At 59.3% G+C, this 55,772-nt stretch carries 55 protein-coding genes and 1 pseudogene; 27 read left to right on the top strand and 29 right to left on the bottom strand.

Annotated elements, in window-relative coordinates:
- Nucleotides 1–118: 118 nt before the first annotated feature.
- The 5 genes from tnpA (at nucleotide 119) to WDJ57_RS16550 (ending at nucleotide 6,846) form a co-directional block, all read left to right on the top strand.
- Entirely contained in the window at nucleotides 119–511 is a 393-nt protein-coding gene (tnpA, locus tag WDJ57_RS16570; RefSeq protein ID WP_338902009.1) for an IS200/IS605-like element ISNph5 family transposase, read from the top strand.
- A gap of 1 nt (nucleotide 512) precedes the next feature.
- Entirely contained in the window at nucleotides 513–1,769 is a 1,257-nt protein-coding gene (locus WDJ57_RS16565) for a transposase (protein ID WP_338902008.1), read from the top strand.
- A complete protein-coding gene (locus WDJ57_RS16560) occupies nucleotides 1,756–2,898 on the top strand; it encodes a Fic family protein (protein ID WP_380630262.1) in 1,143 nt (380 codons plus the stop codon). Before WDJ57_RS16565 ends, WDJ57_RS16560 begins: the two co-directional genes overlap by 14 nt.
- Nucleotides 2,899–3,069: 171 nt before the next feature.
- A complete protein-coding gene (locus tag WDJ57_RS16555) occupies nucleotides 3,070–3,951 on the top strand; it encodes a universal stress protein (RefSeq protein WP_338902005.1) in 882 nt (293 codons plus the stop codon).
- 165 nt (nucleotides 3,952–4,116) lie between these two features.
- Nucleotides 4,117–6,846 carry a cation-translocating P-type ATPase gene (locus tag WDJ57_RS16550; protein WP_380630263.1) on the top strand — a complete coding sequence of 910 codons (2,730 nt, stop codon included), beginning with the start codon at nucleotides 4,117–4,119 and terminating at the stop codon, nucleotides 6,844–6,846.
- Between the two features lie 37 nt (nucleotides 6,847–6,883).
- Here the strand turns inward: WDJ57_RS16550 and WDJ57_RS16545 are convergent, their stop codons facing one another.
- Nucleotides 6,884–7,948 carry a hemolysin family protein gene (locus tag WDJ57_RS16545; protein WP_338902002.1) on the bottom strand — a complete coding sequence of 355 codons (1,065 nt, stop codon included), beginning with the start codon at nucleotides 7,946–7,948 and terminating at the stop codon, nucleotides 6,884–6,886.
- A gap of 60 nt (nucleotides 7,949–8,008) precedes the next feature.
- Entirely contained in the window at nucleotides 8,009–8,887 is an 879-nt protein-coding gene (locus WDJ57_RS16540; RefSeq protein WP_338902000.1) for a universal stress protein, read from the bottom strand.
- 156 nt (nucleotides 8,888–9,043) lie between these two features.
- Here WDJ57_RS16540 and WDJ57_RS16535 point away from each other — a divergent pair, with 156 nt between their 5' ends.
- A complete protein-coding gene (locus tag WDJ57_RS16535) occupies nucleotides 9,044–9,919 on the top strand; it encodes a hypothetical protein (RefSeq protein WP_338901999.1) in 876 nt (291 codons plus the stop codon).
- A gap of 40 nt (nucleotides 9,920–9,959) precedes the next feature.
- Here the strand turns inward: WDJ57_RS16535 and WDJ57_RS16530 are convergent, their stop codons facing one another.
- Both WDJ57_RS16530 and WDJ57_RS16525 read right to left on the bottom strand, forming a co-directional pair.
- Nucleotides 9,960–10,454, bottom strand: a complete 495-nt coding sequence (locus WDJ57_RS16530) for a hypothetical protein (protein ID WP_338901998.1) — start codon at nucleotides 10,452–10,454, stop codon at nucleotides 9,960–9,962.
- A complete protein-coding gene (locus tag WDJ57_RS16525) occupies nucleotides 10,444–11,124 on the bottom strand; it encodes a nucleotidyltransferase domain-containing protein (RefSeq protein WP_338901996.1) in 681 nt (226 codons plus the stop codon). The genes WDJ57_RS16530 and WDJ57_RS16525 overlap by 11 nt, the downstream gene beginning before the upstream one ends.
- Before the next feature lie 250 nt (nucleotides 11,125–11,374).
- Here WDJ57_RS16525 and WDJ57_RS16520 point away from each other — a divergent pair, with 250 nt between their 5' ends.
- The 6 genes and pseudogenes from WDJ57_RS16520 to WDJ57_RS16495 all read left to right on the top strand — a co-directional run bounded on the left by WDJ57_RS16520 (nucleotide 11,375) and on the right by WDJ57_RS16495 (nucleotide 17,091).
- Complete coding sequence (locus WDJ57_RS16520) at nucleotides 11,375–11,794, top strand: universal stress protein (RefSeq protein WP_338901995.1); 420 nt, start codon at nucleotides 11,375–11,377, stop codon at nucleotides 11,792–11,794.
- Between the two features lie 306 nt (nucleotides 11,795–12,100).
- Nucleotides 12,101–13,177 carry a hypothetical protein gene (locus WDJ57_RS16515; RefSeq protein ID WP_338901994.1) on the top strand — a complete coding sequence of 359 codons (1,077 nt, stop codon included), beginning with the start codon at nucleotides 12,101–12,103 and terminating at the stop codon, nucleotides 13,175–13,177.
- Between the two features lie 237 nt (nucleotides 13,178–13,414).
- Nucleotides 13,415–14,068 (top strand): TrkA family potassium uptake protein, encoded by a 654-nt coding sequence (locus WDJ57_RS16510; RefSeq protein ID WP_338901992.1) that lies wholly within the window; start codon nucleotides 13,415–13,417, stop codon nucleotides 14,066–14,068.
- Between the two features lie 224 nt (nucleotides 14,069–14,292).
- Nucleotides 14,293–16,365, top strand: coding sequence for a PQQ-binding-like beta-propeller repeat protein (locus WDJ57_RS16505; RefSeq protein WP_338901991.1), 2,073 nt, complete (start codon nucleotides 14,293–14,295; stop codon nucleotides 16,363–16,365).
- 152 nt (nucleotides 16,366–16,517) lie between these two features.
- Complete coding sequence (locus tag WDJ57_RS16500) at nucleotides 16,518–16,814, top strand: ribbon-helix-helix domain-containing protein (protein ID WP_338901990.1); 297 nt, start codon at nucleotides 16,518–16,520, stop codon at nucleotides 16,812–16,814.
- Nucleotides 16,804–17,091 (top strand): annotated as a pseudogene (locus tag WDJ57_RS16495) (type II toxin-antitoxin system RelE family toxin). Before WDJ57_RS16500 ends, WDJ57_RS16495 begins: the two are co-directional and overlap by 11 nt.
- Nucleotides 17,092–17,247: 156 nt before the next feature.
- Here WDJ57_RS16495 and WDJ57_RS16490 read toward each other — a convergent pair.
- From WDJ57_RS16490 to WDJ57_RS16480, 3 genes are all read right to left on the bottom strand, one after another.
- Complete coding sequence (locus tag WDJ57_RS16490) at nucleotides 17,248–17,619, bottom strand: MarR family transcriptional regulator (RefSeq protein WP_338901989.1); 372 nt, start codon at nucleotides 17,617–17,619, stop codon at nucleotides 17,248–17,250.
- Between the two features lie 248 nt (nucleotides 17,620–17,867).
- Nucleotides 17,868–18,476 carry a hypothetical protein gene (locus WDJ57_RS16485; protein ID WP_338901988.1) on the bottom strand — a complete coding sequence of 203 codons (609 nt, stop codon included), beginning with the start codon at nucleotides 18,474–18,476 and terminating at the stop codon, nucleotides 17,868–17,870.
- Nucleotides 18,477–18,573: 97 nt separating this feature from the next.
- Complete coding sequence (locus WDJ57_RS16480; protein WP_338901986.1) at nucleotides 18,574–18,783, bottom strand: hypothetical protein; 210 nt, start codon at nucleotides 18,781–18,783, stop codon at nucleotides 18,574–18,576.
- A 29-nt stretch (nucleotides 18,784–18,812) separates the two neighbouring features.
- On the opposite strand from WDJ57_RS16480, the gene WDJ57_RS16475 reads away from it, so the two are divergent.
- From WDJ57_RS16475 to WDJ57_RS16465, 3 genes are all read left to right on the top strand, one after another.
- Nucleotides 18,813–19,037: a hypothetical protein gene (locus tag WDJ57_RS16475; protein WP_338901984.1), complete on the top strand. Its 225-nt coding sequence runs from the start codon at nucleotides 18,813–18,815 to the stop codon at nucleotides 19,035–19,037.
- A gap of 224 nt (nucleotides 19,038–19,261) precedes the next feature.
- On the top strand, nucleotides 19,262–20,149 hold the full coding sequence (locus WDJ57_RS16470) for a CPBP family intramembrane glutamic endopeptidase (RefSeq protein WP_338901983.1): 888 nt from the start codon (nucleotides 19,262–19,264) through the stop codon (nucleotides 20,147–20,149).
- Nucleotides 20,149–21,063 carry a CPBP family intramembrane glutamic endopeptidase gene (locus WDJ57_RS16465; RefSeq protein WP_338901981.1) on the top strand — a complete coding sequence of 305 codons (915 nt, stop codon included), beginning with the start codon at nucleotides 20,149–20,151 and terminating at the stop codon, nucleotides 21,061–21,063. The genes WDJ57_RS16470 and WDJ57_RS16465 overlap by 1 nt, the downstream gene beginning before the upstream one ends.
- A gap of 78 nt (nucleotides 21,064–21,141) precedes the next feature.
- On the opposite strand, the gene WDJ57_RS16460 is transcribed toward WDJ57_RS16465, so the two are convergent.
- The 3 genes from WDJ57_RS16460 to WDJ57_RS16450 all read right to left on the bottom strand — a co-directional run bounded on the left by WDJ57_RS16460 (nucleotide 21,142) and on the right by WDJ57_RS16450 (nucleotide 23,073).
- The gene (locus WDJ57_RS16460) at nucleotides 21,142–21,648 is read right to left on the bottom strand and encodes a twitching motility protein PilT (RefSeq protein WP_338901980.1); all 507 of its coding nucleotides are present in this window, start codon (nucleotides 21,646–21,648) and stop codon (nucleotides 21,142–21,144) included.
- Nucleotides 21,645–22,013: a UPF0175 family protein gene (locus WDJ57_RS16455; protein ID WP_338901979.1), complete on the bottom strand. Its 369-nt coding sequence runs from the start codon at nucleotides 22,011–22,013 to the stop codon at nucleotides 21,645–21,647. The genes WDJ57_RS16460 and WDJ57_RS16455 overlap by 4 nt, the downstream gene beginning before the upstream one ends.
- Nucleotides 22,014–22,227: 214 nt before the next feature.
- Entirely contained in the window at nucleotides 22,228–23,073 is an 846-nt protein-coding gene (locus WDJ57_RS16450; protein WP_338901978.1) for a type II CAAX endopeptidase family protein, read from the bottom strand.
- A gap of 306 nt (nucleotides 23,074–23,379) precedes the next feature.
- Between WDJ57_RS16450 and WDJ57_RS16445 the strand changes: the two genes are divergently transcribed.
- Nucleotides 23,380–24,153: a glucose 1-dehydrogenase gene (locus WDJ57_RS16445; RefSeq protein ID WP_338901976.1), complete on the top strand. Its 774-nt coding sequence runs from the start codon at nucleotides 23,380–23,382 to the stop codon at nucleotides 24,151–24,153.
- Nucleotides 24,154–24,267: 114 nt separating this feature from the next.
- Here the strand turns inward: WDJ57_RS16445 and WDJ57_RS16440 are convergent, their stop codons facing one another.
- Nucleotides 24,268–24,771: a hypothetical protein gene (locus WDJ57_RS16440; protein WP_338901974.1), complete on the bottom strand. Its 504-nt coding sequence runs from the start codon at nucleotides 24,769–24,771 to the stop codon at nucleotides 24,268–24,270.
- Nucleotides 24,772–25,105: 334 nt separating this feature from the next.
- Between WDJ57_RS16440 and WDJ57_RS16435 the strand changes: the two genes are divergently transcribed.
- Both WDJ57_RS16435 and WDJ57_RS16430 read left to right on the top strand, forming a co-directional pair.
- A complete protein-coding gene (locus WDJ57_RS16435) occupies nucleotides 25,106–25,591 on the top strand; it encodes a hypothetical protein (protein ID WP_338901973.1) in 486 nt (161 codons plus the stop codon).
- A 129-nt stretch (nucleotides 25,592–25,720) separates the two neighbouring features.
- Complete coding sequence (locus WDJ57_RS16430) at nucleotides 25,721–26,614, top strand: universal stress protein (RefSeq protein ID WP_338901972.1); 894 nt, start codon at nucleotides 25,721–25,723, stop codon at nucleotides 26,612–26,614.
- Between the two features lie 141 nt (nucleotides 26,615–26,755).
- On the opposite strand, the gene WDJ57_RS16425 is transcribed toward WDJ57_RS16430, so the two are convergent.
- Nucleotides 26,756–27,193 carry a hypothetical protein gene (locus WDJ57_RS16425; RefSeq protein ID WP_338901971.1) on the bottom strand — a complete coding sequence of 146 codons (438 nt, stop codon included), beginning with the start codon at nucleotides 27,191–27,193 and terminating at the stop codon, nucleotides 26,756–26,758.
- Nucleotides 27,194–27,309: 116 nt separating this feature from the next.
- Here WDJ57_RS16425 and WDJ57_RS16420 point away from each other — a divergent pair, with 116 nt between their 5' ends.
- From WDJ57_RS16420 to WDJ57_RS16405, 4 genes are all read left to right on the top strand, one after another.
- Complete coding sequence (locus tag WDJ57_RS16420) at nucleotides 27,310–27,432, top strand: hypothetical protein (RefSeq protein ID WP_338901970.1); 123 nt, start codon at nucleotides 27,310–27,312, stop codon at nucleotides 27,430–27,432.
- Between the two features lie 203 nt (nucleotides 27,433–27,635).
- A complete protein-coding gene (locus tag WDJ57_RS16415) occupies nucleotides 27,636–28,040 on the top strand; it encodes a carboxymuconolactone decarboxylase family protein (RefSeq protein ID WP_338901969.1) in 405 nt (134 codons plus the stop codon).
- Nucleotides 28,041–28,315: 275 nt separating this feature from the next.
- Complete coding sequence (locus WDJ57_RS16410; protein WP_338901968.1) at nucleotides 28,316–29,710, top strand: NAD-dependent succinate-semialdehyde dehydrogenase; 1,395 nt, start codon at nucleotides 28,316–28,318, stop codon at nucleotides 29,708–29,710.
- Nucleotides 29,707–31,287 carry an acetolactate synthase large subunit gene (locus WDJ57_RS16405; protein ID WP_380630259.1) on the top strand — a complete coding sequence of 527 codons (1,581 nt, stop codon included), beginning with the start codon at nucleotides 29,707–29,709 and terminating at the stop codon, nucleotides 31,285–31,287. Before WDJ57_RS16410 ends, WDJ57_RS16405 begins: the two co-directional genes overlap by 4 nt.
- A gap of 84 nt (nucleotides 31,288–31,371) precedes the next feature.
- Here WDJ57_RS16405 and WDJ57_RS16400 read toward each other — a convergent pair whose 3' ends face one another.
- Both WDJ57_RS16400 and WDJ57_RS16395 read right to left on the bottom strand, forming a co-directional pair.
- Nucleotides 31,372–32,202 (bottom strand): phosphosulfolactate synthase, encoded by an 831-nt coding sequence (locus WDJ57_RS16400; RefSeq protein ID WP_338901966.1) that lies wholly within the window; start codon nucleotides 32,200–32,202, stop codon nucleotides 31,372–31,374.
- A 69-nt stretch (nucleotides 32,203–32,271) separates the two neighbouring features.
- A complete protein-coding gene (locus tag WDJ57_RS16395; RefSeq protein ID WP_338901965.1) occupies nucleotides 32,272–33,624 on the bottom strand; it encodes an MmgE/PrpD family protein in 1,353 nt (450 codons plus the stop codon).
- A 144-nt stretch (nucleotides 33,625–33,768) separates the two neighbouring features.
- Here WDJ57_RS16395 and WDJ57_RS16390 point away from each other — a divergent pair, with 144 nt between their 5' ends.
- The gene (locus tag WDJ57_RS16390; RefSeq protein ID WP_338901964.1) at nucleotides 33,769–34,995 is read left to right on the top strand and encodes an APC family permease; all 1,227 of its coding nucleotides are present in this window, start codon (nucleotides 33,769–33,771) and stop codon (nucleotides 34,993–34,995) included.
- Between the two features lie 64 nt (nucleotides 34,996–35,059).
- Here the strand turns inward: WDJ57_RS16390 and WDJ57_RS16385 are convergent, their stop codons facing one another.
- Nucleotides 35,060–36,070, bottom strand: coding sequence for an alpha/beta fold hydrolase (locus tag WDJ57_RS16385; RefSeq protein ID WP_338901963.1), 1,011 nt, complete (start codon nucleotides 36,068–36,070; stop codon nucleotides 35,060–35,062).
- A gap of 560 nt (nucleotides 36,071–36,630) precedes the next feature.
- Entirely contained in the window at nucleotides 36,631–36,960 is a 330-nt protein-coding gene (gene rpl12p, locus WDJ57_RS16380) for a 50S ribosomal protein P1 (protein WP_338901960.1), read from the bottom strand.
- Between the two features lie 975 nt (nucleotides 36,961–37,935).
- Here rpl12p and WDJ57_RS21660 point away from each other — a divergent pair.
- Complete coding sequence (locus tag WDJ57_RS21660) at nucleotides 37,936–38,187, top strand: cytochrome P450 (protein WP_380630260.1); 252 nt, start codon at nucleotides 37,936–37,938, stop codon at nucleotides 38,185–38,187.
- A 59-nt stretch (nucleotides 38,188–38,246) separates the two neighbouring features.
- Here the strand turns inward: WDJ57_RS21660 and WDJ57_RS16375 are convergent, their stop codons facing one another.
- From WDJ57_RS16375 to WDJ57_RS16360, 4 genes are all read right to left on the bottom strand, one after another.
- Complete coding sequence (locus WDJ57_RS16375; RefSeq protein WP_338901959.1) at nucleotides 38,247–38,936, bottom strand: ABC transporter permease; 690 nt, start codon at nucleotides 38,934–38,936, stop codon at nucleotides 38,247–38,249.
- 160 nt (nucleotides 38,937–39,096) lie between these two features.
- Entirely contained in the window at nucleotides 39,097–39,882 is a 786-nt protein-coding gene (locus WDJ57_RS16370; protein ID WP_338901957.1) for an ABC transporter permease, read from the bottom strand.
- Nucleotides 39,883–40,199: 317 nt separating this feature from the next.
- Complete coding sequence (locus tag WDJ57_RS16365; protein WP_338901956.1) at nucleotides 40,200–40,793, bottom strand: cysteine hydrolase family protein; 594 nt, start codon at nucleotides 40,791–40,793, stop codon at nucleotides 40,200–40,202.
- 121 nt (nucleotides 40,794–40,914) lie between these two features.
- Nucleotides 40,915–41,289: a RidA family protein gene (locus WDJ57_RS16360; protein WP_338901955.1), complete on the bottom strand. Its 375-nt coding sequence runs from the start codon at nucleotides 41,287–41,289 to the stop codon at nucleotides 40,915–40,917.
- 202 nt (nucleotides 41,290–41,491) lie between these two features.
- Between WDJ57_RS16360 and WDJ57_RS16355 the strand changes: the two genes are divergently transcribed.
- Nucleotides 41,492–42,739 (top strand): Zn-dependent hydrolase, encoded by a 1,248-nt coding sequence (locus WDJ57_RS16355; RefSeq protein WP_338901954.1) that lies wholly within the window; start codon nucleotides 41,492–41,494, stop codon nucleotides 42,737–42,739.
- Between the two features lie 101 nt (nucleotides 42,740–42,840).
- On the opposite strand, the gene WDJ57_RS16350 is transcribed toward WDJ57_RS16355, so the two are convergent.
- From WDJ57_RS16350 to icd, 5 genes are all read right to left on the bottom strand, one after another.
- Complete coding sequence (locus WDJ57_RS16350; RefSeq protein ID WP_338901953.1) at nucleotides 42,841–43,950, bottom strand: Xaa-Pro peptidase family protein; 1,110 nt, start codon at nucleotides 43,948–43,950, stop codon at nucleotides 42,841–42,843.
- Between the two features lie 344 nt (nucleotides 43,951–44,294).
- Entirely contained in the window at nucleotides 44,295–45,542 is a 1,248-nt protein-coding gene (locus tag WDJ57_RS16345; RefSeq protein ID WP_338901952.1) for an ABC transporter substrate-binding protein, read from the bottom strand.
- A 220-nt stretch (nucleotides 45,543–45,762) separates the two neighbouring features.
- Nucleotides 45,763–46,626 carry a dihydrodipicolinate synthase family protein gene (locus tag WDJ57_RS16340; protein ID WP_338901951.1) on the bottom strand — a complete coding sequence of 288 codons (864 nt, stop codon included), beginning with the start codon at nucleotides 46,624–46,626 and terminating at the stop codon, nucleotides 45,763–45,765.
- Between the two features lie 224 nt (nucleotides 46,627–46,850).
- The gene (locus tag WDJ57_RS16335; RefSeq protein ID WP_338901950.1) at nucleotides 46,851–47,228 is read right to left on the bottom strand and encodes a Rid family detoxifying hydrolase; all 378 of its coding nucleotides are present in this window, start codon (nucleotides 47,226–47,228) and stop codon (nucleotides 46,851–46,853) included.
- A 273-nt stretch (nucleotides 47,229–47,501) separates the two neighbouring features.
- Entirely contained in the window at nucleotides 47,502–48,764 is a 1,263-nt protein-coding gene (icd, locus tag WDJ57_RS16330) for an isocitrate dehydrogenase (NADP(+)) (RefSeq protein ID WP_338901949.1), read from the bottom strand.
- Between the two features lie 328 nt (nucleotides 48,765–49,092).
- Between icd and WDJ57_RS16325 the strand changes: the two genes are divergently transcribed.
- Nucleotides 49,093–49,842 (top strand): SDR family oxidoreductase, encoded by a 750-nt coding sequence (locus WDJ57_RS16325; RefSeq protein ID WP_338901948.1) that lies wholly within the window; start codon nucleotides 49,093–49,095, stop codon nucleotides 49,840–49,842.
- A gap of 212 nt (nucleotides 49,843–50,054) precedes the next feature.
- Here the strand turns inward: WDJ57_RS16325 and WDJ57_RS16320 are convergent, their stop codons facing one another.
- From WDJ57_RS16320 to WDJ57_RS16305, 4 genes are all read right to left on the bottom strand, one after another.
- Complete coding sequence (locus tag WDJ57_RS16320) at nucleotides 50,055–51,032, bottom strand: D-2-hydroxyacid dehydrogenase (protein WP_338901947.1); 978 nt, start codon at nucleotides 51,030–51,032, stop codon at nucleotides 50,055–50,057.
- A 78-nt stretch (nucleotides 51,033–51,110) separates the two neighbouring features.
- Entirely contained in the window at nucleotides 51,111–51,932 is an 822-nt protein-coding gene (locus WDJ57_RS16315; protein ID WP_338901946.1) for an ABC transporter ATP-binding protein, read from the bottom strand.
- Between the two features lie 191 nt (nucleotides 51,933–52,123).
- Nucleotides 52,124–53,131: an ornithine cyclodeaminase family protein gene (locus tag WDJ57_RS16310; RefSeq protein ID WP_338901945.1), complete on the bottom strand. Its 1,008-nt coding sequence runs from the start codon at nucleotides 53,129–53,131 to the stop codon at nucleotides 52,124–52,126.
- Nucleotides 53,132–53,251: 120 nt separating this feature from the next.
- Entirely contained in the window at nucleotides 53,252–54,391 is a 1,140-nt protein-coding gene (locus WDJ57_RS16305; protein WP_338901944.1) for a pyridoxal phosphate-dependent aminotransferase, read from the bottom strand.
- 112 nt (nucleotides 54,392–54,503) lie between these two features.
- Between WDJ57_RS16305 and WDJ57_RS16300 the strand changes: the two genes are divergently transcribed.
- Nucleotides 54,504–55,772, top strand: a complete 1,269-nt coding sequence (locus WDJ57_RS16300; protein ID WP_338901942.1) for an amidohydrolase — start codon at nucleotides 54,504–54,506, stop codon at nucleotides 55,770–55,772.

Here is a 55,772-nt window from a genome sequence, read left to right as displayed (position 1 = left end):
TCCACGGCGGGCGTGAATCGCGTAAGCCCGGTTCGACAGTCCACGCGGTTCTGCCCGACCGAATACTCAACGGCACAAGAGTTATTGAAATTGGGTGTCTTGTATTTGGTGAGGCCAAATGGAGTATCACCTGCAATCCGGGTCGCACACGGTCTACGCGCTCCAATACCACTTTGTGACCGTCACGAAATACCGCGCCGACATCCTTACCGATGAGCGGCTGGAGCGCGTGGCTGAAGTCGCTCACGAGATTGCAGAGGACTTCGAGGCCGACATCACAAACGTGGACGGAGGCACTGACCACGTTCACATCCTCTTCACGACCAAACCAACCACAGACCTCACGAAGTTCATCAACTCGCTCAAAGGCGTCACGTCCCGTCGGATTCGGCAGGAGTACCCGGAGGTGAAACAGACGCTCGAAGATGCGTTCTGGCAACCGGGGTACTTCCTCGCCACGACCGGCCAAGTGAGCATCGACGTGCTGATGGACTACGTGGAAAACCAGTAGCATGACCGCGACAACCACGAAAACGCTGGAGGCTACGCTCGCCCCGCCGACAGCCCACAAAGAGCGGAAACTGTGTAAACTTCTCGACACTTACCGGGCAGGACTACACGAGGCGTTCGAGGCCGGGTGCGAGACGATGACCGCCACCAGCGACGTGGTGACGCCCTACGACCTGCCGTATCAGGCGAAAGCGGCCCTGTGCAACTACGTCCCGCAACTGCACGGTACCTACGACGCACAGGAGTTAGACGACAACCACCCGGTTCGACTCACCAACCAAGCCGCCGAGTTCGACCACTCACCGGAACGCGACTACGAGTTTACCTGGTGGGCACCACAACCCGGTCGCGGGACGAATTTCTGGATACCGCTTCGTATCAATCCCGCACAAGAAGACCTGTGGCACGACCTCGTACACGGTGACGCTTCGGCGGGACAACTCCGACTGCAACGCCACCGCACGTCGTGGAGACTCCACGTCACCGTCGAGTTCCCGGTCGAAGAACCCGACTACGAACCGACCGACGACGATGTAACACCAGTCGGCTTTGATATTGGCGAAGCACACCTGCTCGCGGGCTGTGCCTGCGAGCAGGGGACTCCGACTGACCCACTACTCATCAACGGTGGCCGCGCTCGCCACCTTCGCAAAGAGATGTTCACGACGCTGAAACGACTCGAAGAGCGTGACGCCGCCGAGTGGCGGATTGACGAACGATTCGACCACTACCAGAACGCACTCACTGACATCATCGAGAAGGCGTCTCGACGGGCCGTCGAGTACGCCTGTCAATTCGAGAAACCAGTTCTTGTGCTGGAAGACCTCTCGCACATCCGCGACGACCTCGATTACGGCGAATGGATGAACCGACGCCTCCACGCATGGGCGTTCGCTCGCTTGCAGGGGCGCATCGAGGACAAAGCACGAGAGGCCGGGCTTCCGGTGAGATACGTCGAACCGTCCTACACGTCGCAGACGTGCAACGAGTGCGGCCACATCGGGTATCGGAACGGCGACGAGTTCCGCTGTACGAACGATGAGTGTTGGGTGTCGGAGTATCACGCAGACATCAACGCGGCGGTCAACATCGCTGACCGTCACGACCCGTGGGGTGAGAGCCTGCCGCTGAAACCGGCGGGCGATGACATCCCACGGGATGGGAGCGCCGGTGACAGCGCCGCGACCCCCACCGAGCAGAGCCACCCACGGCAGATGACGCTCGGAGAGGTCGGGTCGGAACCCACTGCCGGTAGGTAGCCGGTATTCCCATGCAGGGAAGCCGCGCCGTTCACGGCGCGGAGGATGTCACTCACCGGAGGCGCTCCCGGTAGAACCGAAGCTCGAGCTCTCCGAAGGGACGCACGATCTGGTGGCCGATGCCGCATATCAGATCGGTCGTGTTGACGGCATCAGTTCGACGGTCGATTTCTCCGCAGTTCTGTATACCTCCCTCATTCGCATCGAGGCTGTCGAATCCGCACGTATCGAAGGTGCAGATGTCGCGTATCAAGATGTTGAGGCGTACCACACGAAGCATCCCTCAGGCAACGGGGACACGAAAATCGAGAAGGATCTGAAAGAAGCCCTCAACTACGAAACTGCGCTGACATATGGACTCGATAGAATCGAGAGTGGCACGTCGATAACCCTCTCGTTTATCAAAGAACTCCATGCGATGCTGCTCGAAGACGTCCGAAATGAGGGTGACGTCGTCGGTGACTTCCGCGACCATATGGTTCATCTCACGAGCCCACAGCCAGGACAGCGTCCGTTCGTCCCACCGACTCCGGAGGGACTCAATGGACTCATGCACTCACTCGAGTCATACATTCAGATGGGTGGACAGTACCATCCGCTCGTCGACGCCGCCATCATCCACTATTTCTTCGAGACAGTTCATCCCTTCTCGGATGGAAACGGTCGACTGGGTCGACTGCTCATTATTTTGTATTTGACGAACGAGGGATACCTCGAAAGCCCATACATCTACCCGAGCGCGTATTTCAATCGTCACAAAGTCGAGTACGTCGAACGCATGCGTGCGGTGAGCGAGAAGGGGGCATGGGACGAGTGGCTCACGTTCTTCCTCGAAGGACTCCGAAGTCAAGCTGAGACGTCGTACGACCGGACTCACCGACTCCGTGAACTCCAAGAGCGCTACGAGACGGAGTATCCAGGCAGCACGACGACGGAGAAGTTCGCTCGGCAATTACTCCAGTATCCGTATTTTACGGCACCAGATCTCGTGGAGTATCTCGACGTCTCACGCCGGACCGCCTACAAGGTCGTCGACGACCTCGAATCGGATGGCCTCATCGAGGAAGTGACCGGGAAAGAACGCGGGAAGGAGTACAAAGCAGTCGAGGTGTTCGACATTCTGGCATAGGCGACAGACGCTGTACGCTCACCGACAGGGAGGACACGGAGACTGCAGAAAACCAGAGGGCAACAGCCGTCGGTTTAGCATCTCCCCCGATTGTCAATGCATGAGAATTTGAGCGGGGTGTTTCCGCTGCGGCCCACGAAGTTGAGACTGCAGCGAGGGGATACCCAACCAATGTTCGACCAGATTCTCTTCCCAACAGATGGCAGTGACGGAGCAGCAGTCGCCGTCGCCCATGTCTTCGACCTCGCGGCTTATCACGATACCACAGTCCACATCCTCAACGTCGCAGACACAACACAGGAGAGCGCCCTCCAAATCCAGAACGAGACGAGTGACGTACTCGAACAGGAGGGCAAAGAAATCGTCGAGGAGACAGCTACCCAGGCAGAAGATCGAGGAGTCGATACTGTCACGGCGGTCGTCCAGGGTGAACCGTATCGCGAAATCATCGAGTACGCCGACACGCACGGGATCGATCTCGTCGTCATGCCAACGCATGGACGCCGGGGACTCGAACGATTCCTCCTCGGCAGTACAACCGAACGCGTTGTCCGCCGAGCGGACGTCCCAGTGCTGACGATTCGACCGGGCGACGACGTCACGATCGCCCACCCATACGAGAACATCTTAGTCCCGACTGACGGGAGCGAATGCGCGAATCAAGCGCTGAGCCTTGGGGTGGGTGTCGTAGACGCTGAGGAAGCGACACTGCATCTCCTCTCGGCCATTGCCATTCCCGCGCTAGGGGCCGATTCTCGGCCAGATATACAGATGGAGATACTGGAAGAAAGCGCCCACGAACTTCTCGAGGAGGCAGCGGCCTTCGCAGAGAACGCCGGTGTCGAAGCAACTGCGAAAGACGTCGAATACGGCTCATCGATTCACAAAGCAATCCTGACGTATATCGAGGAACACGACATCGATCTCGTCGTCGTCGGCACTCACGGCCGAACGGGTTTCGACCGATACGTCCTGGGGAGTGTCACTGATTATCTCGTTCGCACCTCACCGATTCCCGTCCTGACGGTGCGGGCACCTGAGGCAGACACGTAGAATGTCTCCGTTGACCACTGCGAAGGAGGTGTGCTCTCCGGCAGTGGTGTCAGTTCCAACGCTGTCCCTTCCCGCAGTTGTCCCACTCGACAGGTCGGTGGTGTATCCATTCGAAGAGAGAACAGCGCCGCATCTGGCCCCCCGAACCAGACACCGTTCGAGAGTATGACTCAGGCTCATTCGGAGATGACCAACACGAAACCCTGGCACGCGACGCCGACCGACGAGGTCTTCTCGGCTGTAACGGCCGACGAAGAGGGACTTTCGTCCGATGACGCGGCGCGCAGGCTCTCGGAGTATGGTCCAAATGATATCCACGAGGCCGATCAGACGTCGGTTCTCGCGCTGCTTTTCACCCAGTTCCGTGACCCGCTCATCTATCTGCTCGCCGTGGCTGCCCTCCTGTCTCTCGGTGTTGGATTCATTCCCGGCGGTGAGCCAAATTACACCGAGGCGGCGTTCATCGTCCTCATCATCGGTGCCAATGGGTTGTTTGGCTTCGTCCAGGATTATCAGGCGACCCGGTCGATCGAGGCACTCCGGGAACTCGCAAGCCCGGACGCGACCGTCCTTCGCGACGGCCGGAAACAATCCATCGACGCAGAACAGGTCGTCCCGGGGGATATCGTCTTGCTCGAACAGGGTGATGCAGTCCCAGCAGATGCCCGAGTACTCGAAGCCGACGAGCTTCGGACGAACGAATCCCCTCTCACCGGGGAGAGTACACCCGTCGAGAAGGGTACCGAGAGCGTAGACGAGGAGACCCCCCTTGCCGAGCGCCGCAACATGGTGTATAAGAATACGAGCGTCGTCAAGGGCAGGGGAAAAGCGGTTGTCGTCGAGACGGGGATGGAGACAGAGGTTGGTGGGATTGCCACACAGTTGGACGAAGCCGAGGACCGACAGACACCATTCCAGACCGAAGTCGAAGCGCTCGGAAAGCAAATCGGTGGGCTCGTCGTTTCGTTGATCCTCCTGGTCGTCGCCGTCCAGTTCCTGTTCACGGCGACAGAGCCGGTTGCGATTCTCCTCGTTGGTATCACCCTCGCCGTAGCGGGTGTTCCAGAGGGACTCCCGGCAGTGGTGACGTTCACGCTGGCGCTCGGCGCACGAGAGATGGTCGACCGGAATGCGCTGGTCAGACGGCTGCCCGTCGTCGAAAGCCTCGGCTCGGTCGACGTTATCGTCACCGACAAGACGGGCACGGTGACGGAAAACCGGATGACGGTCACACGGCTCTACGTCTCGGGCTCTGTCGTCGACCTGTCTGAGTCAGACGTGGACTCAGCGGACGGCGCTGTTGACGGCCAGCAAGTTGCTGCGGATGGCGATCGACAGTCGCGTACGGCACGTGCCGCTCTGTTGCGGTGTGGCGCCGTCTGCAACAACGTAGAGCGACGAGACGGCGAATATAGCGGTGAGCCGACGGAGATTGCACTCCAGCGCGCAGCGGACGAGGCTGATATCGACTCGGCCGGAGACCGCATCCGCGAAATCCAGTTTTCGTCGGAGCGAAAGCGCATGACCGTACTCGTCGAAGAAGAGGAGCCGACCGCCTACATGAAAGGGGCGCCGGAAGTCGTGCTGGATCGCTGTGACTCCTATCTCGAAGACGGCGACGTCAGCGATCTCACCGACGAAACGCGTCAGGAGATCCTCGACCAGACGGAGTCGTTCGGAGAGGACGCCCTCCGAGTGTTGGGATTCGCCTCGAAGGCGGTTGCAGACCCCTCCGCTGACCCCGAGCAAATCGAGGACGGGATGGTGTTTCTCGGCCTCCAGGGCATGCTGGATCCGCCACGAGAGGAAGTTGGAGATGCCATTGCGGACTGCCAGTCGGCTGGCATCCGGACTGTGCTCGCGACTGGAGACAATCTCACGACGGCGACGGCCGTCGCCGAGCAAATCGGGCTCGACCCTGATGGAGCGCTCACCGGGACCGAGGTGAGCGAATATTCCGACGACGAGCTACGTCAAACGATCGACGATGTCGACGTGTTCGCTCGCGTGACGCCGGAGCACAAGGTGCGCATCCTGAACGCACTCCAGGACAACGGACACAACGTCGTGATGACGGGCGACGGCGTCAACGACGCGCCGGCACTCACGCAGGCCGATGTTGGGGTGGCGATGGGCCAGCGTGGCACCGACGTTGCTCGGCAGGCGTCTGATATGATTTTGCGAGACGACAACTTCGCGACCATCCGTGATGCCATCCGAGAGGGCCGGGGCATCTTCGAGAACGTTCGCAAGTTCGTCAACTATCTCGTCTCGACCAACACCGGCGAGGTTCTGGTGGTGTTTCTCGGCGTCTTGCTCGGGAGTCTACTCTTCCCCGCACAATTCTCGGGGACGTCACAGGCGTTGATTTTGACCCCGATTCTAATTCTCTGGATCAACCTCGTCGCGGATACACTTCCCGCCCTCGCGCTGGGCGCTGACCCGCACGCAGACGGGCTCATGGACCGGCCTCCGCGACCCACAGACGAAGGGGTGATCAACACGCGTGTGCTCGTCTCGATACTCACAATCGCCATCCTGTTGGCAGTGACTGGCCTGGGCGTGTTCTTCTACACCCTCGACCGCACAGGGTCACTCCTCCGTGCTCAGTCGCTCCTGTTTACGTTTATCGTGGTTGTCGAGTTGATCCGCATCCAGGTGATTCGTGCCCGGTACGATCAGGCGCTTCGCTCGAATCTGTGGCTCGTCGGTGCTATCAGCGTCTCACTGCTCGTCCACCTCGCAGTCCTCTACACGCCGCTTCGGAACTTCTTCGAAGTCGTTCCGCTCACGCGCGGCGATTGGGGGTTGATCGCCGTTGGATTTGTCGCGTTCCTCGTGCTCAACGTGGTCGTGTCCAGGCTGAATAGCCGCATCTTCGGTTCACAGCCGTGAGAGTGGCTGAGCCACCAGTGCGTCGGCATGCAGGTCTCTACGCCATCGCTCGTTGGTCGAGCGGGTCTTCGAGTTCGCCCATCACTGCTTCGAGTGCGTCAGTCGCAGTGAGCAGGCCCACGACCGCACCGTCTTCGATGACGAGCGCCAATTCCTGATCCTCTGTCTGGAACTGGTCGAACGCATCACTGGCGTTCGTCTCCGCTGCGAGCGTCATCGGTGGTGCTGCAATCTCGGCGAACGACAGGTCACCGGAGTGCAACTCCTCGAAGTGGTCGATAATCGAGGGTGCATAGACGATGCCGTGGAACTCAGTGAGTTCTTCGCCGACGAGCGGAAACCGAGTGTGTGGCGTGTTCCGAATCCGCTCGAAGTTTTCTCCGGGGGAGACCGCCGTCGAGAGGGCGATGATCTCGTCGGCCGGAACCATGATTTCGCGGATCGAGAGCGTGTCAACATCGAGTGCACTGAGGACTTCCTCGCGTCGCTCTTCGGGCAGTTCGCCTTCTTCGAGAAGCGAGTCGACACGGTTGCGGAGCTGGGCGCGTGATTCGAGCACCTCTTCTTCGGTTTCGAGCCAAGCACCAGTCATTTCGACGCCGAACAACTTGAGCGTCGCTTTGGCAACCCAGTCACCGAGTGTGATGAGCGGGGAGATGAGCCAGTTGAACCAGTAGAGTGGGCCTGCGCCGTATCGACAGACCAGCCGGGAGCGTTCGACACCGAGGTACGTCGGCGTCTGCTCACCGTGGGTGAGATGCAAGAGATTGATGATACCGAACGCGATGAGTGCTCCCGCCCCGATCGATGCGAGCGGGGTGTTCGCGAAATACGGCTCGAACAGTGCCGCAAGCGCGGGCTCGGCGACGATACCGACCGCGATACTCGATGCGGTGATACCGACCTGGCAGGTGGTCAGATAGATCTCGAGATTCTGTGTCATCTCCCACGCCCGTTCGAGGGCGGCGTTGCCGTCGATGAACTCCTGTTTGCTGAACTGACGGGCACGCGTCAGCGCAAACTCGATGGCGACGAAGAACCCGTTGGTCAAAATGAGGGCGAGACCAGCGACCAGACGGAGGCTGAGTTCGAGCGGGGTCATCACGCCCTGCTATCGAATCCTACAGTAAATAAGCAATGAAGTATACTCACACAGCAACGGTCACGACTGCTCCTCTGCGCTGCCAATCGTCATGACTGGCACTGGCGCAGAGCGGACGGTCTTTTCCGCGACGCTCCCGAGCAAGATTCGATCCGTCCCGCGTCTCCCCGTCGTCCCCATCACGACGGCGTCGATGTCGTTCGATTCGATCGTCTCCAGGATGCTCTCGATCGGCTTCCCGTGTGCAATGTGCCGGACGGTCTCCGTCACGCCGTGGGTCTCCGCGTCAGCGATGAGGTCCTCAACCGCGCTGTTCGCTGTCTCCTCTTGTTTCTGTGCCGAAATCGCCGAGCGAACGTCCAGGCCGAGCGAAACAGCATCGACGACGGACAGTGCGTGTACGGTCGCATCGAGAGACCCAGCCAGCGAGAGGCCGTGTGCAGCAGCACGGCTCGCGCCCGCACTCCCGTCGGTCGGGATGAGGAGGTTCTCGTACGGAAAGGCCAGTTGTTCGTCGGACTGCATCCGGACTGTCAGAACGGGGATGGATGCCAGACGAACGACCTTCTCTGTAACGCTGCCGATGAGGTAACGCGAGAGCCCTTTCCGGCCGTGTGTCGGCATCACGAGCAGGTCGTGGTCGTATTGCGCGGCGTACTCGACGATCGTCGGCGCTGGATTCCCCTGCACGACGTCGGACTCGTAGTCGACACCGAGTGTGCTGAGTGTCTTTTCTGCTTCCTCGACAGTATCTTTGCCCTCCTGGACGAGTGCATCGACGACCTGCGTCTCAACGACGCTGACACTCTCGCGTCTCGTATCCGCGACACAGAGAACGTGGATGGTGGCATCGGCCCAGTGTGCAATCTCGGCCGCGTGATGCAGTGCCGCCGCAGCCCCGTCGCTTCCATCGAACGGGAGTAAAATGTCGTCGTACATGCTCTACTGGATGTGACTACGAGAAGCACTGTGAAGTGGTTTGTCACCCGCCTGCGTTCGCGCTGAGCGCTTGCGTCACACAACGGGAGCCATCCCCCCACCCCACACCGTACTTTTTTAACCCTTCCTCGAAAGTTCTGACAATGATATTGACAGATGACACGAAAATCAGGCCTGTTTCTAGGAAGTGTTGTCCTCGTCGCCTTCGGTGTCGCTGCGGTGAGCTTTGGGTTCGCAGAGCCATACATCTCCGCCTCGGCAGTACCCGTGGGCCCGCCAATTGCACTCGGCGGGGCCGTTGCACTCCTGTTCCTCGCCGCGCTGCTCAACACCATGTTCAACGCGTTAGTCTGGCGGCGAATGGGACAGAACCTGGGGTTGACGCCGGAGGGCGGCATCAACGTCTTCGCCAAGCACGACCTGACTGGCGAGGTGGACGGCCGGCCGGTCCGCGTCCACACCTACGAGCAGGGGGGTGGGGGCGATACCGACTCGAGTCGGACCTACACGCTCGTGGAGGCGGAACTCGATTCCCCGGTCGAATGGAGCGCGCTCGTCGGGCCGCCAGACAGGGAGCTGAGCGACCTCGGACGCGCCGGGGGCGCAACCCCCGATATCGCTCCGGACGAGGAGTCACTGGCCGACGTTCCCGAGTTTGGTGAGACTCGGACGGTGACCGTCCAGGACGGAGTCGCGGTGTGGGGTGATCTCTCGGACGAGCGTGCGGACGCGCTGCTCACCCCGCGCCTCGAGCGCGCGGTGACAGACATCGAAGGCGGCGTCGGCGTCGGTGACGCCACGGGGACGATGATAGACGCGATGAGCGAGATGCTCGAGGGGGCAGAGGGCCTCGGCGCCAGCCTCGCACAGGGGATGCTCGACCTCGCAGACGGGGACCGGGGGAAGACCCCGGAAGCGACGGTAACGCACGAACAGCGCGGCCTGCTGCTGGATGACTCGACGCTAGAGCGCCGCGTCGAAGCAGTGGTGGCTGCCGCGGACGCTGCCGGGCAGGCTAGCTCTGGAATGTAGGGGAGGTACCCATCTGCAGTACGCGCTATTTGATGGTGATTCACTCCCGGTTGCAGACACACTCGTGGTCGACAGAGAGTAAATCGAGAATATAGTGATGGATAGCAGTCGCAAGTTGGAGCATGGTATTGGCCTGCATCTCGCCACCGACGGCCTGTCGATAGTAGGTTTTCGAGCGATTCTCTCGCCAGAGTTGTAGCAACTGATCGCCGAGTGACCGGCTATACAAATTTGCTTCGGCACCACGCTGATAGACGTCGGTATGGGAGACGAATTCAGTGCTGTCCATGCCAGTCGCGTGAAGGAGGTAGAAGTGGATACTCCGCTCAATGGCGATAAATGAGGTTTCGATGACAACTGTGTAGTACCCGTTCTGTGTCCGCAGGAAGCGAGCAGCATCAAGGAGCCGGCACGCCTTCCGGAGCTGTAAGAGTGCATCGTCGTCGACGTCGAGACCGGACTCTTTGTGTGCTGGTTCCCGCTCGAAGGCTTGCTGGGCGTCGGTGAGTGCGTCTTCGACGTAACTACCGTCCATTCGTCAGTACCTCGTCCTTGGCATCCTGAAGCTGGTCTGTTTCGTAGAGGACAATGCCTTCGGTGAAGATTTCCTTGAGGCGCTCGCCGATGTTGGTGACGCTCCGTCTGGATTCGACGAGGACTTCGAACTGGTATCGGTCACCATCGAAACGTTCCTCCTCGAGGTCGCGTGCAACTTCGTGAGCGGTTTGCTGAGCGGTCGCCTTTTCGTCGCTCACCAGGACGAAGCAGTCGATGTCGCTCGAACGGTCGGCCTCACCGCGGGCGACACTGCCGAAGATCAGGATGCCTGCGATGGTGTCGATCTGGTCCTGCAAGCGACCGACGAGTGAGCGGATCGGGTCTTGGAACTCAGCCTGCGGGATCTGGAGAATGGGATCGTCGGGTTTCGAGAGGCGTTCGCGATTGATTTGGACGAGTTTCTTATTCCCTTCTCTCGTGACGTGGACGAGATCGGTTTCAACCAGCAGGTCGATCGTATCTGTGACGCTGCTGGGACTGTGGTCAGTTGCTCGCCGGATGTCTCGGATGCTGAATTGTGTATGCGGGTTGTTTGCGAGGAGTGAGAGGATGTCGCTGGTGGCTGCGTATCGAAATAGTTGCGCATTCGGGACTGGCAGTGGGAGCGTGAGTTCCATCCCCGCTGTTTGTTCGCTGAGAGCTACCATGGTCACTCTTAGCTACCGAGATGCTTGTACGTTTGGGTAAAAGGGCCCACGCTAGCAGGGCCGATTCCGACTGTCGGTGAGCCGCCGAGACCCGATACGGTCTCTCTCTGGAGCAATATCCGAGTCAGCGACGTGGGATTCTATCAAGAGCGTTCTGAGAGACAGAAGGATTCTCCACCAGTGCGTCGAGACCAGTCGGTGGTGCCGTCTCGTGTGTTGCTTTGATACTCTCTGCAAGCTAACGTGCAATATGTACAGCGACATCTTGATTCCGACCGACGGGAGTCAAGGGGCGAAAGCCGCTCTCCAACACGGCATCGAAATCGCCACACAGTGGGACGCGACTCTTCACGCTCTGTACGTCGTCGACCTCCGTCTAGCACGTTCGGGGCCCTTGCTACAAATGCTTCAGGAGGAGGGACGTCAAGCATTACGAGACAATGAGGTGGCGGGAACCCAGGCTGGGCTGTCCGTCGTGACCGAACTCGTAGAGGGCTATCCCCACGAAGAGATTCTGGAATACATTCGTGAGCACGGCATCGACATGGTCGTCATGGGAACCCACGGACGGACGGGCATCGATCGGATCATCCTGGGAAGCGTCGCCGAAAGAGTTGTGCGACGGTCACCTGTCCCCGTATTAACGGTTCGAGAGGAGGAGTCCGACTGACTGTTCGCCAGGTATCGCCCCCGCAAGACGCTTCTTCGGCCTCGTGAGAGGGAGACGCGAATCCCGTTATCGATCCGTGCACTTCTGTCTCCAGTGCAAAATTCGCACGCTGTATGCATTGAGAACAAGCCACCAGAATTGTATCAGAACCACTCTGCTCGATGGATGCACCAGGGCAAATCGAGACATGGTGATGAGAAGTCCCCTCGCCACGGGCAGAAAGCGAACCCAAATAGCATCGTGGCACTCACAACCTAACTCTGTGGGGTAAATCCATTTGTAGACGGCGTCCCCGTATGGTCAATAATGCGAAGATGGAGTCGTCGCGCGTTCCTCAGTTTCCTGGGTGCAACAGCAGGCTGTCTCGGCAACGACCCCGAATCGACGTCGACAGCCCCCTCCGAGTCTACGACGGCAGAGCGCGTCGACGTTCGCGAGTGGCCCGACGAGTACTACCAGGGCCCGTTGGTGTCTGCACACGAACACATGCACGGCTGGGATGGTTACAGCGTCATCCGGGAGGATATCGAGTGGTACGTCCGCTGGATGGCCCGCAACAAGGTAGAGCAGGTGATCGGGTTCGCCGCGGACGAGTATATGGGCCAACTCGTCGAGCACGACGAGCGGCTGCTCCCCTTTGTGTTCGGGTGGGACGAACTCCGGGAAGACTACGATAGCCTCGCGGCGGCGTTCAGACAGCGTCTCGAAGCGTGGCCGTACGTCGGGCTCGGCGAACTCGGATTCAAAGGCCGGGTGACACCCGAAGGAGAGCCGCCGCCGCAGCCAGACGACCCTGAAGCCCTCGAGTTGTGGGACCTGGCTGCAGAGCGTGGGATTCCCGTAATGGTGCATGCATCGGAGCCGTGGCGATATCCGGAGGAGATGCGCAAGGAGTGGGACGAGTTCAGCGACTGCCCCACGAAAGCGAGTCTCGCGAACGCGATGGCCCACAACCGCGACACGCAGTTTCTCGTTCACGCGACCTATCAATGGCAAGAGACACCGACGGGCGAACTCGTCGCCGACGCCCTCGAGAACAACCCGAATCTGACCTACGATATCTCGACATTACACCCGCTTGCGTACCGCGAGGGGACCTTCACCGAGGACGAATTTCGAACCCGGATTGCGGAGAGGGGTGGCGTCGAGACGATTGCACAGCGATTTTACGACGAGTACGAGGTGGTTCTCGAGGAGTACTCGGATCGACTAACCTGGGGGATGGACGCTTCCGCCGAGTGGCACTATACCGACTGGGCACTCGACACCTGGGTGGATGCTGGGCGAGCGTTACTCGGGATGCTCCCCGAGGAGAACGCACGAAACATCGGATACCGGACTGTCTCTGACCTGATGGACATCGAGGTCACGAGTTCCGCCTGACGACGTCGTGTCTTCGTCCTCATCGGGGGTGAACCAACCGCGAAGTCACGCGTGAACTCATCGAGATATCAAGCCAGCGCCAAGTAATCCGCCAGCCAGTATTGACGTGAGCAACGCGCTCGCTCGGTTTCCTGAACCGCTGGAAAAACCAGGGACTTGAAATGTGGCCTCCTCGAATAGTCAAAGAGGCCGAGAGCGACGGTCCACGTTCGAGTAATCCGACGGATGGAGGAACCTATGCCAGACACGAAACGTATCGTCATCGCCGGCGGCGGCCGTATCGGACTACGAACCGCACAGGAACTCGCAGACCGCGGATACGAGATCGTCCTGATCGAGAAAGACGAGGATCGATCAGAGGAGGTCTCTGATGAGTACGTCGCGATGGTCCTGCAGGGAGATGCGACGGCGCCGTCGATTCTCGAACAGGCAGACCTCGAGCGGGCAGACGCCATCGCCGCGTTGACCGACGAGCCCGGGACCAATCTCGCGATCTGTTTGGAGGCAAAACAAATCGCCCCCAACATCAGAACGCTCGCTCGAACCGGGACAGGAACCGAGGACGAGTACGACGAGATTGCCGACGCGACGATCCTGCCACAGGAACTCAGTGCGAACACAGCCGCTGACATTCTCTCGGGCGACGAAGTACGGACCATCATCGCCACCCACCACGACCTCGAAATCCTGGAGATCGAGGTCGCCGAGGACGCCCCGGTTGCCGGACGTACGCTCGAAGATATCAGCCTCCCGAGAGGGAGCCTCGTCATCTCGGATCGGAACCGGACGCGGATGGCGCGCGGCGAGACGGAACTCGAACCCGGTGAGTATTATCTCGTCGGCGTGGAACCGGACGTCCTTGACGAGGTACTGAAACTCTTTCGCGGCTAGTCCCGGGGGGACTATGAGAGATTCGGGGCTAATCCAGTGAACAGGAGGTTATCCATTGACAGAGACGTTACCACAACGGTTCGGCCGGTCCCTGTTGGAGCTAGAGAGAGCGACAGCGGCCGACTTCGACACGATTCTAGATACATAGCATCCTGATTTAATCCACGTTGTTGATATATTCCCATTCGACATGTCTGGAAAATTGAAACTGGGGGAGGCGTGCAATGACTGCTGAGCAGGATACGGATGAATCCTCGGTGGACGTCTCGCGTCGGCAGATACTCGGCGGTGTATCGACGACTGCACTCCTGGCGGGCAGTGGCCTCGGGACGGGTATGATCGGGCAGGTTACGGGGCGCTCCACGGAGCGTTCGTTGGCAACCGGCGAGCGCCAAACGCAGGCAAACGTGGCGTGGCCAACGGCGGGCTACGACCTGAGAAATACGCGCCATAGCCCGGATGCACTGACACCGACCGGGAATCCGACGACTGCCTGGACTCGGACGTCTGCAAACAACGATACGTTCACGCACTCTTCGCCGGTCGTTGCCGACGGCATTGTCTACATCGGGTCTACCACGAGTCGCGGCGGGCAACTCTATGCAGTGGACGCCAACAGCGGAGAGCAGACGTGGAGCACCGGCCAACTGTTCTTCAGGAGCGTCGAGACCACGCCAGCGGTCGCCGAGGGTCGCCTCTACTACATCCACACCGACGGGAAAGTGGTCGCGGCCGATCCAGCGACGGGTACAGAGCAGTGGACCTACGAGGTCGAAGGAAAAGCCCGGGCGTCACCGGCCGTCGACGACGGAACGATCTATTTCGGCACCAACGCGGGCACGATGTACGCAGTCGACGCAGCCAACGGGACGATCCAGTGGGCGTACGACACGCACGAAGATAATGAGAGGCTCAAGCTTCGGACGACGCCAGCGGTCCACGACGGCACGGTATACGCAACGACGAGCGGGCTTGACACGCTGTACGTCTATGCCTTCGACGCGGCGACGGGTGACCTCGACTGGAAACAGGACCTCGTCGACGTTGGCAACGCTCAATACTACCTCACCGCACCCACCGTCGCGAACAGTCTCCTCTATCTGGGTGACTACGAGTCCGAAGTCCTCTGGGCGCTCGACCCCACCACCGGCGAGGAGGTCTGGAAGACCGAGGGCGTCGATCTCGGGCCCGACGCAGGCCCAGCGGTGGCCGGCTGTACCCTCTTCGTGGGGACGAGAGACGGGAAGCTCCGTGCGTTCGACGCTGCGACCGGTGACGAACAGTGGTCGACGATCCTTGGCAGCAAGGTGGTGGCAGCCCCAGCCGTCGCAAATGGCGTCGTCTACGTCGGCGACACTGGCGGGCAGTTCCACGCTATCGACGCTGCCGACGGCGGGCGGCTGTGGGCGGAGAATCTCGAGAGCAAGGTGACTACCTCCCCAGCCATCTCCAACGGCTTAGTGTACGTCGCCAACCAGGAGACGCTCTACGCCTTCGACGGCGACGTCACTGACCGACGTGGCTCCGTCGATTACGGGTCCTGTCCCGACGGCGAGGGGCCGAACAGCCGCATCACTGGCGAGGTGACGTATGAAGACGGCACGCCCGCCGAAGGCGTGGCTGTCGATATCGTGGACATCGACACGGACACCGCGGTCGCGACGCTGCAGACAAACACCCAGGGGGCGTTCGGGCCGGTACAGCTTTCCCCCGCGAACCTCACCGCCGATGTCGACCTATCTGGCTACGAGACCTTCGCAACACAGGTTCAACTCGAAGAGGACGAGGCACACACCATCCAGGTAACACTGGACGAGGACACCGGCACGGCGACCCCGAACAGCCGTGTGCGCGGCAGGGTTCGGTATCAGGACGGCACGCCCGCGGAAGGCGTGGCTGTCGATATTGTGGACATCGACACGGACACCGTGGTCGCGACGCTGCAGACAAACACCCAGGGAAGATTCGGGCCAGTGCAGCTCTCCCCCGCGAACCTCACCGCCGATGTCGACCTATCTGGCTACGAGACCTTCGCGACGCAGGTCCAACTCGAAGAGGACGAGGCACACACCATCCAGGTAACACTGGACGAGAACGCAGCCACTGCAACAGCGAATGACGGGGAGACAGAAACCGCCGACACCAGTGGCGCAAACAGCGGATCTGGTGAAGACGGGTCGACAGCGAGCCCGTCCGCAAACGGCCCCGGGTTCGGAGTGGTGTCGGGACTCGCGTCACTCGCAGCGCTCGTCGGGGCGAACAGGGCCTACGATCACCTCCGTGACGACGACAAATAGGTGAGGGAACCGCCGTAACACTGCCAGTCGTCACAGTCGCCTCGAATCGCGGGTATGCGCTCGCAGTATGTATCATATTCACCTCTGAGGTCCTGTAGTCGTCGGCGCAGCAGTGGGAAGATTTAGTATATACGAGCGCAAAGCATCTGTATATGTCCGACGCGGATACTACTGGTGGCGACGACGGGCCCGAGATGGTCCAGATAAATCTTCGGCTCAGCAAGGCGTTCCTCGAAGATATCGACACGACGTGGCAAGAACAGGGGTTCAATTCGCGGAGTGAGTTTCTCCGCTACGCTGCCCGCGACGCGGTGAAGCACCCGGAGTTCTCGCGCGAAGGGTGGAAACAGATCGCGGCGAGCGAGCACAACCTTCGGTCGGGCGAGGCAGAACTGGTATCCCGCGAGGAAGTCGTCGAGATGATGGATCAGGACGCGGATGACGAGTGACGACGATTGGACGTGGAAGTTCACGCCGCAAGCTGCGGAGCAGTTCGATTCGCTCGACCTGCACGTACAGGACCGGGTCGTCTCGAAACTCGACGAGGTTGTCGAATCGAAGTGACGCGAGCCTGACGCATTCCTCGAACCGCTGACCGGTGGTCCGTTCTCGAAACTCCGAATCGGTCAGTATCGGCTTGCCTGCACGCTCGACCGGAGCGAGCACGTGTTGGAGGTACACCGGATCGAACATCGAAGCGGGGCCTACACTGCTGACGACGACTGACGCGATTCGATTCGCAACGGCTTGACTGTACGGAAATTGGATATGTTCAGTTCGCATGGGTGGGATAACCTTTCACTGACAGAGAGCCCGAAACCGACCTGTTGTGGGTGGCTAGTGTCGACTCGCCACGTTCGAAGATTGGTGCCTCTGCGTCGGTCACTGTTCGTCCTCGACGCTCGGGTGTGGTTCCTCGGGTGCGTGTCCCCGCCACGTGTTCTTGTCCTCCGCGCCGAATTGGTCGTTGAACAGCGCGGTCGCTCGCTCGTAGCCACTGTATCCCTCGAGTCGCTCGGCGTCGTCGGTGATCGCCCAGTACGTTGCCTTGTGTTCGACGAGGTCGCGATCCTTCAATCGGGAGAGCGCGGTGCTGACTGCGCCCTCGTCGACGTCGATCTGGGACGCGATTTCGCGGGCCTTGAAGGCCCGATCCTCGTTAGCGGCGAGAAACCCGAGGACTTGATCGGGGACGGAGAGTTCTGCAAGTTCGTCCTCACTCGTGTTCTCGAATGTATCTCGGTCGATAGACATCGTTGCGCGGATATACGGCAGCCACCGTAAAGAGCGTTAAGACTGAAAGCGACGAAAATGCCGAAAGATCTCGCTCGTCCGGAATCTCGGAGCAGTTCGATTCGCAACTGCTTGACTGTACGGAAATTGGATATGTTCAGTTCATATAGACGATATAACCATCACTGACAGAGAGACCGAAACCAACACAGACAGAGAGACCGAAACCAACACAGACAGAGAGCCCGAAACCGACCTGTTGCGGGTGGCTAGTGTCGACTCGCCACGTACTTGTCGAACACTGAGGTATACCGTATGAGCAGTGCAACCACGATGGCTACTCCGAGCGTGGGATATTCGACTCTGACGAGCGTCCACTTCAGCGTTTCAGAAGCGTTCATCAAGGAGATTAGGATCGTCGCGTAGTCCTCGGGATTCGTGTAGATCAGGATAACCCAGAGGTTCTCCAGAGAGTCGAGGAGCCGAGAAAAGACAGTCAGGACCATTCCGATCTTCGGAATCAGCGCCAGCCTGTCGTGGAACGCCAGCGTGTGCAGGACGAGCGAGTGGAGTGAGAAAAACAGGAAGAACCCAGCCAGAATGAAGATGTAATCGAGGACCGATAGAAGCATAACGGAGTCCATGACTGGCTCAAAGGCCTGCAGTATCGTATCTACCTCCGCCCGGGTCGTCGCGTCCTGCAAATCCGAAGTAGTGTAGCCGGATGTCTCGATCTGGCGTGTCACCGGGACGAACCCCAGTGCGATTACTCCGACAAAGGTGGCAAGCGAGACGATGGCTACTATCCCGTGGGTTTTGGGAGAGACGCCATCCGCATATCGCTCGACAGGGCGAAAGAGTGCATTCAGTCGTTTCATACAGGAAACAGCCTGTCCGCAGGTATAACGTTAGCCGACGAGTTTCGGTCAGCAGGAACGGACTGGAGGTACGTATTAGAGGAAACTGACCGTATCTTCATCCGTGCCCCTCCCACTCCAACTTCCGACACCCGCGGAAATGCTGGTGATCGTCCTCATCTTCGGGATTCTCTTCGGCATTCCCATCGGTGTGCTGTACGTTCTGCGACAGCGAAAGCGCCGCGTCACAGCACTCCAAGAGCGCGTCGACGAACTCGAATCCCGACTGGATGACGGGCAAGACGAGTGCAAGATCGATGGAGCGCATTCAAGTATTGGCACTCCGTTGACCGTAGCATGCTGGATACCGACGTCGAGCGCATCAGAATCGACCGCCTCCGAGAGTTCGTCAGGGAGCAACGCCAACTCGCCGAGGGTCGGCGGGTCGACGCCATCAGGGAAGGCCAGCGCGCAGCGAGTGACGAAGCGACGGGTGAGATTGAGGCGTTCGAACAGGTTCTGCAGTACCTCGCTACACACGCTGATGAAACAGAGCATCGCTCGCTGGAGAAGATTCGATAGTCCGCAGGCTGACAGACGGTGTGCGAGGCGGGGGACGCCCAGGACCTGGCCCGCGCGACGCTTCACGCTTTGAGGGCGGCTTGCCGGCCATCTCCGCTGTCGGTGCTCATCGCCAGACAGTCCTCCCTGCCCGGCGCCTTGACACTGGGACTCGTCGGCCTGCAACTTCCCACGGTCTGAGAAGAATCGTCCACATTGACAGTATCGCTGGCATCTAGAACCACATGAGCAGCCCCTCCCTCCGCGGGCGGGTGGCCCGCCATCCAGTCGCCTCGTTTTTCCTGCTCGCGTATGGCTTCTCGTGGGTAGGCTGGCTCCCCGGCATCCTCGGGGCAGCCGAACCGATCCGAACGCTCAGCTACGTGGCGGGTGGCTTCGGTCCCGCAGTCGCCGGTGCCGTCGTCACGTGGCTCGACGGGAGTTCACTGCGGGCGTGGGCGGGACAGATCGTGCGCTGGCGCGTCGCACCGCGGTGGTATCTCGCCGCCCTGTTCCTCCCCGTGCTCGTCGTGGTGCTGGCGAGTGCTGGCATGCTCCTATTCGGAATGGGCGTCGACCCGAGTGTTCTTGCCGGACGGGCCTCACTCGTCGCTGTCTCGTTCGTGACGGTTGCACTCATCGGAGGCGGGAACGAAGAACCCGGCTGGCGCGGGTTCGCCCTCCCCAGACTCCAGGAGCAGTACGCGCCGGTGTCGGCAACACTGATTCTCGGCGTCGTGTGGGCCTTCTGGCACCTGCCGCAACTGGCGGCCGACCCGAACGCCGTCTACAGTTTCGCGTGGCTCGTCGAGGAACTCCCCGGACTCGTCCTCCGGGTCGTGAACATCGTCGGCTTCGCATTCCTCCTGACCTGGATTTACAATGGAACAGAGAGCGTGCTGCTCGCGATAGTGCTGCATGCGGGCATCAACACGGCTAACAGCACGCTCGTGCCAATTCCGATAGACGCCATCACCGGCGAGAGCTTTCTGACGGTTCTCGTTGCAGTCGACATCGGCGTCTGGCTGGTCGCGATTGCGCTCATCGTCGCGACCGGTGGCCGACTCGGGTACGACGCCGGTGCCGACAGGTCCAAGCCATCGACACCTGGACGCGGGTCGGAGGTCGGATAATGACGGCGGCAGACGGTTCCGGCGTGTTCGAGTCCGTCCGTGGATTTGTCCGCAAACAGCGGCTCACCTCGTTTTTCGCCCTGGCGTATGCGCTGGCGTGGGGCGTTGGGGCGCTGCCGGACATCCTCGGGATGACACAGCCGTCTTGGACGAGCTGGTTCTTCGCAGGTTTCCTGAGCGCGCTTGCGCCCTCGGTGGCGGCAGCACTGGTCGTCGCCGCGAGCGACGAGAGCGTCCGCGAGTGGTTCCGACGCGTCGCGAAGGTCCGTGTCCACTGGACGTGGTACGCCGCGGCTATCGTCATCCCGTTCCTCATCGTCTACGCCGCTGGCATCGTCTCGTGGGCCATCGGCGGCCCAATCGACTGGAATGCGTTCGAAGTCAACCCGACGACAATCGTCATCGGCATCGTCATCGGAACGCTGCTTGGCGGCGGTCAGGAGGAGTTCGGCTGGCGCGGGTTCGCCCAGCCAGAACTGCAAGAACGCTACGGTGCCCTGGGAGGGGCGCTCGTCGTCGGCGTGTTCTGGGGCTTCTGGCACCTGCCGCAGTTCCTGCCGGGTGGCTTCCGTGCCGACTGGGGAGTGCTGATGGTCGGCTCGTACTTCGTCGGCATCGTCGGCTTCTCGGTGCTGCTGGCGTGGGTATTCAACGGCTCCGGCGGGAGTGCGTGGCTCGCCATGGTGATGCACGGAGCCGACAACGCTACGCAGGGCCGGCTTCCAATCGACCTTTCGGTGGTCGCACCGGAGGGCGTATTGCTCCCGTCGGCGCTGGTGACGATCAACGTCCCCCACGCGATTCTGACGTGGGGCGTTGCGCTCGGCGTCGTTGGCCTCGTCGGAGCCGGACTGTATCGTGACCGAGTTCGATGGCCAAGCGTCGGTGTCGGTCGAACCTCGGGAAGTAATTGACAGGCGACATTAATCAGGAGGATGTCAGAGTCGTGTTCTGATCACGCCGGTCAGGAGGTTCGAACTACGAGAAGGGTGTCAGCGATATTTCGAAATCGTTCGATACGGAACGTAGTAGCCGATGTCGTCGATCCACGTCGACATCCACTCGTCGGCGGTCGATTCGTCGATCTTGCCAGCATCAAGCGCAGCCAGGAGCGTCCCGACTGATCCGACAACAGTCACGCCCTGTTCTTTGGCAAACGACCGAGCATCCCCGTCGTCGGTCAGGAGTCGGCCGTCGTGTGCGTCTGCCAGGGCGAAGGCCTGTGCCTCGCCGGGATCAAGATGGTCACTGACGACTGCCTCTCTGTTTGCAACGGTGTCAGAAACCGTCGTGACTGGAATCTCGTCGTCGAGAACAGCCAGTGCTGATTGGAGATAGGGATGGGAATCAACGCCGTCTTCGAGTTCCTCACGAACGACTGGAACCGTACAGACTCCAGAAAGTCCTGTGATCACCCACAACTGGTCGATATACGTAAAATTCGAGAGGACAGTCGTGTTCAGGACGCTTGGATTCGCTGGAACGCCAGTACCTGTCATTTCGCAGGCTGCTCCTCGTCGTCCGAGTCCGCATCATCAAATTCGAGTTCGCTCGCTGCCTCTACTTCGTAGGCTGCATCGTCCTCATCAGCAAGACCCAGTCGGAGGTCGACGCCGTGCTCGCGGAGGATGTCGCGCATCGTCCAGCGGTCGACAGCAGCGAGCCGCGCAGCATCACCCAGCGTGATTCGCTCGCGTTCATAGAGAGCAACTGCAGCTGCAATGCGCTCGTTTTCGTGATCCTCGAAGTATTCACGCACGAACTCTCGCAACGCATCGCTCTTGCCCCCAAACACACCAGCCTCAACAGCACCTTCAATAAGGAGGTTGAGGTCATCTGGATAGGAGCCAGTGATCCGAGCCATCTGTCTAACCGAACCTACGTATTCATACTATTTATGAACTGCGCAAGAATCGAACGGCCATCGAGACGACTGTCTGCAACAACTGTCGGTTGGTGGAAGTTGAGACGTCAATGAAGATAACGGGGCTGTAATGACTGGTTTCAGACGGACCTGTGAACGACCGCCGTGCTCTCGAGAAGGCCAACAGTGACCGAGTCGAGGGGAAGCCTCGGGGTCAAGCCCGTCGGCCTGCTCCGCCTGTAGAGAGCGTCAATCGCGGCTGATTGGAGAGATGGCGCGCGCCGTAGACGGCGAGCAGCAAGCCGACTGCGACGACGAGAACGATGGCGTAGGAGGTATATCCAGTGACAGTCCCGATCGCCTCGACCCCGCCCGTCGGGAAGTAGGCGGCAATCGGGTTGATCCCGCCGTGATAGAGCATCGGGACCAAGACGCTCCCCGAGGAGTTGAACAGCCAGGTGAGGACGATCGACGCCGATGTCACAGCGACAATATACGGGAGCATCGGGAGGTCGCTCTGTGCGCTCCCGGGCAGGAAAAACAGCGGGAGGTGCCAGAGCGCCCAGACGATGCCGACGGCGATGCTGGCGGTCAGAGCGGTAAGGCGCTGCTGGAGAGCCGGGAGGGCGAACCCGCGCCAGCCGAGTTCTTCCTGGCCACCGCCGACGAAGAACACGACGACCACCGCGATCGGATAGAACCAGAGTGGGTTGATGGCATCGAGGTCGATGCTCGCGCCGAATACGACGACGTGGACGACTCCGGCGAGGACGATGAACAGCGGCGGCAAGACGAGCGCCCAGCCAACCCACCGCGCGCGGATGCGGATTCGGATAATCGAGCGGGCCCACTCGCGGATGCTCCGCCCGGTTGCCGAGAGGGCAACGAGCGCGCCGACCAGCGGGCCAAACCCACCGACCCTGGCAAGGATACCGATGGCAGACGACGGCACGAAACCCACGAACAGGAGGGCCCAGAGTCCCCACGAGAACACGAGCGTGCCGCCACAGAAGAAGCCGAAAGCGCGGAGACCAGTCCCGTCACCACTCCTCGTCGTCATCTGAGCAGACGATGGATGACCCCCGTTCGTCGCCTCGTCGCTCGGCCGTTTCGGACGATCACCGGACATGGATCCAGACGTCTGCCAGTTCGTCGATGTAGCTGCTGGAGGCGGTACCCTGCCCAAAGTGGACGGTCGCGTCGGCCAGCGAAGCAGAACCCATGCGCAAAGATACGTCAATCGAGCTGAAAAAGTTGAGTCCAATCGGAACTGACTGGGGCCACAAACCATAATAAATATTTAGTATATTTCTATCCGCTGAGAATACTGCAACCGGCTTTCACGTGGGGCGTGGTAGGTCTATCTATGTCACGAGATGGTGACTTTGCCGGTGAGACAGTCGTCATAACAGGTGCAGGCTCGGGTATTGGCCAGGCAACTGCCATCGCGTTCGGGGAAGCTGGCGCGAATGTCGTCGTTGCAGATGTTGACCGAGAGGGAGGCCAGGAGACTACAACGACGATAACGGAGGAGACAACAGGGGATGCAACGTTCGTCGAGGTCGACGTGACCGACGATGATGATGTCGAGACGATGGTCGAGACAGCCACGTCGGAGTTCGGCGGGCTGGACGTCGCATTCAACAATGCAGGCATCCCCGGGACGTTCGATGCAGTCGACGAGATCTCCGAAAAAGACTGGCAAGCAATTATCGACGTGAACCTGTCGGGCGTCTGGCGGAGTATGCGCAAAGAGATCCCGGTGATGCTCGAAGACGGCGGTGGTGCAATCGTCAACACAGCCTCCGTCCTCGGGAAAGCTGGTGAAGCAGAGACGCCGGCGTATACAGCCGCAAAACACGGCGTTGTTGGCCTGACGAAAGTCGCAGCACTGGAACGTGCAACTGACGACATCCGGGTCAACGCAGTCTGCCCTGGGTACATCGAAACACAGATGCTCGACGATGCAGGCGTGACGGCAGATGAAGAACTGCGCGCTGAAACCGAGGCGCTGCACCCGATGGGACGCCTCGGGAGGGCAGAGGAGATTGCCGAGGCCGTCCTGTGGCTCGCATCTGACGATGCATCCTTTGCCACCGGTGAGACCCTGGCCATCGACGGTGGGTACCTCAGCCGGTGACCACGTCGACTACCCCGCCCTGACGCTCTCCGTGCTTCCGCGTGAGGACGGGGATGTCGTGCTCGCGCTGCCACAGTATCTCAACGCTGAGATGACAAAAGGAAGGTACCAGAGCTATTCGTCCCAGTCATCGGCGTGGTAGCGGTAGAGGAACTCCCGCATGCCGCCGATGACGAGGCGGTCAAGTCCACGAGTATAGGCTGCGACCCCCAGGACAAAGACCACGAAGATGGCGACGTTCCCGAGAGTCCAGACTGTCGGGACCGCTCCACCGAGTTCGACGACCATCGGGAAGGTCTCGCGGAGTACCTCGATGAACGTCGGCCAGGCCAACACCGCCGTGGCGCCGCCGAGGACCATCAATATCAGGTTGAACCGGTACTCCCGGTCGGACGGTCGATTCGCATCGAGGAATGCGTCGCGTTCGCTCCGCTCCGCAAACTTCCGTGGATTCGGAGTGAGAACGGTGAGGGCAATCGACAGTACGGTCAGTCCCAGAACCACCCAGAGGAGGACGGCAGTCGCAGTGGTCAACGGCTCGGGGACGAGTTCGGGAAACGGTCCGGCGAGGGTGTCGACGAGCGTCGGCGTCATCCACTCGACGATGAGGGAGAACACACCGAAGCCAACCAGTGCTTCAACGGGACCGTACTCGGGGTAGAGCAGGCGAACGGAGCGGCTATCGCGGGTAGTTCGCTCCGACGTTGTCGTAGAGTGATCCGGGGCGGCAGTGCGAACGGAACTAGAGTCCGTCCCTTCGAGGTGGTCGGTTTGCATGCTCGATCACGCCTGAATATACGCTCACAGATCGCTTCAATACATATTCGTATTCTTAAAAGTCGAGAACGAGTGACCGCTCAGTTCTGAGGGCGTCAGGGCCGTTCGTCACGGTCGTTGCAGCAGGCGACTGCGAAGCCTCCCACTTTTTACGCTCGCCTGTCAACCGTCGGGTATGCCCTCCAGAACGCGTCGTGGCTTCCTGGCCAGTCTCGGGACGGCCGGACTCGCCGGCGTCGCCGGCTGTACCGCCTTCGGTTCCGACGATATTCCGGCCGGGAGCCTCCAGTTCGTCAACGAAGACGTCCTCTCACACGAGTTCACGATGCAGGTCGTTGCCGTCGGGACCGAGTACGACCGAGATGCCAGAGAGGTCGTCGGCGACCCGGCCGTCTCACGGGTAATCGCCGAGCGGCGAACCACCGCTGTGCTCGATGCCAATACCACCCGGACCTACGAGGACGTCTTCTCTGAACCGGTCTGGTACACCGTACAGTTCACCTTCGATGGCGAGGTACCCGAAAACGGCGGCCAGGTTAGTTTCCACCCGGCACCGGAGGACGACGGACGCGGAACGTACCTCGGTGCGAAGGTGTTCGAGTATGGTGAGGTCACCTGGGTCGTCTCCGCAACCGACAACGCTGGTCCGTTTGACCAGTAAGAGAGATATTCCGGCGACCTGCAGAGCCCCAGGTGGTGTGCCACGCCAAACTGTACTGGCCACTGGCAACGCCGCTCTGGCCGACCCCGACGGAGTGTTTATTGCGTTGCTGGCACTCATTAAAAAGCAATGTCCTACGAACGAATTCTCGTCCCGACAGACGGAAGCACCCACGCAGAACGCGCGACAGACCAGGCGCTCTCGCTGGCGTCGGCGTTCGACGCGACTGTCCACGCCCTGGGCGTCGTCAACGTCGGTGCGCTCGCCGGGCCCTACGACTGGTCGCCCCCACCGGAGTCGTTCATCGACAGGTACCGAAAACAGGCAAAGAAGAATCTCGAACACGTCGAAGCTCAGTGGACACACCCCGACAGATATCACGGCGAGGTGAGAGAGGGCAGGCCGTCGTCGGTGATCCTCGACTACATCAGCGAGGCCGACATCGACCTGGTTGCGATGGGGACACACGGGCGAACAGGACTGGAGCGGTTCGTGCTCGGGAGCGTCGCCGAACACGTACTCCGCGCTTCCCCGATACCGATACTTGTCACCAGAGCAGTCGAGGACGAGTCACCGACGTTACCGTATCAGAACGTCCTGATACCGACGGACGGGAGCGAGTGTGCCAGTGGCGCCGTCGACCACGCACTCGCCATCGCGAGCGCCACCGACGCCACGGCTCATGTGATCAACGTCTTCGATAGCGTGGCGTACTCAGGAGAGCCCGGTTCAGACCCGCCGGCAGACTTCCTCGAAACGGTGGAGCGCGCCGGCACGGAGGCCATCGAAGCCGTCGCCGAACGATTCGAGGCAGCGGGTGTCGACGCCAAAACCGTGGTCATGGAAGGCCGCGCGAGCAACGGTATTCTGTCCTACGCCGAAGACAACGACATCGACGCGGTGATCATGGGCACGCACGGGCGCTCGAGACTCGACCGCTTCCTGCTCGGGAGTACGACCGAGCGCGTCATCAGACGAAGCGACCTGCCGGTCATCGCCGTGCCGGAAGCGAAGGGTGAGTAAACCCAGAGACAAGGGCCACAGAGGGCGCGCTAGCGATTCAGAGGAGACATTGGGAAATCTGTCGAGGCGGGGAATTCACATCTCGGTGAGGGGAGGTGTCTGTCTCCAGCGACGTTCAACAATCGGCCGCCAGGGCGGGAGTCAGCAGCGACTCCCGAAGAAGCCCATGCCACTCTCGGTGTCGGTATTGGCTGCGCCAGGGTGGCGAATCCGGAAGAAGAAGTTGTTTTCCGCATTTTCGCTCTGGTTGCACGTGATTTCGTAAGTCTCCTCGAATGTCTTCCCGTCGATGTCGACTGCGACGTCGATCGTCTCACCGTTGGTCACGGGTGGGAGGTTGTCGAAACTCAATGCCGAAAATTCCCCGTCACCGGGCGGACTGGGCGCGATGTCGACGAACCCGTCTCTGATGAGTTCGTCGTCGTCATCCCGGATGGCGAATTCGGCGTGGTACTGCCGTTCGCGGAAATTGACGATCGCGAACGTGAACGGTCCCGGGTCCTCACTGAAAGAGGAACAGCCGGCCAACAGGACGGTACCACCACCTGCGAGATACTGGAGGGCTTGGCGGCGTTTCATGTCGACATCATCATTTCAGTGTCGGCGATGCACAAAAAGCCACGCGTTCGCGACGGGGGATGACGATGGGCCGCGTCGCGACTCAATGTCGGTAGTTCCCAGTCCCTGACCGCGGGATGGCACTCAGGGCTCTCGAAGGCATCGACCTCGTCGTCGACGACACCATGGTCGCGGAAGCGGTCCAGCTCGCCCGGTACCGAACCGACCGTGGCGTCTTCGAGAGCGAGACACTCTCTTGAACGAGGCCTCTCGAAGCGGTCGCTGGGATAGTGAGTATCGTATCTGTATTGCCTACGGGGTCGGCCACCGAGTCAGTCATACCGTACACGAAAATATCAAATATGCTTATTGTGTGTCTTGGTATCTCTACACATGGGATTCAGGATCGCGACAGGCGGAAGGGACGAGCGACAAAGCTATCCTGAACTCCCGGGACAGACCCATGGTAACAGACAACACGAGAGCGGAGATAGAGGAGTATCTAGGGCAAGTGCCGAGCTGGATCGAGGCACTTGCAGACCCCGCCGCTGACCACAGCTGGGCCATCATGCGCGACCTCGAATTGGGGGAGACGACGCTCGCGGGCCGGGAAAAGGCACTCGTCTCGCTTGGCGCTGCCGCAGCAATGAACTGCCCGTACTGCATTCACTTCCACTCCGAGGAAGCAAAGCTAGAGGACGTCTCTGCTGAGGGATTGAGCGAAGCCATGAACGTCGCCGCCACCGTGCGGTACTTCTCGACGATTCTACACGGCGCGGAAGTCGAGATGGACACGTTCAGGGAGGAGACGGCAGATATCGTCAGCCACATCAAGCAACAGGAAGCGACTGCGGCTGGTGACGACTGAGCGATCTGTTCAGATTCCTTTTTTCGGTAGGATCGGATTTGCTGTTCCGTTGTCGTTTTGGGTGTGAAACAGTAGTTGTGTGCGTATCAAGCGGGCAGAAGGTCGAAAAGAGACGTATTTGTGAGTGAATGTGAATATAGTCTGAGTGAGTTGTGTAAGTATACAGTCAAAATATACTGTGGAGATAACATACATCTCGATTGTTTCGTTTGGGTGAGAGAAGGTCACGCAGAGTCTGTCGAACGTTATGTTCCCACAGGCCCAACACAGAAACGATGGACGCGATCAATCCAGCGACTGGCGAGCAGATCGAGTCGTACGACGAACACACGCCTGAAGAAGTAGAGACGGTACTCTCACAGGCCGAAGCGGCATTCGAGCGGTGGCGAACGCGCCCGCGACGCGAGCGCGAGACGTTGCTGAAGTCTGCCGGAGCGGTGCTTCGTGAGAACGCTCGTGACTACGCCCAGACGATGACCCGTGAGATGGGCAAACCGCTCGCTCAGGCGGAAGCAGAGGTAGAAAAGTGTGCGTGGGCCTGTGATCACTACGCCGAACACGCGAGCGCATATCTCCAACCCGAGTCCCACCCGAGTCCACCGGGGACGACCGTGAAGACCGTCTACGAGCCGCTGGGGCCGGTGCTGGCGGTCATGCCGTGGAACTTTCCCTTCTGGCAGGTGTTTCGCTTCGCAGCGCCGTCTCTCACCGCCGGCAACGTCGGCCTGCTGAAACACGCCTCGAACGTCCCCGGATGTGCGCTCGCCATCGAGGAGGTATTCCGTGAGGCAGGCTATCCGGAAGGGGTCTTTCAATCGCTTCTGGTTTCCTCCGACCGCGTCGCCGATGTCCTCGCCGACGACCGGCTAGTAGCGGCGACGCTCACCGGCAGCGACCGCGCCGGGCGCGCAATCGCTTCGACAGCGGGTGAGCATCTCAAGAAGACGGTGCTGGAACTGGGCGGGAGCGACCCATTTGTCGTCCTCGAGGACGCCGACGTCGAGGCCGCGGCGACGACCGGCGCGTGGGCGCGCAACCAGAACGGCGGTCAGTCCTGTATCGCCGCCAAGCGGTTCATCGTCGTCGACGCGGTGTACGATGCCTTCGTCGACCGCCTCCTCGCGGCCGTCGACTCACTCGCCGTCGGCGATCCGATGGACCCGGACACCGACGTCGGACCGCAGGCGCGACCTGACCTCGTGGAAGCCCTCCACGAACAGGTGCAGGCGAGCGTCGATGCCGGGGCCACCGTCGCGACCGGTGGGGAACCGCTTGACCGCGACGGGGCCTATTACCCACCGACTGTCCTCACCGACGTTCCCGAGGGCTGTCCGGTCGATACCGAGGAGGTGTTCGGGCCCGTGGCCCCCGTCTACCGCGTCCCCGATGAAACAGCGGCCGTCCAGAAGGCCAACGACACCCAATTCGGATTGGGTGCCAGCCTCTGGACGGCCGACCTGGAGCGGGGTGACCGCCTCGCTGGCGACCTGGAGGCCGGGTGCGTCCACGTCAACGAACTGGTGAAGTCCGACCCGCGGATTCCCTTCGGCGGTATCAAACGCTCGGGCTACGGCCGCGAGCTCGGCGAAGACGGTATCAAAGAGTTCGTCAATCGCAAGACAGTCTGGCTAGCGAGCGAGCCAGACACCGGGACCCCGGCGGTGGAATGATGAAGGCATCAGACCTGCTGGTCCGGTGTCTCGAGGAGGAAGGTGTCGAGTACGTCTTCGGCCTGCCGGGCGAGGAACTCGAAGACCTGCTGTTCTCGCTTCGCGAGTCCGAGATCACGTTCATCCCCGTCCGTCACGAACAGGGCGCGGCGTTCATGGCCGACGTCCACGGTCGACTGACAGGCGAAGCGGGCGTCTGCCTGGCAACGCTCGGGCCGGGAGCGACCAATCTCATCACTGGCGTCGCCGACGCCCACCTCGATAAGAGCCCGCTCGTGGCGATCACCGGCCAGGGCGGCCGCGAGCGATTGCACAAGGAGAGCCACCAGGCGCTCGATATCGTCCACATGTTCGAGCCGGTCGTGAAGTGGAACTCACAGATCACGGACGCCGAGACGATTCCCGAATCGGTGCGCAAAGCCTTCAAACTCGCCGAATTCGAGAAACCCGGTGCGACACACCTGGAGTTCCCCGAGGACGTCGCCGACGAAGACGTCACAGCGTCGGTTCTTCCCACCAGACCGCGAGTGCGTCGGCCGGACCCGGACCGGGACTCGCTCACCCGAGCGACAGACCTGGTCGAGGCAGCCGAATCCCCGCTGGTGCTCGCTGGGAACGGTGCCGTCCGGACGCGGGCGGCACGCCGGCTCAGACAGCTGGTCGAACACGTCGGGATGCCGGTCATCGCCACGTACATGGGGAAGGGGGCAGTCTCCGACCGGCTCGACGCGTCGTTGTTGACACTCAACTCCGGGCCAGTCGGCGAGGCGGCGTCGGCGATGGACCGGGCGGACTGTGTGATTGCGGTCGGCTACGACATCGCCGAGCACGACCCGAAGTCCTGGAACCCCGACCGCGACAAGACCGTCATTCACGTCGACCACGAGCCGGCGGAGGTGTACGAACACTACAATCCCGACGTGGAACTCGTCGCGGACATCTCTGCGACTCTCGATGAGCTTCGAGAACGCCTCGATTCCGTCGAGGGGCCGGAGTGGTGCAGCGGCCTGCGCGAGCGGATCGTCGAAGACGTGTCTCGAAAGCCAGACGCCGACGAGCCCTTCTCCGTGAAACGGACGCTCCCGTACCTGCGGGAAGCGATGGCCGATGGCGACGTGCTCATCTCCGATGTCGGCAGCCACAAGATGGCGATCGCTCGGCACTTCCCGTCGTACGAACCGAACACGTGCATCATCTCGAACGGACTCGCGAGTATGGGCATCGCCGTTCCGGGCGGAATCGCTGCCGATCTCGCTCTCGAAACGAACGTCGTCGTCGCGACCGGTGACGGGGGGTTCCTGATGAACGCGGCAGAAATCGAGACTGCCACCCGTCTCGATCTTGGGTTCACTATCGTCGTGTTCAACGACGACGATTACGGACTCATCTCCGAAAAGCAGGTCGAACACACTGGCGAACAGTTCGGGACTGGACTGACGAACCCGGATTTCGTCACGTTCGCGGAGAGCTTCGGAATCGAGGGTCATCGCCCGGAGACGTGGACAGCGGTCAAATCGACGCTCGAAGACGCCATCGCGAGCGACGAGATGGTCCTCGTCGAGATTCCGCTCGCGTAGTGGTTCAAAAAGTCGGTCACGACCGGCGCCGTCGGTGAGCGGGTGGTCGTCCGTCTCACTATCCAGCCGTGTCCACGGTTGCTCTCACTCCCGGGTGAACGATGCGATCCGTCCCCAGCTGGACTTCTTACCCCACAACCCCGAGCGCATGCACTCGCATTCGACGATCTGTGAGTTGTCGATGAACAGGTTGACGTTCGGCCCGAAGTTCTTGATGTACCACTCGAACACCTGCGGGTCGGCAGCCTCGAAGACGCAGTGTTCGATTCCAACCTCGTTCGCGATGTCGAAGGCCACGTCGGTCCGCCACTCGCGGACTCGCTCGGTGATGCCCTCGGATTCGACCATAATCTTGTACGCGCCCGCTTCGAGATGGCGTTTCGCCTCCTCGATCGCACTCGCTGGGTCGATTGCGGCCTCACTCTCTAACTCCTCGACGCTCGATGCACCACCGGCGCCGAACTGGACGTTGATCTCGGGTTTGGCCTTCAGTCCGTGGTCGGTCACGAGTTCCGTCAGCGCGACCATGTCCTCGACATCGATGGCCAGGAACCCCGAGGAGATTTCGACGATGTCGAATCCCAGGTCGCCTGCCTCGGCGACGTATTCTTCGACGTGGTCGTGGTCGCGCACGAGGACGTTCTCGATGAACCCGCCCGTCGAGACGTTGACGTCGAACTCGTGGCAGGTGTCGATGAGTTCGCGGACGGCGTCTTCTGGCATCAGCGCGAACGACCCACCCGAGAACTTGTAGATGTCCACGTAGTGGCCCATCGTCTCGAGGATATCGCGCAACTGTCGCGGTCCCATCGGATCGTAGTAGGGGCCGCGAATCTCGGTGATTCCCGTCTCGCGGGGTTTGTCCGGGCGGTCGTTGACGTGCAGGAAGTCGAACGCGCGGTTCTCTAGAGGCATGTTACGTCTACACGTACCACTCGAACGCCCAAATAGACGCCCCACACGAGCGTCCGAATCCGTTCGAGCTCAGTCGATACGGGCAACCAGGTCTGCAACGTCGTGGTCTTCGAGGTCTTTGACCATCTCGATCACCGCGTCTCTCCGGGCAGCGTCGTAACGGTCGCGGGTCATCGTCTCGAATTTCTCTTCGACGTCGGCCCACGACATCGGCTGCGTGGGGTGGCCCTGGAACGCCTCTTTCTCGATGTGATACTCGGTCCCGTCGTCGAGTTCGACATCGAGCACCGCGGGCATCAGGCCGTCCTCGAACTGCTCTGTGAGTCGTTCGTCCTCCTCGACTTCGACGGTCCGGAGGAGCGTCTGGACGTCCTCGCGCTGGATCCGCTCGGGGTCGTAGGCGTCGTTGGTCATCTCGCGGTCGATGAGCGCCGCCGCCAGCATGTAGGGCAAGGAGTGGTCGGCCTGGGCCTTCGTGGTGACTTCGTAGCGGTCGCCCTCGCCGCCGCCGATAATGAGTGCAGCGCCGGCGAAGGTATCGAGGTGTATCCGCTCGACGCGCTCGTGGTCGATGTCCTGGGCCGCGGCAAGTTCGACGATCCCTTCGACCGCCGACTGGGCGTAGGTCTCGGCGACGTAGCGTTTGGTCATGGTGTCGAGCACCCGCTCACAGCAGGGGTCGAGATTCACGTCGAACTCCCCCGAGACGATCTGTTTCCAGCCTTTCTGCCCCTCGAAGAGGTTCGTCGGCCCCTCCATTCCGTGGTCGGCGAGGACGACCGAGTAGACGGCGTTGCGGGCAGCGTTCGCACTCGCAACCCCTTTCCACTCGTTGATGCCGCCCGTCCGCGTCACCCGGAGGGCGTTGTGGGCGGTGCCGGCGATGCCGATTGCATTGCGCAAGGCCTCCCTGTCCAGTCCACGGGCCTTGCCTGCCCCGACAGCCGCGGAGATCACCGTGTGGGTGACGTGGTCCCAACCCCGATCGCGGACGGGTGCGTTCCACGCGAGTTCGCCTTGCACCTCGTAGGCGACGCCGACGCTTTCGAGCAAGTCGACGCCCGACAGGTCGCGGTCCTCGGCGGTAGCGATGATCCCCGCGATGTTATCGCTCGGATGTGGCGTCTCTCCCGGCGCGAGAAACGAATCCATGAAGTCGAGGTACCGGGTCAGCGACGTGTTGTACATCGCCGCCCCCACGGGCGACGCCGTCTGTTCGCTGCCCCAGAGTCGACAGCTGCCGTCCCCCTCCAGTTCCGTCACCGTCGCTCGAACCTGTGCCGTGGGTGTCGCCTCCATCGCGCCGACAGCGATGCCGATCGAATCCAGGACGCGTTTTTTGATCTCGTCACGGACCTCTGCCGAGAGTTCATCGTAGTCGACTGACAACGCGAAATCTGCGAGTTCTGCCGTCGTGGTCATACAGACCCCTACGGCCCCAGGCGAGAAATAGGTTCGACGGTCTGCCCAGGAACGCGTCGCTGGCGTCGTCCGTCAGCGCCACCGACAGCCAGGCGAAGCGGTACGCGGTTCATTTATTCGGGCCACACCCGAAGATGACTGACGATGGCAGAGCTGAAGCAAGAGCTGGGCCTCTTCGGCGCGACGGTCTACGGTGTCGGTCTCATCCTCGGCGCCGGCATCTACGCCATTATCGGGGAGGCTGCCGGCATCGCCGGGGAATCGGTCGTCCTCTCGTTCGCCCTCGCAGCGGTCATCGCTACCTTGACCGGCCTCAGCTACGCCGAACTCGCCTCGCTGTATCCCAGAGGTGAAGGGGACTACATCTACGTCCGGGCAGCCTTCGGCAACAAGCGCCTCTCGGAACTCACGGCACTGCTCCGGGTTCTCGTCGGTGTCGTCTCGGCCGCAGCCGTCGCGCTGGCCTTTGCTGGCTATCTCTCTTCGTTTCTGCCGGGTCTTCCTACGGTGGTGGTGGCCATCGGCCTCGTCGTCGCTACAGCGGCCGTCAACTACTGGGGAATCGAGACCTCGGCACGACTGAACGTCCTCTTCACCGCAGTCGAAGTGGTGGGTCTGCTCGTCATCGTCGCCATCGGCATGCAGACGTGGGGAACGGTCGACACTCTCGACGCCCCCCGCGGGAGCGTCGGGACCGTCCAGGCGGCGTTTCTCGTCTTCTTCGCATACATTGGCTTCGGGTCGCTCGTGAACATCGCCGAGGAGACGCGGGATGCGACGACGCGCATCCCCCAGGCCATCCTTCTTTCCATCGGAATCACCACCGTCCTCTACATCGCGGTTGCACTGTCGGCCGTTGGCGTCGTCGACTCCCAGACCCTCGGGGCGTCGGCGTCACCGCTCGCCCTCGTCGCCGAACGAGGATGGGGCAGCACTGCCGGGAGCCTCCTGGCCGTCATCGCCCTCTTTTCGACCACGAACACCGTCCTCATCCTTCAGATTTCGACGTCTCGGATGCTCTACGGCGTCTCGAAGGCAGAGTATCACTCCTTCCCGAGGGTCTTCTCGCGCATCCACCCGGACCGTCGAACGCCACATTACGCGGTTGTTCTCGTCGGAGTCGTGACGGTCGGGTTCTCCTTGCTCGGCGACGTCGGCGTGGTCGCCGGACTGGCGAATCTCGTCTTGCTCGTCGTCTTCGTCCTCATCAACGGCGCACTGTTGGCTCTCCGGTATCGCGAGCCGGAGCGCGAACGGGGCTTTCGTGCGCCGGGAAACGTCGGCCGACTCTCGCTGACCGCCGTCGGTGGCGTGCTGACCAGCCTGGGATTCGTCGCCTTCTCTCTCGCGCAGTTAGTCGGTGTCCTCTAGCTGTCCGGGGTCTCCGGCCCAGTCCTGATGGTTGCTCTCAGAGACCCGGGTCTCTGGATGCGGCTCAGTCGCTGCGCGTCGCAGTGTCCTCCGAGCGCTGGGCGAACCAGTCACAGACACGCGGCCACAGTTCGCTGTGCGACCGTTCGTCGATGGACAATCCGACGTGGTCGGTCGGAAACTCGATGACCGCCGTATCCGTACTCGGGATTGCGTTCATGAATGGGAGACTGGCTGCTGCCGGGATGAACCGGTCGTGCGTGCCGATGACATCCAGTACGGGCATCGTAACATTGGCGAGGTCGACAGTTCGTCCCCCGACGGAGAGAGTTCCGTCCATCAGCCGATTCTCGCGGTACAGATCGACGAGAAACTGTCCGTACAACTCCCCCGCGACGTCGACACTGTCAAACCCCCACTGCAATCGACGCGCAAACCGCGACAGGTATTCCGCATCACCGAGGTGGTCGGCGACGCGGAGGTAGCGTGCGAGGTAGTACTCGACGGGGTCGACGAGTGTGAATTCGAAGGCGAGCCACTCACCGGGGGCATTCCCGAAGAGATCGACCACGAATCGTGGGTCGGAGTGCTCTTGTCGACCCCAGAGCTGGAAGATACCGCCATCTGCGTCGAAATTGAGGACGGGCGCCAGCAATCCGAGCGTCTGCACCTGTCCCGGGTACAGCGCCGCGAAGATCGCGCTCAACGTCCCACCAGTACAGTAGCCGAACAGGTGAGGGGCATCCGTTCCCGTTCGGTCGGTGACGACCGTCACGCAGTTGGCGAGGTAGCGGGTAACGAAATCATCGAGGCCGAGGTGGGTATCCAGGCGAGACGGCTCACCCCAGTCGAGGAGATAGACGTCGAAGCCGGCTTCCAAAAACTGGCGGACGACGCTTCGATCCGGCTGGAAGTCGAGGATGTACGGTCGATTGATCACGGCGTAGACCAGCAAGATTGGGACGTTTCGTTGCCTGTCGGTCCGGGATTCGTACTGGAGCAATTCGAGTTTGTTCTCACTGTAGACTACTTCGCTGGGTGTCTCGTCGACGAGGGGTGGGGAGTGTGTGCGCATCAGTAATCACGGGAGTGCTGGAAAGCCACTGGACGACCAGCGAGGGTACAGAGGCGACCGGATACACTAGTCATCGACGTAGTGTTGACGGTGCTCCCTGGTATAGTTGCGGGGGCCAGTCCCCCCCGTGGGCGCACCTGAGAATGCTCGTGATGTGCTTAGTGGAAGGAGTAATCCACACCACGAGATACCCGCACCACGAGGTGCACAAAAGAGCATGACAGAGACCGGTTACCGTCTTAAAAGACAGAAGCAAACAGAATAGGAGCATATTATGGCTGGAAGCGACCCACGCCCGGGACGGTCCCTCGGTGCTGTGACGCCCGATAATCCTTGACTCAGTGATTGTTTTCGATTACACGCATACGCATGTAACGCGCTGTGTTGGTGGAGTAATCCCAGGTTATCGAGAGGAACGTGAGACAGCTCCGCGAAGGCGAACGTATCTCTCAGTGTGGAACACGGGTAACTCGTAGCCGTCCAGACCCGCTCGTGAGCATCAGCATCTCTACCGACCATCCCCAACAAACCCCGGTCGCATCAAAAATGAGGCGCGATCGCTATCCAAACAGGTCGCCAAGCCCTTCGGCGGCCGCCTCTTCCTTTTTCTCTTCGTCTTCCTCCTCCGTTTCCTCTTCCGCCTCGGCTTCCGCTTCGGCTTCTTCGCCTTCGGGCGGTGCTTCGGTCTCCGCTGGAGACGGCGCGCCTGCACCCATGGCGGGTTGCTGGATGGCTTCTTCGATATCGACATCTTCCAGCGCAGCGACGAGCGCCTTGACTCGGCTTTCGTCGACCTCGACGCCGGCAGCCTCGAGGACGGCTGTGAGTTTGTTCTCCTCGATTTCCTGTTCAGCTTCGTGTAGTACGAGCGCTGCGTAGAGGTATTCCATTGGATGTCACCATACGAGCCGAGACAGGCGTCTCGAGGACGCTGTCGGTCTCGGGTGCGTCTGATAATTGGGCCCGAGAGCACATAGTGTCTCTGACGGCACCGAGAGACTGACAGGGCTACTATCGCGACATGGACGGTCCGCTCTCTCGGTGTACGGTTGGACTGGAGAGACAACCCGAAGACACACCAGAGGAACGTCGGTTCATCTTTTTGTTCACTGCCGTGGAAGAATCGATATGCCCGAAGCGTGGATCCAACTCCGCTGCCCTGAGTGTGAGGAACACTGGGAAGAGAATCCCGCCGACCTACCCACCCCCGAAAAGGAGTTTCAGTGCCGTCACTGCAACGCTCGGCATCCAGTCTCGGAGTTCATGCGAGCGAAACGCGATCTCGAGATCCTCCAAGAATTCCACACGGGGTGAGAGTGCTCTCCGGCCCGATATGCTCCTTCGAGCCGTACTCGCCATCGCAGGGACGGGATAAGAGGAGATGAAATGAGAGTCCCTCTCTGCCGCCGAGACAGGGTGGTCTTTCCCTACCAGCGAGTGTCGGGACAGAAAGTCCGGGAAGCCTCGTACCTCGGCCGAGACGATGTCGAGCACTGCGGGGTTATAGGTGGCCGTCTGTCGTAGTTGCACCAGTGACCGACAGCGTCCAGGAGCGTATCGTCCCGCCTGGCGATGATATCTATCTTCGTCTTTGACCGGGTAACAAACATAAATTCTCATATGTGTATTTATATACTTATCCATGCCCTCAATTGACATAGAAGGGATTGTACTTGTCATTACCTACCGTACTTTCCCCGCAGTAACCGACAGATTTCGGAATTTGACTACACTTTTACCGCAGCCGGCGACAACTAGGCCACAGGTGACCTCTGTGTTCCGTTCGAATGCTGCGGACCGGTTGATCCGATCTTCTTTGCCGTTCACGTGGAGCTATCGCTACTCGATTCCTCCGAGCTGGATAGTTGCGGAAAAATCGAGGCGAAAGCCTCGCTCTTTACAGTTGGTCCCGAATCCAGGAAGAGACGAAAATTCACCTCCCTCAGTTCACCGTCCACACTGACGACCGGTGGTTCAACCTCCCCGAACAGTTCCGGCCCGAGCGCTTTCGCGCGGACCGGAACGACCAGCGGCCGGACTTTGCGTACTTCCCGTTTGGCGGTGGCCCCCTCCAGTGTATGGGGATCAGTCCGGTTGGCTGCCTGCGAACGTTATGAGTGAAGCACACTATCGGAGCCAGGCCCCCACGTACTCGTTCTAGAAGAGAACGACCAGTTCAATAGAAGGTTTGTGTGTCCGCTCCCTCTCCCCTATTTCGGGTAGTGAACCGGTCGACGACGAACGAAACTATCTGGAAGAAGGTAACACCGATAACCATCAACAGGATCAACGCACCGAAAAGCGAACCAGTCTCTACAGTCGTCGTAGAGGATTTGATGATGGTGCCGAGACCGCCACCACCGGCGATGAACTCTGCGATGACAGCACCGATGACAGACGACTGTGCGGCGAGTTTCAGCCCCGTCGTGATGTTGGGAAGTGCCTCCCAAATTTTGATTTTCCGAATCATCTGCCACCTGGTTGCACCAGTTATTTCACCCAATTGGTAGAACTCCTCCGACGTCTGGGTGAATCCGGTAATGGTCGTGATGAACGGTGGATAGAACGAAAACCAAGAGATGTACAGCACAACCGTGTGTATCCCGAGACCGAACCAGACGGTGAACAGCGGTGCAAAGATGGCGTGAGGGATAGAGTACGTGAGGATTATGAGCGGGAGTGAAAGTTGGCGAAATACGAATGACTCAGCAACAGCAATCCCCAGGACGACGCCAATCGTCACGCCAACCACGTAGCCGAGAATAATCTCAATAATCGTCGTCTGCGCACCCGTGATGAACATATCCTGGAAGACCGTCAGAGAGTCTATGATATAGAGCGGAGAGGGGTAGAATTCCTGGCTCACGTTCATCGTCAGACTGGTAACAGTCCAAACGGCCATGACCGCGAGAGTAAGATAGATGGCCAGTCTATTTCGCTGATAGACACCCTGGATTGCTCGGATCAGCGAGTTAATCGGGGACAATTCGGCGTCTTCTGAGTTGCGAGTTTCTTGGCTCATAATCTTACTCCGGGATGAGTGAGGTACTTTTCCAGTGGATGAGTTTGTCCTGAATAATAAATATCGTAAAGAAGAGCGTGACTGAGACGACTGCCATGATCAAGACAGCACTAAACACCAACGGAACGTCGAACGATTGCAATGCGAGCAAGGTGATAAATCCGAGACCCTGATTCGCCGCGACGAATTCCCCGATTATCGCGCCGACAACCGAAGCGGTAGCCACCAGTTTCAATCCATCGAAGATGTGCGGGAGTGCATTTGGGAACGTGATGTATTTCATCTCCTGCCACCGCGTTGCATCGACTGACTCAAGGAGCATATTCAGATCTTCGTCCTGTTGGGACAGGCCATCAACGGAGTTGACCACCATGGGAAAGTAGGCAACCCAGATAGCGATTGCCATGTGCGCAACCTGTTCGCCGCCCATGTAGAATATGAAAAGCGGTGCTGCGGCGATCCGGGGAAGTGAGTTCATGGCAATGATGATGGGATAAACCGCCTCTCTGAGTCGAGAGCTCATCGTCAGGCCCAAAGCAGTCAACAGTCCCAACGAAGAGGCACCGATAAAACCAACTGCCACGGAGGTGAGAGTCGGGAGCGTGTTCCGGATGAGTACATTTGAGGTCTCGACCCCCCGGGACCAGATGGTGGTCGGTGGCGGCAGAATGAAATCGGGGAACATCTCGAAAACACCGGTGAGTTCCCATATTACGATAAGGAGCGTCAGTCCACCGAACGGGAGTACCCACTTCGCGGCGAACGACCCCTTGCTTACTGTCCCGGCCATCAGACACCTCCGTCAGACCGAGTTATGAGAGTCTCAGGGATTTTAAACAACGAATGCGAAACAATACTTTCTACACTTGTACAACCATGGACTAATCTACCCATTAGCGTGAACTTCATGCGAATGTAACCGTCCAGCACTATATTAAATCTTTCGCAGAAACGCCCTCCAAGCATCGTAGGAAAAATATTTTTCAGCACCCACACGCCATGCTTTTCAAGTAAACTGGGTGCTTCTGTGTAAAAACGGAGTGTGGTTAAATCCACACCCAAATCGAGTGGAGACAGACTCACAGAGCCGGATAGCGTATCATTCACCTACGTCAGAAGCTCGGAAAGTTCGTCACTGGTGATGACTGTACCCAGAATGTTCTCCGCGTTCTGAATAGCGGCATCATGCAGGTCGGGATAGTGGCTTGCACAACAGTCCTCGATGTAAACGACGTTGTATTGACGTTCGTGCGCGCTGCGGGCCGTCGCTTCAACGCACACGTTCGTCGAGATACCGCTCATGAGAACGGTCTTGATGCCGGCTACTCGAAGATAGTAATCTAGTTTTGTGCCGTGGAACGCGTCGTAACGCTCTTTCGAGATCTCGTATTCATCTGCACGTGGTTCGATACCGTCGCCGTACTCGACGTCGGTTGTTCCGGCACAACACGACGGCTCTTCGCCACGGTAGGTCTTCGGAACGATGTCGTAGACTGCCTGGGGTGCGTCCTTGCCATCCGCTTGCCGTACCGAGCGGGTGAACACGAGTGTCATCCCAGCATCACGTGCGCGTTCGATCACTGATCGGATGTTTTCAAGTCGTTCTGCTGGTACCGGATCGGATGTAAATGCTTTCTGTACGTCGACGAGGATGAGTGCTGTACTCTTTGCGTCTAGTGTATCGATTATCGTATCGGACATAGCTGATGAGTATTAGCCAGTGATGTGTCTTTCGCGGATCGGGAACGACGGAGACAGACGAGCAAGCTGGTTCGGCGTACGTCTTTTCACTGGGGTGACTGGTTGTAAGGACACGGGAGTCTTATAATTCTGCAGTAATCTCCAGCTCTACCTTCGCACCTGGCGAGAGAGCATTTCCTCCGATGACAGCGCGTGCCGGATATGGTTCTGAGAGCGCCTCCTGATAGGCTTGATTGAACTCATCTTTGTCGTCGAGATCTTCGAGGTACACCGTGATACGAACGATATCGTCAAGCGAGAGCCCTGCTTCTTCGAGAAGTGGGGCGACGTTGCTGAATATCTGATGCGTCTGCTCAGACACACTCGCACTCACTATCTCGCGTGTCTCCGGATCCCGGCCGGTTTGGCCCGAGACGAAGACGAAGTTGTGCGATTTGACGGCCTGTGAAAGTGGGTTTGCGCGCGATACCGAGTCTTCTCTGTAAATTGGATCCATCTACAGTACGTTGCATTCTCCCCAATATGTATAATTGTTCCGGTCTAACGGAAACATTTGGTTATATTAGCGAGATTATTCGGGAATTTCCCAAAGAACCCCAGTGAGATGTGGGAGAGCGCACTGAGGGCGCGTAGCATGGGGCAAGTAGAGCGTCCAAAGACATCGACGATTTCTTGTCGAATAGGACTTCAAAGACAGTATGAAAGTAAACACCAGTCGCCTTCGAGAGAATATTGAAACGAATGCCGAGCTAGGAGAAGTTCAGACACCCGAAGGAAGAGGTCGAACCACGTTGACTGGGACCGATGTAGACAAGGACGTGCGGGATTATTTTATTCGCCAGTTGGAGGAAGCGGGGTTGTCCATCCGAATCGACCCTCTCGGGAATATTGCGGGCCGATGGACACCTGATACTGCAGACCCGACCGCGGATGCGGTCGTCGCAGGGAGCCACTTAGATTCCGTCCCCGAAGGGGGCATGTTTGACGGGCCACTCGGCGTCTACGGTGCCTTAGAAGCGATTCGGGTGCTGAAGGAGTCCGAGAGTGACCTCTCCCGGCCTGTCGAGGTCGTGTCGTTCACCGAGGAAGAGGGCGTTCGGTTCAAGAACGGACTGCTAGGCTCCTCTGTTGTCGCGGATCTCCGCGACATCGAATCGGCACGCCAACTGACAGACGAGAGCGGACACAGCCTCGGTGACGAACTCGAACGGATCGGCTACGCAGGGACAGACACTATCGATGCCAACGAGTGGCACGCCTGGGTCGAGGTGCACATCGAGCAGAGCACCAGACTGGAGGATTCACCTGCGGATATCGGTGTCGTTGACGCAATCGCGGGACTGACAAACTGTAGAGTCGAGTTCGTCGGCGAGTCGAATCACGCAGGTGCAACACCGATGGGGAACCGCCGAGACGCGCTGGCTGCAGCATCCGAGTACATCCTGGCGCTGGAAGAAATAACCAGTACTGTTGTACAAGAGCGAGGAGAACCGGCCGTAGGCACAGTCGGGGAGATACACGTCACACCGAATGCAAAGAACGTAATCGCGGGAAGCACCGAATTGATCGTCGACGTGCGCTCCGTCGCTGCGGATGCAATCGAGGACGTACTAGACCCCCTGCAGGAGTCACAAGCGGCAATCGAGGCAAAACGGAACGTGCGGGCGTCCTTCGACCAGTATCGGTACACGCCGCCACAACAGATGGCAGAGCGCTGTATCCAGACCGCCATCTCGGCTGCCGAGGCAGAGGATGTTGCGTATACCAGGATGCACTCACCTGCACTCCACGATACAGCCAACGTTGCAACTACGACAGAGACAGTCATGTTGTTCGCACCGTCTGAGGACGGCATTTCCCACAACCCGCGAGAGTGGACCGAGTGGGAGGATTGTTACGACGTCACACGCGTTCTCGCCGAGACGATGCGAAGACTCGCGACGTGAGCCCGGCAGTGCAACGGACGGTCAGCTGAGTTGGGGCCGCGCAACGTCAACCATCTATCCGTCCCAGAACGGGAGCTTCCACTGTTCGACGGTGGGAGAGATCACACGACGATGAGTTTTCTCGGGTAGTTCCCGAACACTTCACAGCCGTCTTCAGTGACGACGTAGGTTTCGCTGTGAAGCATGCGCAGTCGCTCCGGGCCGACGCCGCCTGAACGGTTGAGCGTGTCGATGGATGGATTCGAGTGGAACGTCATCCCCGGCTCTAATACGGTTTCGTCACCTTCGGTGAAACTCGCAGTGCCCTCACCCCAGCCCGTCAATCCCAGTCCAGTGGCGTACCCACTGCGCGACGCCTTCGGATGGTTAGCGTTCTCCCGGTACGTCTGCTCCACCTCTTCGCATGTCTTGCCCGGTTCAACGGTGTCCAGAACGAGCTGCAGGTCCTCGTCCAGCTCCTCCCAGAGTGCGTACCGCTTTGACGACGGCTCACCGACGTGGACGGTCCGACAGAGTGGGCTGGAATAACTCCGGCGACAGCCTGCAAACTCGACGCCGAACACATCGCCGTCTTGTAGTTCTCGAGTCGAGAATTCGAAGTGAAACGGGCCGAACTCGGGGGCTCGCTTGGGCATGTCGCCGCCATACTCTTCAGTCCCGTGCATCAGCGTTTGCATGATCGCTGCCGCGGCATCGCATTCACGTACGCCTGCGGAGAGGACTTCTTCCGTGGTTTCCATTGCCGCGTCGGTAATGCGCGCTGCCTCGCGCATGTACTCAAGTTCCTCCTCGCTCTTTTTGAAGTAGAGCCAGTTGACTACCCCGGACGCGTTCTCCAGAGATGCTTCCGGGAGGTTTCGTTTCAATCGATCGTATGCACCCATCGAGAGGTAGTTGCTCTCCTCTTCGATTCCGACTCTCCCATCCGCGTATCCGTACTCTTCTAAGAGTTCGACAACCCACTGGGTGGGATGATACAGCGAGTTTGGGGCGTAGTCGTCCGAATAGCACCGGACGTACTCATTGTCCATCCACGTCGTTATTTCTGCGGCGCGTTCCTCCATGTTCCGGGCGGTAAACACCGGTTGCGGTTCGTCTCGTAGCACCAACAGCATCTGGAAGGTGAACCACGACTGACTCTCATACCCCGAGAGATACTGCTGGTTCGTTGGTTCACTCAACAACAGTGCGTCTAACCCCTCCTCGTCCATCTGCTGCTGTGCTCGCGCCAATCTGTCTTGGTAGACGCTGTCAGAAAACGGTCGCTCGAAATCTCTATTTATGAGTGGCATTACTGTCTTCTTTTCAATCTATACACCCATATATAATAAGAGTGTCTCAAAATTTGAGGTATATGACAATAAAGAAAGAATAGAGTGACCCCTCTCCAGATCGGCATGTGACAGCTCATCTGCGGTCACTGTCACTGACTCACGGCCAGGAATGGCCAGGCGTGGCGGTCTTGGCGTCCGTCTGCTGCACCTGATTGTGAACGTGCGTCAGCTGGCCTGTTGTTTGTCGAGTTTCGTCACCGGCGATCGGCAGCAGTCCACTCTCACTCGTACAGTTCTCCGAACTCGCCTGCGTACTCAATCATCTGATTCCACTCGTCGTTGGTGGGGACAGCGTACTCCGCGTTGTCCCGAACCTCGGTCGCGACGTGATCTTCAATATTTATGTCCCACCCTGCAGCGTCGACACCATCGAGACGTTCAGCAAGCTGGTTGAATGTGTTCTCGAGGTCTGTAAGCGACAGGTAGCCGAAGCCGTTCTCTTTAGTGGTTTCTGAGAGATTGGTGGCAGCGACTCCCGTCTGCATCCTGGCGTGGAGCGCCTCCCGAGATTCGACTTCGAGCGACGGTTGGACTTCCTGAACCATGATGTCGATTGCCTTGTCTGGGTTCAGAAGTGTCCACTTCAACGCGCTCGAATACCCCGACAACACACGGCTCGTGAACTCGACGTTGTCCTCTTCTTCAAGCCACGCCCCGTTGACGATACAATTGTACCCGACGACGGGGACGTAACTGTACAGCATGTCAGCGTTCGTCTCCTGGTCGATCTGTGCCTGTGCCTGACCATAGGTGTTGATCGTGTCCCAGAGTGCATCGACTTTCCCCTGTAACATCAGGTTTGCAGCCGTCTCAGATACCTGGACGTTGATATCTTCTCCGGGTGTGAGCCCCTTCTCTTCGAGATACATTGGGAGGGTTGGCGTGACAGCCCCCGAAGTCGAACGCGCGATAGTCTTCCCTCTAAGTGTCTCAGGGTCGGCGTCGCTGAGGACGTCAGTCCGATAGAACAGCCCGACAGACGACCGAGCCTTACCAGTGCCAAAGAGCAGGAAATCAAGGTCCGACCCCGGTGAGGAGCCCGAAACCTGCGGCGAAACTGCACTGAATCCGATTTTCTCAGTCCCAGTGCCTACCCGCTTGGTCGTGTCGCCAGAACCGAAGCCACGCTTGACCGACGGCGGCGAGATATCTTCATCACCCCAGAAGCCTTCTTTCTCTGCCATGTACTCCGGTGCGTAGTTCGGGCCCGCTTCCCAGGCACTCCGCCAGACAACGCTACGGATGAGTTTATCCCCATCGCTGCTGCTCGTGCTGCCGCCGCTCCCATCACTGCCGTCACTCGTATCGCCACCGCTTCCATCACTACTGCCCTGACAGCCGGCCAAGAAGCCACCAGTAATAGCCGCAACGGAGCCTTTGAAGAACGACCGCCGGTCGAGTTTCTCCGGAATAATGCCGTCTAGTTTGCGCACTTCACTCTTGATTTCTTCACTGCGGCCTCTAACCATACTACATACTCAAAGCGATTTCTAATATAGATAAACGTTCGTATAACTATTTCCGCAACAGCAATAGATAAATAGTACTATAGGCTCGATACGTCAACAACCTACGTCTGGGGGATGCACGATGCACCACCCAAAAGTTTGCCAGTGGTACTGCGATGAAGCTGTAGATGGGAGAAGATTGGTCGCGCCGCGTTGTTCGGGTCGCAGGCCTACAGAGTAGTCACTCCGATACCTCGTCAACGAGAGACTGGAGATGTTCCTGTGCCTCAGTTTCGGGTTTCGTATGCGGAGCGCGGCTGTAGCCCGCAGGAGCACCGCGATACCGCATCGCCCATTTTAGCCCCGGGATGCCGTACGTTGCCGTTATAGCAGTGTTCAAATCGACAAGTGAGGCGTTCAGTTCCCTGGCGTGTTCTGGATCAGACCCGTGAGCCTCATACACAGCAGCCAGGCGTTCCGGAAACAGGTTGGCAAAGGCGTTTACGCCACCAGAGCCACCGGCATCAAGCGCCTGTGCGAAGACGCTCGCGCTACCGACCAGCAGTGTGAAATCCTCATCCTCAGTTCGCTGTCTCGTGCGAATGAACTCGGCGATATCGGCCTGTGAATCTTTCATGCCAACGATGTTCGGATGTGCCGAGAGTCGTCCGACTGTCTCGGGGGCGAGAGTAACACCAGTAAATGCCGGGACTGAGTACAGATATATCGGCAGCGAAGCGCTGTCAGCGACCTCGATGAAGTACGACTCCAATTCTGACTGATCGAACGAATAATAGAACGGGGTGACGACCAGCGCCGCATCTGCTCCGGCAGCGGCAGCTGCTTCGGTTGCTTCTAACGTCTCTTGCAACCCCGGGCTACCTGTGCCTGCGAGTACCGGCACACTCGCTTCCTCTGCCACGATCTCGACCACGGTCTTTCGCTCGGCCGCAGTCATCAACTCCGCTTCGCTGTTGGTTCCACACGGGGTGATGAAGTCGATGCCGCGATTTTCAAGCCAGGGTACGAGAGAACGCAGTCGGTCCTCGTCAAGTGCACCGGTTTCATCAAAGGGTGTTACTAGGGGTGGGCTTATCCCTTCCATACCCATGTATTACTTTCCAATAACATATATGTATCTAATCATCCGTGCGATCCGGCAGCAGATGAGAGGGTGCCATGGGGAGTGTGATGGACAACCCATTCGTGGGTGCCATCTCCCGGCGAGCACCTCGAAGACGGGCACAAGCAGTGGATAGCAATGGGACGAGACGCACCACATCACGAATCACTCGTGGGCAAGCCTCGCGAACAGGGTAATCGACCAGTTCACTCCTCCGCAACCAATTCTATCTCAACCCGAACCCCCGGTGAGAGGCCCGCGACCTTGACGACGCTTCGGGCCGGATACGGCTCCTCGAAGTAGGACTCGTAGACCTTGTTGAATGCCGTGTAGTCGTTCATGTCGGTAATAAATACGGTCGACTTGATGACGCTGTCAAGCGATGTTCCTGCATCAGTCAGAATCGTCGCGAGATTCTCCATGACCTGTTCTGTCTGCTCGGCCATCGTCTCACCCACCACTTCTCGCGTATCGGGGTCTCTGGGAGTCTGGCCCCACGTGTATACAAACCCGTTCGATTTGATTGCCTGTGACAGTGCTGCACCATCAGCAGTCGGTGCTTGCGAACTGGTGATTTCTTCCATGAGTTCATTCGGAGTATTACCAAACAGACGTATAAAAGTGCCGGCCTTCCCGTTCGTTCTGAAATCCCAGGCGTGGACGAGTATCCGTCCTTCGAAGTTTTGGAGGGGGTCGCGACGAGCGTGACGTCGCTCGGCCGGAGGAGAGGGCGGCCGTCGTGACCCTGCAGCGACTACTCCGGAGCCCAAGTTCGTTGATGCTGTTCGCGCGCTCGTGGAGTCACGGCTTCTCGGAGCCAACAAACCCTCGCGCCGTCTGTCTCCCTGTAACGCAGACTATGCCAGTTTTTCGATGTTCGAGACGACTTCGTCAGCGTACTCGCTGGTGGCGAGTTTCTCGCCGCCCTCGATCTGGCGTTCGAGGTCGTAGGTCACCTTCTTCGAGGAGATGGTCGCCTCGCAGGCGTCCCGGACGAGCTGGGCGGCATCGGTCCAGCCCATGTACTCGAACATCAACACGCCCGAGAGCATCATCGCGGTCGGGTTGACCTTGTCCTGCCCGGCGTACTTCGGCGCGGAACCGTGGACCGGCTCGGCCAGACAGATGCCGTCGCCGAAGTTCGCGCCGGGCGCGATGCCGAGGCCGCCGATCTGCGCCCCACAGGCGTCGGAGAGGTAGTCGCCGTTGAGGTTCATCGTCGCGATGACGTCGTAGTTGGCCGTGCGAGTCAGAATCTGCTGCAGCATGTTGTCCGAAATACGGTCATTGACCACAACTGTATCTTCGGGCCGCTCGCCGTCGCGCTCCTCCCAGAGCGTGTCCTCGGTGATGACCTCGTCGCCGTACTCCTCCTCTGCGACTTCGTAGCCCCAGTCGCGGAAGGCACCTTCGGTGAACTTCATGATGTTGCCCTTGTGGACCAGCGTGACGCTGTCGCGGCCGTGTTCCAGCGCGTAGTCGATGGCCTGGCGGACGAGTCGCTTCGTGCCGAACTCGGTGATGGGCTTGACGCCGATGCCCACCGGCCCCGGGTGGATGGTGTCGTCCGCACCCATCTCCTCCTCGACGAACTCCTTGACCTGCTGGACCTCCTCGGTGCCGGCTTCCCACTCGATACCGGCGTAGACGTCCTCGGTGTTCTCCCGGAACGTGACCATGTCCATCTTCTCCGGTCGCTTCACCGGCGACGGAACGCCGTCGAGGTGGTAGGTCGGTCGAACGTTCGCGTAGGTGTCCAGCGTCTTCCGCAGTGCGACGTTCAGCGAGCGAAAGCCGGCACCGACCGGCGTCGTCAGCGGTCCCTTGATGGCGACGCGGAACTCGCGAATCGCGTTGACCGTGTCTTCGGGCAGGTTCTCGTCGTACTTCTCGCGGGCACTCTCGCCCGCATAGACGCGCATCCAGGAGATATCGCGGCCGGTCGCCCGCGCTGCGGCTTCCAGCACTTTCTGTGTCGCCGGTCCGACGTCCGTACCGATGCCGTCACCGTAGAGAATCGGAATGATCGGGTTGTCCGGAACGGCGAGTTCGTCGGTCTCCTCGTCTACTACCTCGATGGGCTCGCCCTCGTCGGGTACCTCAACATGTTTGTAGCTCATACGGGGCTGAGTTCAGACTTCGAGGATAAAATTGTATCGTTTCCAGTTATAAGCCCACAATTCAGACAAACAAAGCTCACTCCTCGACAGGAGACAACAGACCGTCAATTTATCATGCTGGAGTGGACCCTTGTTCGTGATTCCGGGTCGAAGACGACTCCAGTGAGTCAGGGCTGGGCAATCCACACCATGTCGTACTCGAGAAAAAGACGAGTGTGAAGGCGATATATTGCGAATATTTTCAATTTCCCCGGCAGTTGTTGAGTTATACAACCAATATTTGAGTAGTTCCAGTGATTTTAATAGAGTTCCTCGGTTCGTGAGTAGTGTGTTAGAAGGAAACGTAATTCTCGTTACCGGTGCCAGCCAGGGGATGGGGCGGGCGATGGCGCAGCGACTGTCGGAAGAAGGGGCAACACTCGTCCTGTTGTCCCGCGATCGGCAACGACTAGAGGAAGTCTCGGAAACGCTCCCTGGTGAGTCACATATCGCCACGGCGGACGTCCGTGACGCGTCGGCGGTGTCAGCAGCGGCAGAGAGCGTCATCGATGAATTCGGTAGCGTTGACGCAATAATAAACAATGCAGGCGTCGCCCTGACTTCGATCGCCGGCGAACGAAAGCACGTCGTGGATATCGAGGAAGACGAGTGGGACACAGTCGTCGAGACGAACTTGAAGGGTGTATTTCTCGTGACGAAGCACTTCCTCCCGTCGATGCTCGAGCAGAAGCGAGGGAATGTGATCAACATTTCTTCGGGGTTTGGACGGCGAGCGGCACCAAAATGGGAGCCCTACCTGACGACGAAGTGGGGGCTCGAGGGGTTTACCCGGAGTCTCGCGCTGGAGGTGAAACCTTCCGGGGTCAATGTGAACGGACTCGACCCAGGTGGGGGAGTCAACACTGGATTTGCCGAACACCTGACAGAGTCAGAGCGTGAGAAGCGCCTGCCCCCGGACGTGATGAACGACGCGATTGTCCGTCTCGTCGATCAAGATCCACACGGTATCACCGGCGAGTCGATGGCAGCAGGAGAGTGGCAGGGTGTGCTGTCGTCGATGATGACGGACGGGGACTGAGACAGAGTTGGGCGTCTGAGTCGTTCAGACGCCAACCAATCAACCAATAGTTGGCTCCGTCTCGACATCTCGCCGGCAGGAGTGCGTCCCCACCTCGTGGATGTTCTGCCCTCTCGTGGGGAGATAGATTCGGGCGCAGGCAGGGCAGTGTGGGCGACATAGAGTGGGCACGTCGTCACACAGGGATCGGTTTGGGTTGGCTGAGAATCGTGCTACAATCCAGTCTCCGGCGCGAGAACGAGATTCTGGAGGTTCTCGATCTCTCCTCCGCCCTCAAGATGCGTGACGTTTTGAACGAGAATGGCAGCCAGGCGCTCCCAGTGTTTCGGTGTGTGACCACCCATATGTGGCGTGATGAGTACGTTTCCGAGGGTCCAGAGGGGGTGGTCAGCGGGCAGCGGTTCGGGGTCTGTCACGTCCAGTGCAACGGCCCGAATGGCGCCATCACGGAGGGCCCAGACGAGATCGTCAGTATCGATCAACCCGCCACGAGCGATATTGACGATAGTCGCGTGCGGAGGAAGCGTGATGAGTTCCTCGCGACTGATAATGCCTCTGGTGGTTTCGGTCAGTGGAGACGCGAGAACGAGGTAATCGGTCTGTGCGAGTGCATCGTGAAAGTCAATCGGGTCGAACCCGATGACTCGATCTGTCGGGCCGCCTTTCGACGGTGTGTACCGAACACCGATAGTGTTGACCTCGAACCCTTGAAGGCGTTTTGTCACCTCGAGACCGATGGAACCCAGCCCGACGATAGTCACGGTACTTCCCGTCAATTCGGACGCTTGATAGTGGCGCCACTCATGGCGTTGCTTCTGTCGTAGCCCCTCGTGGAGCCGTCGGCTGAACATGAGAATGTAACCGATGACTTGCTCTGCCAGGCCTGGGGCGTGAATCCCCCCTGCGTTCGTCACCGCGACGTTGTGCTGCTTGAGTGCCTCCAGAGGGAGGTGATTGATTCCCGAAAAGGCACAGGCGAACATCTCGAGGTATTCGGCCCGAGAGAGTGCCGTCTCACAGATATCGACACCTGTCGCGATCCACGCTCGTTCGATCAGTTCCTGTTCCTCGTGTGGCGTTGCGGCTCTCTGAACGTCGTAGGAAGGCAGTTGCTCGCGAAGGTAGGTCGCATACGGTTCGGTCGAGAGCCCTTCTGTCCCTCGTCTGAGGACGAGTATTCGTTTTTTCATCGCTTAGGTCCTAATTGTGGCAGTACTACGACCGAGTCACGTCCAGAGGTCGGACGAGCGTCGAGAAGGTACAGCACCCTACTCTTGGAAGTATTCATAGGCATCAGATACAAGATCCTGAAACCGGGCATCAGTGCGGATGTCGTCCTTGCGTGGCCGTTCGAGGTCAACATCGATAATGTCCATAACACGGCCAGGACGAGAACTGAGGACGACGACCTGATCAGAGAGGTAAATCGCCTCCTCGAGATTGTGTGTGACGAAGATGATCGTCTTCCGGGTATCCCGCCAGATGCGAAGAATTTCACGGTTCATGCGGTCACGGGTCAGTGCGTCAAGTGCACCGAAGGGTTCGTCCATCAACAGGATTTCCGGGTCGTATATGAGGCTTCGGCAGATCGAAACTCGTTGTTGCATCCCGCCAGATAATTCGTTCGGGTACACGTCTTTGAACCCTTCGAGGCCGACGAGGTCGATCAACTCTTCAGCGCGCTTTCTGTAGTGATCCATCCCCTCTTCGATGGTGCCATTTTCGGACATGATTTCGATTGGGAGCAAGATGTTGTCCATCACGTCGCGCCATTCGAGCAGCACTGGCTGTTGAAACACCAGTCCGACAGACTGGCGGTCGTGGTTTGGGCTCTGGACGTTCGTGCCGTTGACCAGAACCTCGTTTCGAGTTGGTTCGATGAGTCCACTGGTCATATGCAACAGCGTCGTCTTCCCGCATCCTGAGGGGCCAACGATGCTGACAAATTTCCCAGAATCGATATCCAGGTCGATATCCTCCAGGGCAGTAACGGCTTCGTCGCCGTCACCGTACACTTTTGAAACGTCATTAAATGAAATGATTGGATTGGTCCCTATACCTTCAGTGCTATGCCCATCTATTTGACTCATGTTGTATAATACACGAGTGTTGTGAAATAATATAAAACTTTCTCACGGCAAATGTCCACTCGGCCGTGACTTGCCGGCGAATCAGCCTGCAGTGAAACGGGAGCACGTCGGTCGGAGACCGCGGCGCTGACAGTCGGGGCGACGCTGCTTGGCCCGCAACCGGTGTGCGACCCACTCTCTCGTGTTCCGTGTCACTCGCGCTGATACGCCTTGACGAACGAGGCCATGCTGAACCCCTCGCTGGCAGGCGTAAGGTCCACAGTCGACCCTAGTCCAGCATCCAGCGCACGGTTGTAGAGCATGTTCGCTCCAGCTATCGTCTCGACTGCGGTGCCGGAACTCGAAAACAGCGTAATCTCGTCGTCTTCGGTTCGGCCAACTGCATCACCACCCACGATATCACCCAATTCACAGTCGTAATCGTCTTCGGTCACCTCGCCCTCAGAGAGAAGTTCAGTAAACGAACTGTGACCGTCGAGCGCACGTTCCTCGTGGTCACAGACGTACGTCGTTCGCTGTATACTCGCAGCATCAATGCGTTCGTACCCGACTGCATTAACGTGTGTCCCGGCTTCCAACCACTCCCCCTCGAAGACGGTGCCACTCGCTTTGGTGGCCGAGACGAGAATATCGGCGCCTTCGACAGCAGCTTTACTCGAGTCAACGGCTGTCGCTTCGACATCGAAGGTCTCGGCCACCTCCGCTGCAAAGTCTTCACGGTGCTCTCTGGTCGGCGAAAAGACCTGAATATGGTCGAAGTCACGGACGACGTCGATCGCCTCGACCTGTGCTCGGGCCTGTGAGCCGCTGCCGATAACGCCGACTGTCTCGATGTCGTCACGGGCCAAATAGTCGGTGGCGACGCCGGCGGCGGACCCAGTTTTGAACGGATTCCAGCTCCCGCCGTCGAGAACGGCAAGCGGGGTTCCGTCTTCGTCGTCGAAGAGCACCGTGATGTACCATCCATCGACGCCCTCGCCCGTCGAGAACATGTATCCACCCATGACCCCTGAATCAGGGAGAGCCGCGCTGTAACTGATCAGACTCGTCGTGTCGTCGGCATTGGCAGATTTGTCTGGATTGTCTGCGTCTGCGCCCTCGCCGCGTTGGCGGAATCCGTCGTTGGATGCCTCGACGTAGTCACTCATCTCTGCGAGGTCCGCCACCTCTTCTGCGGTCAGATATAGTACCTCTGTCATCCCCAGAATAATTTGATACATAAGTAATTAATCTTTCGGTGCTATCCAGAACCCAAACCATAGGCCAGGAGTTTTGAATGAATGACCGACTCTAGAGAGTTTCGAGAGAAAACGCACATCTCACCGAGTTTCGAGCCACTGCTCGAGGCGATCGAAGCCAGTGTCGATTCGCTCACGCGAGTTCGAATACGCGATACGCAGCCGACCAGCACCACTCGGCCCGAAGACAGTTCCCGGAACCGTGGCGACGCCCGCCTCTCGGAGGAGGTCTCTGACGAAGGCTTTGTCGTCTGACTCGCCAGGGATGGTCGGGAAGGCATAAAACGCGCCTGCCGGTTCCGGCATCTCCATCCCAGGAATGTCTTCGATACGGTCGAGTATGGTTTTCCGTCGATTCGTGAACGTTTCGACAAGTGGTTGATGGAGATCACCCTCCAGTGCTCGAATGCCGGCATACTGCGAGACAGACGGTGCGCAGGTGGAACTGTACTGTCGAACGCGGATGATCGGGTCGATGAGATTGGCTGGTGCACCAAGATAGCCGAGCCGCCAGCCAGTCATCGAGTAGGCCTTCGAGAAGCCGTTCACTGTTATTGTTCGCTCGTACAGTTCGTCATCCGAAGCGGGAGTGCGGTGGGCCGTCTCGCCATACACAATCTTCTCGTAAATCTCGTCCGAGAGAAGCAGCAGGTCGTGCTCGAGTACGACCTCTTTGAGGGCGCGGAGGTCGGCTTCAGAGATGGCGCTGCCAGTTGGATTGTGCGGGCTGTTCACCACGACAAGAGCCGTGTCGTCGGTCACGGCCGCTCGCATCGCCGCTACATCCGGCCGGAAGCCGTTCGTGGGGTCGAGTGGATACCGACGTGGCACACCACCTGCGGCTCGGATACCGGGTTCGTACGTCCAGCAGGGGTCAGGGATGAGTACTTCCTCACCAGGATCGACGAATGCGAGCAGGGTGAGAAAGATGGCCTCTGTGGCCCCTGCGGTAACAATAATCTCACTCTCGGGGTCGTATCGAACGTCGTTTTCGTCATGGAACTTCTGGCTGAGACGCTCTCGCAGCGGCAAGACGCCATAGTTCGACGTGTAGTGGACGTGGCCGTCGTCGAGTGCCTGCTTTGCGGCACTCTTGATTGGGTCGGGCGTGTCGAAGTCTGGGCGTCCTATCTCGAGGTGGACGATGTCTTCTCCCTCGCGCTCGAGACGAGAACATTCCTCGAAGATATCCCTGATCCCCGAAAAGGGGATGTGGTCCATCCGTTGGGCAGGCATACGATGGTACTTGGGAAAAGCAGTATATAAACTAGCCCACAATCGCAAGGATAGGTGGCTCCAATACCGTTTTAACGAACGAACACCGAGGTACGCCATGGCATACCTGACAGAAAAGACACTGTCTGAGGTACGGCGCGACCTGCATGCCCACCCGGAAACGGGGTGGAAAGAGTTCCGGACGACGGCACTCGTCGCGGAAGAACTCGAAGAACGCGGGTACGATGTCTCTCTCGGTGCGAACGCGGTCAACGTCGACGGACGGCTGGGCGTCCCCGAAGACGAAGAACTCGCCGCTGCCGTTGAACGTGCCCGTCGGGAAGGCGCCCCCGAGGCGTACCTCGAACGGCAGCAGAAAGTCACAGGACTCGTCGCCGAGCAGACGTTCGGAGATGGAAGCGGCCCTGTCGTCGGTGTCCGTGTCGACATGGACGCTCTGGAACGGGCCGAAGCAATGGACGACGAGCATCGGCCAGCGAGGGAGGGATTCGCCAGTACCCATATGGGCGAAATGCACGCCTGCGGCCATGACGCACACACGGCCATTGGACTCGGCCTTGCACGGGAGTTCGCAGGGGAAGTCGATTTTGACGGAACGCTGCGCTTGTTTTTCCAGCCAGCAGAAGAGGGAGGGCGGGGAGGGAAGCCGATGAGTGAGACGGATCACATCACAGATGTCGACTTTCTACTGGCTGTCCACGTGGGGTTGGATATGGAAACCGGAACCGTTGACGCTGCACGTGAACGTCCCCTTCCCAACGCGAAAGTCGACGTGACCTTTCGAGGCGAACCCGCACACGCAGGACAGAACCCCCAGGCGGGACGAAACGCATTGCTGACGGCGACCACGGCAATCAACAACCTCTATGCAATCCCACGCCACTCCGACGGGAAGACCCGTATCAACGTGGGACACGTTCATTCGCCGAACCCACAGAACATAATCCCAGAAGAAGTAGAGATGCGCATCGAGGTTCGAGGAGGGACGACCGAACTCAGCGATTACATGCAGGGCTACGCAGAGCAAATCGTACAGGCGGCGGCAGATATGCACAATGTCGACATCGAAACCGAGCTCTATGGAAAAACGACCACGTTCGAGGCCGACGAGTACGTCGCTGATGTCGTTGCTACGCAGGCAGCCACTGTCGCGGGTGTGGAAGAAGTATTTGATCGTGGCGCTTTCAGTGGCAGCGAAGACGCCTCGTACCTCATCCGGAAAGTACAGCAACACGGCGGCGAGGGAACGTACGTCGGTATCGGTGCGAGCAACACGTTTGGTCACCACCACCAACGATTCGACATCGACGAAGATGCGATAGAGATTGGCGTCGACGTGCTTGCACGCTCCGTCCGATCGGTATAG

Source organism: Salinibaculum sp. SYNS191 (genome assembly GCF_037338445.1).
Lineage (GTDB): Archaea > Halobacteriota > Halobacteria > Halobacteriales > Haloarculaceae > Salinibaculum > Salinibaculum marinum.
This window is presented reverse-complemented; position numbering and strand designations above follow the sequence as displayed.

What these genes read in the sequence shown, in the direction of transcription:
- tnpA (WP_338902009.1), top strand. Translation starts at nt 119, where the DNA reads ATGGAGTATCACCTGCAATCCGGGTCGCACACGGTCTACGCGCTCCAA.
- WDJ57_RS16565 (WP_338902008.1), top strand. Translation starts at nt 513, where the DNA reads ATGACCGCGACAACCACGAAAACGCTGGAGGCTACGCTCGCCCCGCCG.
- WDJ57_RS16555 (WP_338902005.1), top strand. Translation starts at nt 3,070, where the DNA reads ATGTTCGACCAGATTCTCTTCCCAACAGATGGCAGTGACGGAGCAGCA.
- WDJ57_RS16550 (WP_380630263.1), top strand. Translation starts at nt 4,117, where the DNA reads ATGACTCAGGCTCATTCGGAGATGACCAACACGAAACCCTGGCACGCG.
- WDJ57_RS16545 (WP_338902002.1), bottom strand. Translation starts at nt 7,948, where the DNA reads ATGACCCCGCTCGAACTCAGCCTCCGTCTGGTCGCTGGTCTCGCCCTC.
- WDJ57_RS16540 (WP_338902000.1), bottom strand. Translation starts at nt 8,887, where the DNA reads ATGTACGACGACATTTTACTCCCGTTCGATGGAAGCGACGGGGCTGCG.
- WDJ57_RS16535 (WP_338901999.1), top strand. Translation starts at nt 9,044, where the DNA reads ATGACACGAAAATCAGGCCTGTTTCTAGGAAGTGTTGTCCTCGTCGCC.
- WDJ57_RS16530 (WP_338901998.1), bottom strand. Translation starts at nt 10,454, where the DNA reads ATGGACGGTAGTTACGTCGAAGACGCACTCACCGACGCCCAGCAAGCC.
- WDJ57_RS16525 (WP_338901996.1), bottom strand. Translation starts at nt 11,124, where the DNA reads ATGGTAGCTCTCAGCGAACAAACAGCGGGGATGGAACTCACGCTCCCA.
- WDJ57_RS16520 (WP_338901995.1), top strand. Translation starts at nt 11,375, where the DNA reads ATGTACAGCGACATCTTGATTCCGACCGACGGGAGTCAAGGGGCGAAA.
- WDJ57_RS16515 (WP_338901994.1), top strand. Translation starts at nt 12,101, where the DNA reads ATGCGAAGATGGAGTCGTCGCGCGTTCCTCAGTTTCCTGGGTGCAACA.
- WDJ57_RS16510 (WP_338901992.1), top strand. Translation starts at nt 13,415, where the DNA reads ATGCCAGACACGAAACGTATCGTCATCGCCGGCGGCGGCCGTATCGGA.
- WDJ57_RS16505 (WP_338901991.1), top strand. Translation starts at nt 14,293, where the DNA reads ATGACTGCTGAGCAGGATACGGATGAATCCTCGGTGGACGTCTCGCGT.
- WDJ57_RS16500 (WP_338901990.1), top strand. Translation starts at nt 16,518, where the DNA reads ATGTCCGACGCGGATACTACTGGTGGCGACGACGGGCCCGAGATGGTC.
- WDJ57_RS16490 (WP_338901989.1), bottom strand. Translation starts at nt 17,619, where the DNA reads ATGTCTATCGACCGAGATACATTCGAGAACACGAGTGAGGACGAACTT.
- WDJ57_RS16485 (WP_338901988.1), bottom strand. Translation starts at nt 18,476, where the DNA reads ATGAAACGACTGAATGCACTCTTTCGCCCTGTCGAGCGATATGCGGAT.
- WDJ57_RS16480 (WP_338901986.1), bottom strand. Translation starts at nt 18,783, where the DNA reads ATGCGCTCCATCGATCTTGCACTCGTCTTGCCCGTCATCCAGTCGGGA.
- WDJ57_RS16475 (WP_338901984.1), top strand. Translation starts at nt 18,813, where the DNA reads ATGCTGGATACCGACGTCGAGCGCATCAGAATCGACCGCCTCCGAGAG.
- WDJ57_RS16470 (WP_338901983.1), top strand. Translation starts at nt 19,262, where the DNA reads ATGAGCAGCCCCTCCCTCCGCGGGCGGGTGGCCCGCCATCCAGTCGCC.
- WDJ57_RS16465 (WP_338901981.1), top strand. Translation starts at nt 20,149, where the DNA reads ATGACGGCGGCAGACGGTTCCGGCGTGTTCGAGTCCGTCCGTGGATTT.
- WDJ57_RS16460 (WP_338901980.1), bottom strand. Translation starts at nt 21,648, where the DNA reads ATGACAGGTACTGGCGTTCCAGCGAATCCAAGCGTCCTGAACACGACT.
- WDJ57_RS16455 (WP_338901979.1), bottom strand. Translation starts at nt 22,013, where the DNA reads ATGGCTCGGATCACTGGCTCCTATCCAGATGACCTCAACCTCCTTATT.
- WDJ57_RS16450 (WP_338901978.1), bottom strand. Translation starts at nt 23,073, where the DNA reads ATGACGACGAGGAGTGGTGACGGGACTGGTCTCCGCGCTTTCGGCTTC.
- WDJ57_RS16445 (WP_338901976.1), top strand. Translation starts at nt 23,380, where the DNA reads ATGTCACGAGATGGTGACTTTGCCGGTGAGACAGTCGTCATAACAGGT.
- WDJ57_RS16435 (WP_338901973.1), top strand. Translation starts at nt 25,106, where the DNA reads ATGCCCTCCAGAACGCGTCGTGGCTTCCTGGCCAGTCTCGGGACGGCC.
- WDJ57_RS16430 (WP_338901972.1), top strand. Translation starts at nt 25,721, where the DNA reads ATGTCCTACGAACGAATTCTCGTCCCGACAGACGGAAGCACCCACGCA.
- WDJ57_RS16425 (WP_338901971.1), bottom strand. Translation starts at nt 27,193, where the DNA reads ATGAAACGCCGCCAAGCCCTCCAGTATCTCGCAGGTGGTGGTACCGTC.
- WDJ57_RS16420 (WP_338901970.1), top strand. Translation starts at nt 27,310, where the DNA reads ATGGCACTCAGGGCTCTCGAAGGCATCGACCTCGTCGTCGACGACACC.
- WDJ57_RS16415 (WP_338901969.1), top strand. Translation starts at nt 27,636, where the DNA reads ATGGTAACAGACAACACGAGAGCGGAGATAGAGGAGTATCTAGGGCAA.
- WDJ57_RS16410 (WP_338901968.1), top strand. Translation starts at nt 28,316, where the DNA reads ATGGACGCGATCAATCCAGCGACTGGCGAGCAGATCGAGTCGTACGAC.
- WDJ57_RS16405 (WP_380630259.1), top strand. Translation starts at nt 29,707, where the DNA reads ATGATGAAGGCATCAGACCTGCTGGTCCGGTGTCTCGAGGAGGAAGGT.
- WDJ57_RS16400 (WP_338901966.1), bottom strand. Translation starts at nt 32,202, where the DNA reads ATGCCTCTAGAGAACCGCGCGTTCGACTTCCTGCACGTCAACGACCGC.
- WDJ57_RS16395 (WP_338901965.1), bottom strand. Translation starts at nt 33,624, where the DNA reads ATGACCACGACGGCAGAACTCGCAGATTTCGCGTTGTCAGTCGACTAC.
- WDJ57_RS16390 (WP_338901964.1), top strand. Translation starts at nt 33,769, where the DNA reads ATGGCAGAGCTGAAGCAAGAGCTGGGCCTCTTCGGCGCGACGGTCTAC.
- WDJ57_RS16385 (WP_338901963.1), bottom strand. Translation starts at nt 36,070, where the DNA reads ATGCGCACACACTCCCCACCCCTCGTCGACGAGACACCCAGCGAAGTA.
- rpl12p (WP_338901960.1), bottom strand. Translation starts at nt 36,960, where the DNA reads ATGGAATACCTCTACGCAGCGCTCGTACTACACGAAGCTGAACAGGAA.
- WDJ57_RS16370 (WP_338901957.1), bottom strand. Translation starts at nt 39,882, where the DNA reads ATGGCCGGGACAGTAAGCAAGGGGTCGTTCGCCGCGAAGTGGGTACTC.
- WDJ57_RS16365 (WP_338901956.1), bottom strand. Translation starts at nt 40,793, where the DNA reads ATGTCCGATACGATAATCGATACACTAGACGCAAAGAGTACAGCACTC.
- WDJ57_RS16360 (WP_338901955.1), bottom strand. Translation starts at nt 41,289, where the DNA reads ATGGATCCAATTTACAGAGAAGACTCGGTATCGCGCGCAAACCCACTT.
- WDJ57_RS16355 (WP_338901954.1), top strand. Translation starts at nt 41,492, where the DNA reads ATGAAAGTAAACACCAGTCGCCTTCGAGAGAATATTGAAACGAATGCC.
- WDJ57_RS16350 (WP_338901953.1), bottom strand. Translation starts at nt 43,950, where the DNA reads ATGGACGAGGAGGGGTTAGACGCACTGTTGTTGAGTGAACCAACGAAC.
- WDJ57_RS16345 (WP_338901952.1), bottom strand. Translation starts at nt 45,542, where the DNA reads ATGGTTAGAGGCCGCAGTGAAGAAATCAAGAGTGAAGTGCGCAAACTA.
- WDJ57_RS16340 (WP_338901951.1), bottom strand. Translation starts at nt 46,626, where the DNA reads ATGGAAGGGATAAGCCCACCCCTAGTAACACCCTTTGATGAAACCGGT.
- WDJ57_RS16335 (WP_338901950.1), bottom strand. Translation starts at nt 47,228, where the DNA reads ATGGAAGAAATCACCAGTTCGCAAGCACCGACTGCTGATGGTGCAGCA.
- icd (WP_338901949.1), bottom strand. Translation starts at nt 48,764, where the DNA reads ATGAGCTACAAACATGTTGAGGTACCCGACGAGGGCGAGCCCATCGAG.
- WDJ57_RS16320 (WP_338901947.1), bottom strand. Translation starts at nt 51,032, where the DNA reads ATGAAAAAACGAATACTCGTCCTCAGACGAGGGACAGAAGGGCTCTCG.
- WDJ57_RS16315 (WP_338901946.1), bottom strand. Translation starts at nt 51,932, where the DNA reads ATGAGTCAAATAGATGGGCATAGCACTGAAGGTATAGGGACCAATCCA.
- WDJ57_RS16310 (WP_338901945.1), bottom strand. Translation starts at nt 53,131, where the DNA reads ATGACAGAGGTACTATATCTGACCGCAGAAGAGGTGGCGGACCTCGCA.
- WDJ57_RS16305 (WP_338901944.1), bottom strand. Translation starts at nt 54,391, where the DNA reads ATGGACCACATCCCCTTTTCGGGGATCAGGGATATCTTCGAGGAATGT.
- WDJ57_RS16300 (WP_338901942.1), top strand. Translation starts at nt 54,504, where the DNA reads ATGGCATACCTGACAGAAAAGACACTGTCTGAGGTACGGCGCGACCTG.